Source organism: Dickeya ananatis (assembly GCF_019464615.1).
Taxonomy (GTDB): Bacteria; Pseudomonadota; Gammaproteobacteria; order Enterobacterales; family Enterobacteriaceae; genus Dickeya; species Dickeya oryzae.
This window is the reverse complement of sequence record NZ_CP040816.1, coordinates 3,051,439-3,109,109: the sequence shown is the minus strand read 5'-3', so window position 1 is coordinate 3,109,109 and position 57,671 is coordinate 3,051,439. Positions and strand designations below refer to the sequence as shown.

Here is a 57,671-nt window from a genome sequence, read left to right as displayed (position 1 = left end):
TTCTGATGCTCGGGCACCATGCGTGCGGCATAACCCGCCAGCAACGCCCACAGTAACCCAGCCGACACACCTGCCAGAAAGCGTGCGATCATAGTCAGGGCATAGTTGCCGGAGAACGTTGTGACGGTATTGGCGACGACGAAGCCTGCAATGGCCGCCAGCAGCAGAGGGCGTCGCCTCAAGCCTTGCGTGGCAGCGGTCAGCGGGACGGCCGCTGCCAGAGAACCGATGGCATAGATTGTGACGGTCTGACCCACCCAGGCTTCGGACACCGCCAAGTCCCGTGCCATCTGCGGTAGCAGGCCGGCTGGAAGCGCTTCTGTCAGGATGGTAATGAACGCAGCCATCGCCAGCGCAAGTAGCGCGGTCCACGGCAGGCGGTATTGGGCAACAGCGCTCATGCCTGGGCCTCCTTTTTGTCTCGTCGTTGCACATCCTGTGCAGAACGCGCCACCACCACTTTGCCGGTGGTGCCGCCCTGTTCCACCAGCCGATGTGCCTCGCGCAGCCGGGCCGCGTCTAGCGGATGCAGTACGCGGCAGGCGGTTGAGCGCAGCACGCCTGCATCCACTAGCGCTGCCACTTCGTCGAGGATGCGGTGCTGCGCGATCATATCCGGCGTGCCGAACAGCGGGCGTGTGAACACCATTTCCCAGTGTAGCGACACGCTCTTGCCCTTGAACGGTACTGCGTCCAGTGTCTCGTGATCAGTAATGATGGCCAGTTGCCCTTGTGGCGCGATCAAATCTGCCAGTTCGGTCCAGTGCTCTGCCGTGTTCGATAATGCAGCCACATGGGTGACAGGCGGCACCGGCAGTGCGCGGATCTGTGCTGGCAACGGCTGCCGATGGTCAATGACGTGGTGGGCGCCCAGAGTAAGGCACCAGTCGCGGCTTTCTTCGCGCGAGGCTGTGGCGATCACCGTCAGTCCAGTCAGCCGCCTGGCGAGCTGGATCAGAATGGAGCCAACCCCGCCGGCGGCGCCCAGCACCAGAAGGCTGCCGACATTGGCCGGTTTGCCCGGCCGCACGCCAAGGCGGTCGAACAGCAGTTGCCAGGCGGTTAGCGAGGTTAGCGGCAGGGCCGCTGCTTCGGCGAAACCCTGAGTTTCGGGCATGTGGCCGACGATACGCTCGTCTACTAGTTGAAACTGGGCATTGCTACCACTGCGATCGAAGGAACCGGCATAGTAGACGGCCTCACCCGGCCGAAACAGTGTGACCGCTTCACCAACGGCTTCGACGATCCCTGCCGCATCCCAGCCCAGCGAGCGGACGCTGTCGGGCGCAGCAATGAATCCAGCCCGGATCTTGGTATCCACCGGATTAACCGAGACAGCGCGGACTGCCACAAGCAGGTCGTGTGGTCCCGGCTTCGGGCACTCTGTGTCGATGTCGGTCAGGCAGTCCGGATCGGTTAGGGCCGCACCGCGGCGAAATGCGATGGCAGCCATGCGGTCGGGTGTCGTTTTCATCAGAGAACCTCCAGCGCGTCATAGACGGCATCGCGCAGCTCGGTGATGAAGCGACCGGACATGCCTTCGTACAACGTATTGGTGAAGGCCACGACGCTCAGACCCTGCGCCCGGTCCACGAACCACGAGTGGCCGTAGGCACCGCCCCAGCGCCAGGTGCCTTCGGATTCTGGTGAAGCCGCCAGCCTGCGGTCACGCAGTACCGAGAAACCCAAACCGAAACCGAAGCCAGGGGCATCGGGCAATTCTAGCCCGCCGGTCTGGTCGCGTCCCATTTCCTCAACCAGTTCACTGGGTAGTAGTGTGCCGCCGCCCTGTCGCAGGATTTCCAGCAGGCGTAGGAAGTCACCCGCCGTACCGGCCATACCGGCCCCCCCGGACGGGAAGGCCTGTGCGTCGAAGATGCGGGCCGGGCTATAGGTAATGCCAATGGCGCCCTCGAAGGGCGAGACGGTTTCGCCCTCGGCGAGCCGGTGCGGCTTCGGCGCATCGTTGACATAGGGGGTTGCCACGCGCTGCGCATCACAGGCGACGAAGCCAGTGTCGGCCATACCCAGTGGGCCTGTGACCAGTTCCTTCACCGCCTTGTCCAGCGGCGTGCCATGTATGCGCTCGATCAATGCGCCCAACACATCGGTCGCCAGTGAGTAACCCCAACTTGTACCCGGCTCGTACAGCAGCGGTACACTGCTGAGGCGTCGCAGGTTCTCCTCCAGGCTGATACCGGAAGCATCCATGCCATCCGAGACACCAGCCCGTGCATAGGGACCGTCTGCGTCGGTTTCAAAGAAGCGGTAACCCAGCCCCGCTGTATGGCTGAGCAGTTGTCGCGCGGTGATTCGCGCCGGTTGGCCATCGACCAATGCGGGACGAAACGTGGGCAGCCAACGCTCAATGCCTGTATCCAGATCGAGCTGGCCTTGTGCCACCAGCGCCAGGGCTGCGGTAGAGACGATGGGCTTGCTGACCGAAGCCAGTCGAAAGACCGTCTCCAGCGTCATTGCCCGTGCGCTCTCATCGTCGGCCAAACCAGCGGCTTGCTGGTGGATCAGCTCGCCGTCGCGGGCTACCAGGATAACGGCACCGACCAGGCGCCGGTCGTCCAGCGCCTGCTGCACGGCGGTCTTGATACGTGCAGATAGGTGTGCGGGTGGAACACCCTGGCGCAGCGTGAGTAGCAGATTCGTCATGGCAAATACCTCGATTCAATGGGCAATGCATCGACGATAGAAAACTTTTGATTAAAGAAAAAGTAGGCTACAGTTCCGTGATGTGCGGAAATTTATGTCCGTAATCGTAAGAGGAATGGATCGTGGACAGCCTAAATGGCTTCGTGGTGTTCGTGCAGGTGGCCGAGACGCGCAGCTTCGTCGTCGCCGGTCGGCTGCTGGGGGTCTCGGCCTCGGCCGTCGGCAAGAGTGTGGCGCGTCTGGAAGAGAAGTTGGGAGTGCGCCTATTCCACCGCAGCACGCGCAGCATCACGTTGACTGCCGAGGGCTCGCTATTTCTTGAGCGCAGTCGACGCATTCTGGCCGAGATTGAGGCGGCAGAACTGGAATTGTCGCAAGCGACTGCCGCACCGCGCGGACGCCTGCGGGTGAGCCTGCCGCAGGTCAGTTCGCTGGTGCTACCGGTACTTGGCGAGTTCATGCGTGAGTACCCCGAGATAGAGCTCGATCTGGATTTTACCGACCGGATGGTCGATGTGGTCGAGGAAGGTTTCGATGCCGTGGTGCGCACCGGTGAACCGGCGGATTCGCGTCTGTCAGCCCGCCGTCTGGGCACCTTTGAAATGCAACTGGTGGCTTCGCCGGACTATCTGGCACGCCGTGGTACCCCCATGCTGCCCGCCGATCTGCGTCAACACACCTGCCTGCACTATCGATGGCCCTACAGCGGCAAGCTGGAGAATTGGGCGCTGCGGCAAACGCCCGATGAGCCAGAATGGCAACTGCCCACCTCGATGATCTGTAACAACATCGAAACGCGCGTGTGTTTTGCATTACAGGGACTGGGGATCGCCTATCTGCCGGACTTCGCCATCCGAGAACTATTGGCTGACGGTCGGCTCAAGTCGATCCTGACCGAGTATGTGCAGCGCAGTGGGGTTTTCCATGTGCTGTGGCCGGCGAGCAAGCATCCCTCGCCAAAGGTTCGGGCGTTGGTCGATTTCCTGTGCTGTCGGGTATTCCCTGCCGTGAAGAGTAAGACTCCCAGCCCCAGAGATCAGCACAGCCGATAACGTGGCGTGTCCCATGACGCTTCGTGAGAATGTCGGATCACGTTTCAGAAAGCGTCTGCATAGGATGAGCCTGCCTAATTTATTGATAAAAAGGCTGTATCTGGTCTTGGTATCGTTCAGTGACGTGCCGGGCTGGAGTCATGGTGAAATAAAAAAGCCAGCGGCGAGACCGCTGGCTGATGCCTGAATAGCAAAGAGCTGATTACAGGTTGTTGGCGTTTTCTTTCAGGTATTTCGCTACGCCGTCCGGGGAAGCGCCCATACCGGCTTTACCTTTTTCCCACTGAGCCGGGCACACTTCGCCGTGCTCTTCATGGAACTGCAGCGCGTCGACCATACGCAGCATTTCATCGATGTTACGACCCAGCGGCAGATCGTTCACTACCTGATGACGCACGATGCCGTTTTTGTCGATCAGGAAAGAACCGCGCAGCGCCACACCCGCTTCCGGATGTTCGATACCGTAGGCTTTCTGGATTTCGCGTTTAACGTCAGCGACCATCGCGTATTTCACTTCGCCGATACCGCCGTTGTCGACCGGGGTTTTACGCCAGGCGTTGTGTACGAATTCAGAGTCAAAAGACACACCAACCACTTCAACGCCACGTTTCTTAAACTCTTCGTAGCGGTGATCGAAGGCGATCAGCTCAGACGGACATACGAAAGTGAAGTCCATCGGCCAAAAGAAGATCACAGCCGCTTTACCGTTGATGTGTTTCTTCAGATTGAAATTCTCAACGATTTCCCCGCTTCCCAGTACGGCGGCGGCAGTGAAGTCAGGGGCAGGACGAGTTACCAGGACCATAATTACTCCTGTAGATAGCTGTTAATGATAGGTGAATGTAGTAAACGCCGTAAGTATAGGTACAGCCTGTCAGTGAATAAAGCGAAAGCGACCAATCAATAAGATAGTTTTTGCCTATCGGATCAATTGATGATCCTTTTCACTGACGTGGGAACAGCCTGGCGCGCTGTTCCTCCTTTTACCCTGTGTTACTGTGCGACGTTAGCCGGGCCATCCAGCTGACCTGTTTTTGCCAGATGCATCATACGAGGATAGAACTGCCAGAATAATGTTTCAAATTGATGGTAGCCACGCTCAATATCGATAAATGAGCCAGAAAGCGCTGCCAGCTTCGGTCTTCGCACTGACATGCGGTGCAGCACCTCGGCAATAAACGGCAGCTCGGCATAGCGTTCCAGCCAGCGTTCCGGCCACAGGTAATGATTCAGGTTACGAAAGCGCTCCGGGGTGTCGGGCAGGTGGGGAGTGATTTGCTGTTCTGCCTCGTTGACGAAGTGTGTCAGGGGGGTTGCCGGTTCTATCATCGACCAATGGCGCGCCAGAAAATGGTCCCACAGCACATCCAGCGCGATGGGCGCGACCCGGCGGTAGTCCGCGCTGAAATGGCGGCAGGCCGTACGCACTTCCGGCAAGCTGTCGGTCAGTACATCAACACGGCGGTGCAGGCGAATACCGGCGACCATTTCGGGTGGGTAAAGCTCGTCGGGGTTACCACGCACAAAGTCTGCCATCAGGTTTCCGGTCAGCGAGCTTTGCGCCAGCGTGGCGAGATGCAGATGTGCAAGAAAATTCATAGCGTCGACGCGCACTCCAAAAAGGCATAACGAATAAGGTTGGTGCGCCAAGTATAGAGGAAGGTAGGGTGATGTCCCGCTTATTTCTTGCAGCCTGTCCCGACGGGCTCTAGACTAAGCCGCTTCGTTTGTTCCACTGTGCCGAAATGTAAGTGAATAGTCATGCGTGTTGCCGATTTTTCGTTTGAATTGCCTGAATCCCTGATTGCCCGCTATCCGCAGGCACAACGTAGCGGTTGCCGACTGTTATCGCTGGATGGCCCTACAGGCGCGGTTGCGCACGGCGTTTTTACCGATCTGCTCGATAAACTCCAGCCAGGTGACCTGCTGGTGTTTAACAACACCCGGGTGATTCCTGCGCGCCTGTTTGGTCGTAAGGCCAGTGGCGGTAAGCTGGAAGTGCTGGTAGAACGCATGCTGGATGATAAGCGTGTGCTGGCGCATGTGCGCGCTTCCAAGGCACCTAAGCCCGGTACAGCATTGTTGCTCGGCGAAGACGAGAGCGTGAAAGCGACCATGCTGGCGCGCCATGACGCCTTGTTCGAGATTCAGTTCGATGATACGCGCGATGTGTTGACCATTCTCAATGACATCGGGCACATGCCATTGCCACCCTATATCGACCGTCCGGATGAAGCCGCAGACCGTGAGCTTTACCAGACTGTGTACAGTCAGCGCCCTGGGGCTGTGGCAGCACCCACCGCGGGTCTGCATTTTGATGAGCCGTTGCTGGCTGCTCTGAAAGAAAAAGGCGTGGAAATGGCCTTCGTGACTCTGCATGTCGGTGCCGGTACCTTCCAGCCAGTGCGGGTTGAGTCTATCGAAGACCATGTGATGCACGCCGAGTATGCCGAAGTGCCGCAGACGGTGGTGGATGCGGTACTGGCCTGTAAAGCGCGTGGTAACCGTGTTATCGCCGTCGGTACGACCTCGGTGCGTTCGTTGGAAAGTGCGGCTCAAGCCAGTGCAAAAGCCGTAATCGCCCCGTTTTTCGGCGATACTCGCATCTTTATCTACCCCGGCTATCACTATCAGGTGGTGGATGCGCTGGTAACCAATTTCCACTTGCCGGAATCGACGTTGATTATGCTGGTGTCGGCGTTTGCGGGTTACCGCCATACGATGGACGCTTACCATCAGGCGGTGGCTGAGCAATACCGCTTTTTCAGTTACGGTGATGCCATGTTCATCACCCGTAACCCGTCGGCGGAACAGGAGCAGGTGGGATAATCCGCCGCCGATCTTTTTCATACCGCAGGCCAGGTTCTGTGGGTATATCAATGATGCCATCAGACTGTTTTCTGATGCTGGAGGTTAAGTGAAGTACGAACTGTTGCAAACGGACGGCCGTGCGCGCCGTGGTCGTCTGGTTTTTGAACGTGGTGTGGTGGAAACCCCGGCATTTATGCCCGTCGGTACCTATGGCACCGTCAAAGGGATGACGCCGGAAGAAGTCAAAGAGACCGGCGCCCAGATAATCTTAGGTAACACCTTCCACCTGTGGTTACGCCCGGGGCAGGAAATCATGAAGCGGCACGGCGATCTGCATGATTTTATGCAGTGGCATGGCCCGATCCTGACCGATTCCGGTGGTTTTCAGGTATTTAGTCTCGGAGATATCCGCAAGATAACCGAAGAGGGTGTGCATTTTCGCAACCCGATCAATGGTGATGCCATTTTCCTGAGCCCGGAAAAATCCATGGAAATTCAGTACGATCTCGGTTCCGATATCGTGATGATTTTCGACGAGTGTACGCCTTACCCCGCAGACTGGGACTATGCCAAGCGGTCGATGGAGATGTCGTTGCGTTGGGCGAAGCGCAGTCGTCAGCGTTTTGACGAATTAAGCAACAAAAACGCGCTGTTCGGCATCGTTCAGGGCAGTGTTTACGAAGATTTACGTGATGTGTCGGTAAAAGGGCTGGTGGACATCGGCTTTGATGGTTACGCTGTGGGCGGCCTCGCGGTCGGCGAGCCGAAGGCCGATATGCACCGTATTCTGGAGCATGTCTGTCCGCAGTTGCCGACGGATAAACCCCGTTACCTGATGGGGGTAGGCAAACCGGAAGATTTGGTGGAAGGGGTTCGCCGCGGTATCGACATGTTTGACTGCGTAATGCCGACGCGCAACGCCCGTAACGGCCATCTGTTCGTGACGGACGGCGTGGTCAAGATTCGCAATGCCAAACATAAAGACGACACCGGACCGCTGGATGAGCACTGTGATTGCTACACGTGTCGCAATTATAGCCGTGCCTACTTGCACCACCTGGACCGTTGTAACGAAATACTCGGCGCGCGCCTCAATACTATCCACAACCTGCGCTATTATCAGCGCCTGATGGCGGGTTTACGCCAGGCTATCGGGGAAGGTAGATTAGAGAGCTTTGTGGCCGAGTTTTACCAGCGCATCGGTAAACCGGTTCCGCCGTTGGCCGATAGCGCGGCGGGAAATGACCATGAAGGTCATGTGCCGCAATAAGCACGTTTGCGTGGCATGAACGTTTTATAGATAACTGTTGTTTTGATAACTAAAGAGGACATTTAAATGAGTTTTTTCATTTCCGACGCTGTGGCAGCAACTGCAGGTGCTCCGGCTCAAGGAAGCCCGTACTCTCTGGTGATTATGCTGGCCGTGTTCGGTCTGATTTTTTACTTCATGATCCTGCGCCCTCAGCAAAAACGTGCCAAGGAACACAAAAAGTTGATGGATTCGATCAGTAAAGGCGATGAAGTGCTGACTAACGGCGGCCTGGTTGGGCGTGTAACCAAAGTGGCGGATAACGGATTTATCACCATTGCCCTGAACGATACCAACGAAGTCGTTATAAAGCGCGATTACGTGACGTCCGTACTGCCGAAGGGTACCATGAAGGCCCTGTAATTTTTCGACTTTCCCGAAGGGAACTACCGTGTTAAACCGCTATCCTCTGTGGAAGTACCTGATGCTGATCGTGACGATCGTCGTCGGTCTGCTCTACGCACTTCCTAACCTGTATGGTGAGGATCCGGCAATTCAGGTCACTGGCGCGCGAGGAACCGCCGCCAGTGAATCTACGCTGGTCCAGATCCAGAATGTTTTGCAAGAACAACATATCGCCAGCAAGTCTATTGCGCTGGAAAACGGTGCCATTCTCGCGCGCTTCTCTACGCCGGACATCCAGCTTCGTGCTCGTGAAGTTTTGGTGAGTGCGCTGGGCGAGAAATATGTGGTTGCCCTAAACCTGGCACCTGCTACGCCTACCTGGCTGAGAATGCTGGGGGCGGAACCGATGAAACTGGGTCTTGACCTGCGTGGCGGTGTGCACTTCCTGATGGAAGTGGATATGGATACTGCGTTAGGCAAGTTGCAGGAGCAGACAATGGATTCCCTGCGCAGCGATCTGCGCGAGAAAGGCATCCAATATGCGTCTGTTCGTAAAGCAGATAATTATGGCGTGGAAATTCTGTTCCGCGACGGTCAACTGCGTGACAACGCCGTGAACTACCTGACTCCGCGCCATCGCGATCTGGTGTTCAGCAATAGCGGCAGTGATGCGCTGCGTGCAGTGATGAGCGATGCGCGTCTGCGCGAAGCCCGCGAATATGCGGTACAGCAGAACATCAACATCCTGCGAAACCGTGTCAACCAGCTTGGTGTGGCCGAACCGTTGGTACAGCGTCAGGGTGCTGACCGTATCGTGGTAGAGCTGCCGGGGATTCAGGACACGGCGCGTGCGAAAGAAATTCTGGGGGCGACCGCCACACTGGAATTCCGTCTGGTAAACAGTAATGTTGACCCGGCGGCGTTAGCCAGCGGTCGTGTGCCGGGCGATACCGAAGTCATGAACATGCGTGATGGTGGCCCGATCGCCTTGTACAAACGCGTGATTCTTACCGGCGACCATATTACCGACTCTACCTCCGGTAATGATGAATACAACCGTCCACAGGTGAATATTTCTCTGGATAGCGCGGGCGGCAACATCATGTCCAATTTCACCAAGGACAACATCGGTAAACCGATGGCGACCTTGTTTGTGGAATACAAGGATAGTGGTAAGAAAGACGCCAACGGTCGCGCGATTCTGGAAAAACAGGAAGAGGTGATTAACGTCGCCACCATCCAGTCACGTCTGGGCAATAGCTTCCGTATTACTGGTATCGACAACCCGAACGAAGCGCGCCAGCTGTCACTGCTGCTGCGTGCCGGTGCGCTGATTGCGCCGATTCAGATTGTAGAAGAACGTACCATCGGCCCGACGCTGGGGATGCAAAACATCACTCAGGGGCTGGAGGCTTGTCTGGCAGGTCTGGCGGTGTCTATCCTGTTCATGATCTTCTTCTATAAGAAGTTCGGCCTGATTGCGACTTCTGCACTGTTGTTGAACCTGGTGCTGGTGGTCGGGGTTATGTCGCTGTTGCCAGGGGCCACGCTGACCATGCCTGGTATTGCGGGTATCGTGTTAACCCTTGCGGTGGCGGTGGATGCTAACGTACTGATTAACGAGCGTATCAAAGAAGAACTCAGCAACGGACGCTCTGTGCAGCAGGCGATCGATGAAGGGTACCGGGGTGCATTTAGCTCCATCTTTGATGCCAACGTCACGACGCTGATTAAAGTCATTATCCTGTATGCGGTGGGTACCGGCTCGATTAAAGGCTTTGCGATCACGACCGGTATTGGTGTGGCGACATCCATGTTTACCGCTATCGTTGGAACCCGTGCCATCGTAAACCTGCTGTACGGCGGCAAGCGCATCAAAAAGCTGTCTATCTGAGGAGTGCGTTGTGGCACAGGAATATACTGTTGAACAATTGAACTACGGCCGTAAAGTGTATGACTTTATGCGCTGGGACTACTGGGCCTTCGCGTTGTCCGGTTTGCTGTTGATCCTGTCTATCGTCGTGATGGGCGTGCGCGGTTTCAACTGGGGGCTGGATTTCACCGGCGGTACGGTTATTGAGATTTCGCTTGAGAAATCGGTCGATCTGGAGCAGATGCGCGAAGCGCTGCAAAAGGCTGGCTTTGCCGATCCACTGGTACAGAACTTTGGTAGCAGCCGTGACATCATGGTGCGTATGCCCCCTGCTCACGATGAATCTGGCGGCCAGGCTCTGGGTAGCAAGGTGGTTAACGTCATCAACGCGTCAACCAGCCAGAATGCGGTCGTTAAACGCATTGAGTTCGTCGGGCCAAGTGTGGGGGCGGATCTGGCGCAGACGGGCGCGATGGCGTTGATGGCTGCGTTAATCTGTATCCTTATCTACGTCGGCTTCCGGTTCGAATGGCGTCTGGCGGCAGGGGTGGTTATCGCGTTGGCGCATGACGTGATCATCACGATGGGGGTGCTGTCGTTATTCAATATTGAAATCGACTTGACCATTGTGGCGTCGTTAATGTCGGTCATCGGTTACTCGTTGAACGACAGTATCGTGGTGTCTGACCGTATTCGTGAAAACTTCCGCAAAATTCGCCGTGGAACGCCTTACGAAATCTTCAACGTGTCGTTGACCCAAACGCTGCACCGTACCTTAATCACATCAGGAACCACCCTCGTGGTGATCCTGATGCTGTACCTGTTCGGTGGAGCGATGCTGAAAGGGTTCTCACTGACGATGTTGATCGGTGTGACCATCGGTACGGCGTCTTCCATCTATGTGGCTTCCGCGCTGGCACTTAAGCTGGGTATGAAGCGTGAGCACATGTTGGTACAGAAAGTGGAAAAAGAAGGTGCGGATCAGCCGTCGCTGTTGCCGTAACTCTATTTACACGTGCGTTGTGGTAACTAAAAACCCGCTGTCCGGCGGGTTTTTTTATGGCTGTTTTCAGGCGAGAAAATCAAGGGTGAGACTGATCCGGTTCACGGTGGCTTTGCCCGGATTCGGCGATGACATCATGGACGCGTACAAAACCGAGTTGCTCCGGTGCCAGGCCAGAAAGTCGCACTTCTATTCTCGCTTCCGAAACCGGGGTGAGCGCAGGTGAGAAGGTGATCAACTGCGTTTGCATGTCGCCAGTCAACGGTTTGCCGCTAACCGGGTCCAGCGACCCCCAGTCAAGTTGCGCCTGGAAAGCAGGTAACGTCAGAGTGTTCATGGTCTGGATAACCAGTAATGCCCGTGTACCATTGGCTTCTGGTTCAACTTTAGTCAGTTCCAGGCTTAACCTGCCGATGCTACTGTCGAGTAAGGCCCGGTTCTGCGCGGCGGGTAGCAGATAGACACCCGAGGTAGAGTTGGCGTTTAACGTATTTTGCTGTTCCAGCGCCATAGCACGGTTAGTGATGTCGTGTAATTTTTGGTCTATCTGACCTAATTCGTTTGTTACGTGGGTAGTCTGCGGTTGTGCACATCCGGCGAGTAGCACAATGGCAGATAACATTGGGATAACGCGGTGGTACAAACGCATAGCCTGTTTCTCCCCGGGACCATAGCAGTTAGTCATGCTTCAATAATGTAGTGTCAGTGTAGACGTGATTTACTGTCTCTTATAGTGAATGAGATGCGGGGAAAAAGATAAGCAGAACAGGCTGAATCAAGAGAGAAAAATCAAGGCGTAGTGGTCATTGACCACCACGCCAGTTGCGGTTATTGCCAGCCATAGTGACGGGTGAAGAAGTCCTTCATGGCTTGGGTGAGCAGAAGATAACCACTCAGGATCGCCAGCAGCCATGGGAAGTAGCTCATCGGCAGCGCTTGCAGTTGCAGGAAACCCGCCAGCGGAGAGAATACCAGACCAATGCCGGTTATCATGACTAAGATCGTCATCATCATCACCGGCCAGGAGGGACGGCTTTGGATAAACGGAATCCGCCGGGTACGGATCATGTGCACAATCAGTGTTTGTGAGAGCAACCCTTCAATGAACCAGCCGGACTGGAACAGGGTTTGTGCCTCTGGTGTATTTGCGTGGAAGAACCACCACATCAGTGAGAATGTCAGCACGTCGAAAATGGAGCTAATCGGGCCGAAGAACACCATGAATCGACCGATATCGCCTGCATTCCAGCGTTGAGGTTTTTTGACCTGATCGTCGTCCACGTTATCGAACGGGATAGCTATCTGCGAAATATCGTACATCAGGTTTTGGATCAACAGATGCAGCGGCAACATCGGCAAAAACGGCAGGAAGGCGCTGGCAATCAGTACACTAAAGACGTTACCGAAGTTGGAGCTGGCCGTCATTTTGATGTATTTCAGCATGTTGACAAAGGTACGACGCCCTTCGATGACGCCTTCTTCCAGTACCATCAGGCTTTTTTCCAGCAGAATGATATCCGCCGCCTCGCGGGCGATATCCACCGCCGAGTCCACCGAAATACCGATATCCGCTGCCCGCAGTGCTGGCGCGTCATTGATGCCATCTCCCATAAAGCCGACCACATGGCCTTCGGAACGCAGCAAACGGACAATACGCTCTTTGTGTAATGGCGTCAGACGGGCAAACAGCGTGGTGTCGCGGGCGGCTTGCGTCAGTTGTTCATCACTCAGCGCATCAATGTCACGGCCAGTCAGAATACCGGTCAGCTCAATATCCACTTCGCGACACACTTTAGCGGCCACCAGCTCGCTGTCGCCGGTGAGGATTTTTACTGTCACACCGTTATCCTTCAGCGCTTTCAGCGCTGGGGCGGTACTTTCTTTCGGCGGATCGAGAAAAGCGATGTAACCTTCCAAAATCAGGTCGGATTCGTCGACCCGGCCGTAATCCTGACGGTCGGCAGGCATCACTTTGCTGGCAACGGCCACCACCCGCAGGCCCTGACGGTTCAGGTCATCTGTCAGATGGCGAATGCGAGATAATAAGCTGGCGTCCAGCGGCAGGAGTTGTTCAGCATGGCGCACCTGAGTACAGGCGCTCAGGGTTTCCTCCAGCGCGCCTTTGCAGATTAACAGATGTTCATGACTGTTTTCCGCGACGACAACCGACATACGGCGGCGCTCAAAATCAAACGGAATTTCGTCCACTTTGCGCCAGCGGGACAGTTCAGCTTGCTGTTCCTCGCATGGAATACCCGCCAGCACCGCTTGATCAAGCAGATTGCGCAGCCCAGTCTGGTAGGCGCTGTTCAGCCAGGCACGACGCAATACGCGCTGGCAGCTATTCCCGAATGCATCGGTGTGGCATTCCAGCACGATTTTATCCTGCGTCAGTGTCCCGGTTTTATCGGTACACAGGATGTCCATAGCACCAAAGTTCTGGATGGCATCCAGCCGTTTGACGATCACCTTCTGGCGAGACAGTTTGACCGCGCCTTTTGCCAGCGTTGAGGTGACGATCATCGGCAACATTTCTGGTGTCAGACCGACCGCGACTGACAGAGCAAACAAGGCGGCTTCCCACCAGTCACCTTTGGTGTAGCCATTGATAAGCAACACGATTGGCGTCATCACCAGCATAAAGCGGATCAACAGCCAACTGACGCGGCTGATACCTAGCTGGAACGCGTTTATTTCACCGGGATGTTGCACCACACGGCCTGCCAGTTGACCAAACCAGGTGTTGCTGCCGGTAGCAATGACCATAGCCAGTGCGGTACCGCTGACCACGTTTGTCCCCATAAAGCAGAGGGTGTCACATTCCAGCGCAGTGGCGGCATCGCTCTGGCGGCTGTTGGCTACTTTCTCCACAGGGAGAGATTCGCCGGTGAGCGACGCCTGACTGATGAACAGATCGCGTGCTTGTAATATACGCAGATCGGCTGGGATCATATCGCCTGCGGCCAGCTTCACTAGGTCGCCCGGCACCAGTTGATCCAGCGGGATATCCTGAAAGTCGCTATAACCGCTGTGGGAATCGCTGCGCAGCACGGTGACCTTATTGCTGACCATCGCTTTCAGGGCATCGGCCGCTTTACCAGAACGCGCTTCCTGAATGAAATTGAGCAGGGTCGAAATCAGCACCATCAGCGCGATAACCAGTGCGGCAGTCAGATCTTCCGTGGCATAAGAAATCATGCCCAGCAACGTCAGTAACAGGTTGAACGGGTTACGATAGCAACGCCATAAGTGCCGCCACCAGGGCAAGGGCTGCTCGCCAGGAATACGGTTATCGCCATGCTGCGCCCGCACCCGTGTTACTTCATCCGCCATTAATCCGTCGGGATGGCTGGCGAATTCCTGATATAAGGCTGTTTCATCAAGACGGGCCAGACGCAGACAACGTGCCGCCATGGTATCCGTCATGGCCTGACTGGCGTTCACTTTTCCATCTGGCATCAGGTCGCGCTGGAACAGGCGACGCGGCAGATGAAGGCTAAGTTGTGAAAACAGCTGTCGTGTGAGTCGAATAAACAGCATAAACAATACTCCCTGCCGTAGCCGAAAACGCTACAGCCTGATAACACGCAGGAGCCGTAAGCCTGCATGCGGCTACTAAATCAAAAGCAGGGACGAATTGAACGCCGCTGCCTTGCCTGTGTTAGCCGGCAAGGCAGCAAAAGCTGACTTACCGGTGAATGACGCGTTGTCCTGGATGAGGATTCGGGTCAGGTCCCATTGAGGGGTCTCCGGTAGTGAAACGGTATGAAACTTGGGGAGTTTCCGCTTGATAATCTTGAGATGCCAGATGGCGATGAGCCGTTGATTGCTATCGACAAACCACATAATCAAGAAGCGGCATTACTGTAGCCTAACTCACTTCAATCGAAGCTAAACCACCGTGCAGTCGACACAGAAAAAAGGCGTCGTACCGGCATTTGGGTTATAAGCGGAATTCGGGGTAAACTAGGTCAGGTTTATAAGGCTATGGTCTGGAAACGTTATGCATTGTCCTTTTTGTGCCGCAGTAGATACCAAGGTCATTGATTCTCGTCTGGTCGGCGAAGGGTCGCAGGTTCGTCGACGCCGTCAGTGCCTGGTATGCAATGAGCGTTTTACTACCTTTGAGGTGGCGGAGTTGGTGATGCCGCGCGTCATCAAGAGTAATGATGTGCGTGAGCCGTTCAATGAGGACAAACTGCGCAGTGGGATGTTGAAAGCACTGGAGAAACGCCCGGTCAGCTCTGATGACGTGGAAATGGCCATCACTCACATCAAATCTCAATTGCGGGCGACCGGCGAGCGTGAAGTGACGGCCAAGATGGTGGGCAATCTGGTTATGGATGCGCTCAGAAAGCTCGACAAAGTTGCTTATATCCGTTTTGCATCGGTATATCGCAGCTTTGAGGATATCCGCGAATTTGGCGAGGAAATCGCCCGTCTGCAGGATTAATCGTGCGTTGTTTTTTGCGTATCGCGCGCTTCCAACATGATTCTTAATCCAGGATAAGCACCGGATGGCTACATACTCTGATGAATTCTATATGGCCCGCGCGCTGGAGTTAGCTCGCCGCGGCCGCTTTACTACGGCACCGAATCCGAATGTCGGGTGTGTGATCGTCAGAGATGGCGAGATAGTCGGTGAAGGGTACCACCAGAAAGCCGGCGAGCCCCATGCAGAAGTGCATGCGTTACGTATGGCAGGCGACAAGGCTCGTGGCGCTACGGCGTATGTGACGCTGGAACCCTGTAGCCATCACGGACGTACCCCACCTTGTGCCGATGCCTTGGTCGCGGCGGGTGTGGCGCGGGTCGTGGCCGCGATGCAAGACCCTAACCCACAGGTAGCCGGGCGTGGCTTGCATCGTTTACAACAGGCGGGTATCGCTGTGCATCACGGCGTCCTGATGGATCAGGCAGAAAAAATTAACCGCGGCTTTTTAAAACGCATGCGCACCGGTTTCCCGTATGTACAACTCAAGCTCGGCGCGTCGCTGGATGGCCGAACGGCGATGGCTTCCGGTGAAAGTCAGTGGATAACCTCGCCGCAGTCTCGTCAGGATGTACAGCGTTTTCGTGCACAGAGTGCCGCTATTCTCAGTAGCAGTGCTACCGTGCTGGCAGATGACCCGTCGCTGACCGTGCGCTGGTCAGAACTGGATGCCGATACCCAGCGCCTTTATCCGCAAAGCGCGGTACGCCAGCCGGTACGCGTCATCGTCGACAGTCAGTCACGTGTGACGCCGCACCATCGTCTGGTGAGTCAGCCGGGTCAGACCTGGCTGGCGCGAGCGAGTCAGGATGCGCAGCCCTGGCCGGATGGCGTGGAGCAACTGACCATGCCGTTGCATGGCGGCGGTATTGATCTGGTGGCGCTGATGATGACGCTGGGCAAGCGTCAGATTAATACGGTCTGGGTCGAAGCGGGTGCTCACCTGGCCGGAGCTCTATTGCAGGCTGGTGTGGTGGATGAACTGATTGTCTATCTGGCTCCGACATTATTAGGTGATGCGGCCCGGTCGTTGTGCGTATTGCCTGGGTTGGAACAGTTGTCGCAGGCCCCGATGTTTGATATGACCGATGTTCGCCAGATTGGTCCAGATGTTCGCCTGACACTGAAGCCTCGTTAGTCTGTTTCTGCGCGCGTTGAGGTGGCGGATATCCGTTACAGGGTCAAAAGCGGATACGCGCCCGGAAGAATATGATAGAATCCGCCCCCCTGCGGGGTCGTAAAACAATCAAAGGAAAGCTATGAACATTATTGAAGGTGTTGTTGCCGCTCCGAATGCCCGCGTGGCGATTGCTATTGCCCGTTTCAATCACTTTATCAATGACAGCCTGCTGGAAGGCGCGTTGGACGCGCTCAAACGTATTGGTCAGGTGAAAGAAGACAACGTCACCGTGGTGTGGGTACCGGGTGCCTATGAATTGCCGCTGACCGTGCGTGCGCTGGCTAACAGTCAGAAGTATGACGCCGTGGTAGCTCTGGGTACGGTGATTCGCGGCGGTACAGCGCATTTTGAATTCGTTGCCGGTGAATGCAGTTCCGGCCTGTCTCATGTCGCGATGAATAGCGACATTCCGGTCGCCTTCGGTGTGCTGACTACGGAAAGTATCGAGCAGGCTATCGAGCGCGCCGGCACTAAAGCGGGGAACAAAGGGGCGGAAGCCGCTCTGACCGCGCTTGAAATGATCAATGTATTACACTCAATCAAGTCAGCCTGATTTATTTTGTAAGGGGTATTCCGTGAAACCTGCTGCTCGTCGCCGCGCTCGTGAATGTGCGGTTCAAGCGCTTTATTCCTGGCAGTTGTCCAAAAATGATATTGCCGATGTTGAACTCCAGTTCCTGAGCGAGCAGGATGTCAAAGGTGTGGACATCGCCTATTTCCGCGAGCTGCTGGCGGGTGTCGCCACTCAGGCGGAAAAACTGGATGCCCAGATGGCACCGTATCTTTCCCGTCAGTTAGATGAACTCGGGCAAGTTGAGCGGGCTATTTTGCGTCTGGCGGTGTATGAGCTTAGCAAGCGCGAAGATGTACCGTACAAGGTTGCCATCAACGAAGCGATTGAGTTGGCTAAAGTGTTCGGTGCCGAAGACAGCCACAAGTTTGTCAACGGCGTGCTGGACAAAGCCGGGCCACACTTGCGGCCGGGTAAAAAATAAGTCAGTCAGGGCCGGTTTTCCGGCCTTGGTTTTTTTTAGGTTACCACTATCTGGAAAAAGTATGGCTCAAGGTGAGTTTGACGTGATTGCCCGCTATTTCAATCGGGCTGGCTATTCACGACGGGGTGTTGAACTGGGGATCGGTGATGATTGCGCCCTGTTAAACATTCCGGACAAACAACTGCTGGCAGTCAGCACGGATACGCTGGTCTCCGGCATTCATTTTCTGCCCGATATTGACCCTGCCGATCTGGCGTATAAATCACTGGCGGTCAACCTGAGTGATTTGGCGGCGATGGGCGCAGATCCTGCCTTTGTGTCGCTGGCGCTCACGTTGCCGGACATTGATGCGGACTGGCTGGCCGCCTATAGCGACAGCCTGTTTGAACAGCTTTCTTACTATGATATGCAACTGATAGGCGGTGATACCACGCGTGGGCCGCTTAGCATGACGCTGACTATTCAAGGGTTGGTGCCAGCAGGACGTGCGCTCAAGCGTAGTGGAGCACGTATCGGCGACTGGATTTATGTCACCGGAACGCTGGGGGACAGTGCGGCAGGGTTGGCCATCTTGCAGCACAGTCTACAGGTGCCGGATGCTGATGATCGCCAATGGCTGTTGCAGCGCCACCTGCGTCCTCAGCCTCGCATTTTGCAGGGGCAGGCGTTGCGCGATCTGGCCAGTGCGGCTATCGATCTGTCTGATGGATTAACGTCAGATTTAGGACACATCCTTAAAGCCAGTGATTGCGGCGCACGTATCAATCTGGAGGCATTGCCTTACTCTGATGCACTGCTGCGGCATACCGACCCGGAACAGGCTATGCGCTGGGCGCTTGCTGGCGGTGAAGACTATGAGCTGTGCTTTACGGTACCCGAACTGAATCGGGGCGCGTTAGAGGTAGCGATTGGTCATCTGGGGGCCAGTTACACCTGTATCGGCCAGATTGGGCCGGCGTCGGAAGGAATGAGTTTCTTTCATTCCGGTCAGCCGGTGGACGTCAATCTGAAAGGGTATGACCATTTTGACCAGTGAGAGCAAAGGATCGTTAGTTGCCAAACGCCGCCTGCGGATGAGTAATCCGTGGCATTTTCTGGCAACCGGTTTTGGCAGCGGTTTATCGCCGTGGATGCCAGGCACCGCCGGTTCGCTGGCGGCCATTCCTGTGTGGTATCTGTTGATGCTGCTGCCGTTACAGCTGTATTCACTGCTGGTGATGCTCAGCATCTGCGTAGGGGTTTACCTTTGCCACCGTACCGCCAAAGATATGGGCGTACATGACCATGGCAGCATCGTCTGGGATGAGTTTGTCGGCATGTGGATCACTCTGATAGCGGTGCCTTCAACCCACTGGGGCTGGGTCGCCGCCGGGTTTGTGATTTTCCGGATCCTGGATATTCTTAAACCCTGGCCTATCCGGTGGTTTGATCGTCATGTCCACGGCGGTATGGGCATCATGGTTGACGATATTATTGCTGGTGTTATCGCTGCGGCCATATTGTATGTGGCTGGGTATGTGGTTGGGTAATAGTCTGCGGGTGGTTGCCAGCGCTAAAAAAACCGGGATATTCCCGGTTTTTTTCTGCCTGTTGGTGGCCAGTATCAGGCCAGCCAGTTTCGAATGCGACGTTCGATGCCAGCAGCATCCAGCGACAGCTCGGTGCGGATTTCCGCTTGTGAGCCTTGCGGAATAAAGATATCAGGCAGGCCCAGATTGAGTACGGGGACGGGCAGACGATTCGCCATCAGGTATTCATTCACACCGCTACCGGCACCGCCCATCACGGCGTTTTCTTCCAGCGTCACCAGCATATCGTGGCTGGCAGCCAGCGAGGCGACCAGCGCTTCATCCAACGGTTTGACGAATCGCATGTCCACCAGTGTGGCGTTGAGTGCGTCGGCTGCCTGTTGTGCTTCTGGTAACAACGTACCGAAATTCAGAATCGCAATCTTCTCGCCCTGACGTTTAACGACGCCTTTGCCGATAGGCAGGGTTTCCAGCGGAGTGAGTTCAACACCCAACACATTGCCGCGTGGGTAACGAACTGCACACGGCCCCTGCTGATAGTGATAACCGGTATGCAGCATTAACCGGCATTCGTTCTCGTCGCTGGGGGTCATGATCACCATCTGTGGAATACAGCGCAGGAACGACAGGTCAAACGCACCCTGATGCGTTTGACCATCTGCGCCAACGATGCCGCCACGATCGATAGCAAACAGCACCGGCAGGTTCTGAATGGCCACATCATGGATGACCTGATCGTAGGCACGTTGCAGGAACGTGGAATAAATCGCCACGACCGGGCGATAACCGCCAATCGCCAGGCCAGCAGCAAAGGTCACCGCATGTTGCTCGGCAATAGCGACATCAAAGTACTGCTGCGGGTAGGTGCGCGAAAACGATACCATGCCGGAGCCTTCACGCATGGCTGGGGTAATGGCCATCAGCCGGGAGTCTGCTGCTGCGGTTTCTTTCAGCCATTCGCCGAAAACGGCGGAATAGGTCGGCAGCGCTTCTTTATTCTTCGGCAAGGTACCACTAGCCGGGTCGAATTTCGGTACGGCATGCCAGCTGATCGGGTCCTGCTCAGCAGGGGCATAGCCTTTGCCTTTCTTGGTCATGATATGCAGCAACTGCGGGCCTTTCAGACTGCGCATATTCTTCAGGGTATGCACCAGTGATTGCACGTCATGCCCATCAACCGGGCCGATATAGTTAAAGCCCAACTCTTCGAACAGCGTACCCGGCACCACCATTCCCTTCAGGTGTTCCTCGGTACGTTTAACCAATTCTTTGATTGGCGGCAGGCCGGACAACACTTTCTTGCCACCCTCACGCAAGGTGGAGTAGAGCTTGCCGGAGAGCAATTGCGCCAAATGGTTGTTCAGCGCACCGACATTTTCGGAAATCGACATTTCGTTGTCGTTCAGGACGACCAGCATGTCTGGTTTGATATCACCAGCATGATTCATGGCTTCAAACGCCATACCGGCGGTGATCGCGCCATCACCAATCACGCAGACGGTGCGCCGTCCCAGGCCTTCGCGCTCCGCCGCCACCGCCATACCGATACCAGCGCTGATGGACGTGGAGGAGTGGCCGACGCTCAGAACGTCATATTCACTTTCGCCACGCCACGGGAACGGGTGTAGCCCGCCTTTTTGGCGAATAGTGGCGATACGGTCACGCCGCCCGGTCAGGATCTTGTGGGGATACGCCTGATGACCGACATCCCATACCAGATGGTCGAAAGGCGTGTTATAGACGTAATGCAACGCCACAGTCAGCTCGACTGTACCCAGACCTGAGGCAAAATGCCCGCTTGAGCGGCTGACGCTGTCCAACAGATACTGTCGCAGTTCATCGCACAATTTAGGCAGGCTTTCCCGTGGCAGCAGGCGCAGTTCCTCAGGATTTTCCGCCAGCGCCAGCGTAGGGTATTTCGCTATATCAAAGGTCATTGGATACTCATCAAGCGGTATTGGTATTAAAATTATTTATCGCGTTCAACGACATAGCTCGCCAGCGCTCGCAGTGGAGCAACAGCTGCGGGCTTGTCCAGCGTGTCTTCCAGTTCATTCAGTGCCGAGAGTGATTCTTTGCACAATTCCTGGGCTTTTTGTTTGGCTTGCTCCAGACCCAGTAACGCCGGGTAGGTGCTTTTACCGAGTTGTTGGTCAGCACCCTGGCGTTTGCCGGTAGTGGCGCTATCGCCAATCACATCGAGAATATCGTCTTGCACCTGAAAGGCCAGGCCGATCGCGTTGGCATAACGATCAAGGTAAGGCAGAGCAAGACGCCCACGCTCACCGGCAGCCAGAGCACCCAACCGTACCGAAGCACGAATCAGCGCCCCGGTTTTGTGGCGATGGATACGTTCCAGTGTTTGCAAATCGACCTGATGGCCTTCCGCTTCCAGATCCAGCGCCTGACCGCCGCACATGCCTGCCACGCCACTGGCGCTGGCCAGTTCGGAGATCATCGCCAGTCGGTCGCGGTCGCTGACCTGTGGCATCGGGGCGTCAGCCAGAATGGAAAACGCCAGCGTTTGCAGGGCATCACCTGCCAAAATCGCCTTATCTTCGCCAAACCTGACATGGCAGGTTGGCTGCCCGCGCCGTAGATCGTCATCGTCCATGGCGGGTAAGTCATCGTGGATCAGAGAATAGGCGTGAATACATTCAACAGCCGCCGCCGGTGCATCAAGGCTGTCTGGCGAGACCGCGAATAACTGGCCGGTGGTATAAACCAGAAACGGTCGTAGCCGCTTGCCCCCCAACAGTGCGCCATGCGCCATCGCTTCCACCAGTGGACTACTCTGAAAAGGCAGGCTGGAAATGAAATGGTTAAGTGCGGCGTCGATACGCTGATGATGCGCTGCAAGCTGCTTGAGAAAATCTGTCATAACGGCTCATTATCCGGCGTAAAAGGTGTCAGGGCGGTATCGGGATCGTCATTGAGCAGAATCTGAACGCGCTGTTCAGCCTGCTGCAATTTTACTTGTCCCTGACGTGCAAGCTGGACACCCTGTTCAAAGGCATTCAATGCCTCTTCCAATGGAAGCTCGCCCGACTCCAGACGCGACACAATCTGTTCCAGTTCGGCGAGTGAGCTTTCAAAGCTGACGGGTTGTTCAGTTTTTTTCGGCATATTCGTTTCCGGATCCTGTTTATACGCGCCTGTCGGCGCCGACGCCACCGGATTGTCACGGTAAGCGCCCTTATGGTGCGCAATTATGCGCTTAATCTGCGCAGCTTACCGCAATATGGTGGTATACTCCGCGCCCTGGATGCTATTGGTAACGCTACCCGGTTCGGGATAGTTTTACCAATAACGTAACTTTAGCGCTCAGGGTACCCGCGTGTTGTCCGCGTACCCGTGTTTCACGCCTTCAGAATTAACTAACGATAGCCGCCATGAAGTTTATCATTAAATTGTTCCCGGAAATCACCATCAAAAGCCAATCTGTGCGGTTGCGCTTTATAAAAATCCTTACCGGTAACATTCGTAACGTTTTAAAACAGTATGATGAAACGCTGGCGGTTGTCCGTCACTGGGATCATATCGAGGTTCGTGCCAAAGAAGAAAGTCAGCGCGTGGTAATACGTGATGCGTTGACACGTATCCCCGGCATTCATCATATCCTTGAGGTGGAAGACTGCGCCTATACCGATATCCACCATATTTTTGAACAAACGTTGGCCACTTACCGTGATCAACTGGAAGGGAAGACATTCTGTGTGCGGGTGAAACGTCGTGGTAAACACGATTTCAGCTCTCAGGATGTGGAGCGTTATGTCGGCGGCGGGTTGAATCAGCATATTGAGAGCGCACGGGTTAACCTGACTGCGCCTCAGGTCACGGTGCATTTGGAAATTGACCAGGATCGCCTGTTGCTGATCAAAGGCCGCTATGAAGGCATCGGTGGTTTCCCGATCGGTACCCAGGAAGATGTGTTGTCGCTGATTTCTGGCGGGTTCGACTCCGGTGTTTCCAGCTATATGCTGATGCGTCGTGGCTGCCGGGTTCACTACTGCTTCTTCAATCTTGGTGGGGCAGCGCACGAAATCGGCGTACGTCAGGTCGCGCATTATCTGTGGAACCGATTTGGCAGTTCACACCGGGTGCGTTTTGTCGCGATTGATTTCGAGCCGGTAGTCGGTGAAATCCTGGAAAAGGTGGACGACGGCCAAATGGGCGTGGTACTCAAGCGCATGATGGTGCGTGCCGCGTCGCAGATTGCCGAACGGTATGGCGTGCAAGCGCTGGTCACCGGCGAAGCGCTGGGGCAGGTATCCAGCCAGACGCTGACCAACCTGCGTCTGATTGATAACGCCTCGGACACCCTTATCCTGCGGCCGCTGATCTCTCACGACAAAGAACACATTATTCGTCTGGCGCGGGAGCTGGGTACGGAAGATTTTGCCAAAACCATGCCTGAGTATTGCGGCGTGATCTCCAAAAGCCCGACGGTGAAGGCGGTGAAAGCCAAAATCGAGCACGAAGAAAGTCTGTTTGATTTCGCGATTCTCGACCGCGTCGTGTCGCAGGCGCGCAACATCGACATCCGCGAGATTGCTGAACAAACTCAGCAGACGGTAACCGAAGTGGAAACTGTCGATGCCTTTGCCGTAAGCGATATTCTGCTGGATATTCGCTCACCCGATGAGCAGGATGAACACCCGTTGGCAGTGGAGCACGTTGAGGTAAAATCGCTGCCGTTCTATAAACTGGGGACACAGTTCGGCGATTTGGATCAGAGTAAAACCTATCTGTTGTATTGCGAGCGTGGGGTGATGAGCCGTTTGCAGGCGTTGTACCTGCGTGAGCAGGGGTTCAATAACGTTAAGGTCTATCGTCCCTGAGGCAAGGTCCTGCGTTCGCTGCCAGCAAAAAGCGCCATCATCCGGCGCTTTTTGTTTTTGTACGGCAGATCAGGCTGGGTCCTGATAATTGTAGATCCCCGGCGGCAGAACCAGTTGTGCAGCGATTTCTGCGGCTTTGCTCTTACCCAGTAACAGATCGATAAGCTTCAGCGCGAAGTCGATACTGGTCCCCGGACCCTGACTGGTCAGCAGATTGACGCGTGGGTCGAATACCACCCGTTTTTCCAGCCATTTTTCTGGTGAAATCTGCTCTTTCAGTGTGGGGTAACCGGTCATATTGCCGACAGGAAACAAGTGGTGATGCTCCAGCACTACGGCAGGTGAAGCGCAGATCGCCGCGACGATTTTTCCTTCCTGATGGGTTTGGCGCAGGCGTTCAACCAGCAACGGGCTGTCACGAAAACACTCAGCACCTTGCAGACCACCGGGTAACACGACGGCATCAAAGTCATGATCGGCGACGGCGACCAGCGGCGCATCAGCAAGCAGTTTCACACCACGGGAACAGGTGATCTCTGTGTTGCCATCGCTCGCGACGCTGGCCGTGGTGACGCGGATCCCCGCCCTGACCAGCAGGTCGATGGTGGTCACGGCTTCGATTTCTTCGCTACCAGGCGCCAGACAGACCAGAACCGAGGCGGTCATATTCATTCTCCTTTCGTTTGATATAGTCGAACAGGCGGTTGTTTTCCGGCAGGGCGAGTCCGTGGGCGCGAGCGCGACGCAGCAGGTAACCGGTGATGTAGTCGATTTCCGTATGACGCTGCGCCAGCACGTCCTGACGCATTGACGATGTGTTAGCCGCCGTGTTCTGAATGATTTGATTCACATAAAGTAGCAGGCTCTCCGACGAGGTGTGGAAGCCTTCGCGGTCCATGACCAGCGCCACTTCCTGGCAGAGTGTGGCTATTCTTTCCGGATAAGCCTGTAATTCGCCGTTGGTACACTGATACTGCACGGTCAGCGGATTGATGACGCAATTGGCGGCCAGTTTCAGCCAGCAGGTTGCCGCAATATGATTGTGCCAGGCAACGTCAGGCAGCGCCTGATGCAGTGTTTCAGCCAACTGGCTTTGTTCTTCCTCGCGGTGTGTGGTACGTCCAAGCGAACCGATGTGGGTTACGCCTGCCGCGACGTGTACCACTGTTGAGACGTCACGCCGCGCAGCATGTGTGGTGACACCTAATAACAACGGTTGGCTGATTGGCGGCAGTTCTTCCCAGGTCCCCATTCCGTTATGCAACAATAAAATAGTACAGTCGGGACGTAGCCGAGGAAGCAGGGTGACAAGCGCATCGGAGACTTGCCACGCCTTTAGCGTGACCAGCAGTAATTCACTTTGCGCCAGATGTTCTGCGTTGTTGGCTGCCAGATTAAGGTTACAACGCTCACCGCTGAGCATCGTAACGTTAATCTGGCAGGAGACTTGCGGAATACGCAACCAGCCTTGTACATCATGCCCTTGCTGATGTAACGCATTAAGCCAGAGTTGACCGATGGCGCCACAGCCAAGAACGGTAATTTTCATCCACACTTTCCTTTATCGGGCCAGCTTGTGTCTGTCCGGACTGTCATCTTTCCGACCTATCATCTTTCCTGCCTATCATAAAGTATTCTGCTGCTGTCTGCCGCTGCTTGTCGCCACGAAGACGGTAAGGTCGGTGAAGTTTGCTTATTGGGCGTGAGCGGTTATCATGCTCGGCAGCTATTGTCAGGAGAAAAAATTATGCCATCTTTCGATATTGTTTCGGAAATCGATATGCAGGAAGTCCGCAATGCGGTGGAAAACGCGACCCGTGAACTGGGTACTCGCTGGGATTTTCGTAATGTGCCTGCCAGCTTTGAGCTGAATGAAAAAGCACAAACCATCAAGGCGACCAGCGAATCAGATTTTCAGGTTAAGCAATTGATTGAAATCATAAGGGAAAAGCTGGCAAAGCGCGGAATTGAGGGCGGTTCGCTGGATATCCCTGAAGAGATGGAACACAGTGGCAAAACCTACAGTGTGGAAGCGAAGCTCAAGCAAGGCATTGAAACTACGCTGGCGAAGAAAATCGTTAAACTGATTAAAGACAGCAAGCTCAAAGTGCAGGCCCAGATCCAGGGTGAACAGGTCCGCGTCACCGGGAAATCCCGCGATGATCTGCAAGGTGTGATTGCGCTGGTGCGTGGTGCTGATTTGGGGCAACCTTTTCAGTTTAACAACTTCCGTGATTAAACTGGCTGCTGATCTGGCAGTGATACGCTAAATATTTAAAGGCACCGAAATGGTGCCTTTGGTTTTTTAATCGACGAGGTGGTTTGGGGGGCCTCATTGACGGCATGACGGTTGTTCTTCTATGGGCGGTTAGCCTCTCAGGCAAGGTTAGCCAGCCGTCTGACCGATGAGCTGTTCCAACTGCTGCCGATTGGTTTTGCTGCGATCAATTTTCACATAGGCGCTAAGTTCGTCCGGTACTATCACCACATCTGCCACACCAGGATGCTGCTGCAGTTTATCGGACAGCTTAGTATCACGTAGCGCTTCATCCGGTAGGGTAATGCGCAGGCTACTCAGATACGGTGGTTCCTGCATGGTGACGCTGATCAATAACCAGACTACCCCCAGCAATGCGCCCACACTGAATACCAGTGACGCGCCATGCAGGTCATACAGCGCGCCGCCAAGACTACCGCCAATCGCTACCCCCATAAATTGGGTGGTGGAATAAACCCCCATGGCAGTACCTTTGTAGCCTGCTGGCGACTCTTTGCTGATAAGGGATGGCAACAATGCTTCCATGACATTGAAGCCCAGAAAGAACAACTGAATACCGATAAAGAGTTGCCACAGTGCATGGTTGCCTGCTTGCAGCAAAACCAGCTCTGCGGCAATGATTATCATCACGCAAACAACGAACACCTGCTTCATGCGGCGTTTTACTTCTGCATAGATGACGAATGGCACCACGGCCGCGAACGATATCAGCATCGTGGTCAGATAGACTTTCCAGTGGTCCTGCGGCGCCAGACCTGCTTGTTCCATGACTCTCGGTAAAGCGACAAAGCTCGACATCAGCAGAATGTGCAGGCACATGATGCTGAAGTTGAGTTTTAACAGGCGAGGATTGGCCAGCACTTTGGCGACACCGCCACGCACGATGGCAGATTCACGGTTAAGCACATGGTAAGGGGCAGAGGGAATGACTGCCAGCGTGATGACGACAGCCAGCAGTGCCAGCAGCGCAATTCCCCAAAACAGCGCATTCAGCCCTAACGCATGGGTAACAATCGGGCCGACTACCATGGCGATAGCAAACGTAATGCCGAAGCTGACACCAATAAACGCCATAGCTTTGGTGCGGTTTTGTTCACGAGTTAAGTCTGACAGCAGCGCCATGACCGCAGCAGAAATCGCCCCGGAGCCCTGCAAAGCACGACCCAGAATAATCCCCCAAATGGAATGGCTGAGTGCGGCGATGACACTACCCAGCACAAATATCAGTAAGCCGCCAACAATGAGCGGTTTGCGACCAATACGGTCAGACATGAGCCCGAATGGGATTTGAAAAACCGCCTGCATCAAGCCATAAATACCGATGGCAATGCCAATCAGTGACTCGCTGGCGCCCTGCAGAGCCATACCGTAGGTGGTGAGTACCGGGAGCACCATAAACATGCCGAGCATGCGAAGTGAAAAAACCAGACCCAGTCCCCATGTTGCCCGCTGTTCAATCGGGGTCATGCGATTATCGTTCATTGCTACCTCTGATAATTTATCAGCGCTATTTTAGTGTCCGTGCCAGAAGGCGTAAACGACGGGTTTGTTTCCGTATTTGGCAAAGCAGGGGAGGGGAGATAAAAAAACAGACGGGCAAGCCCGTCTGTCTGGTCGTATAGGTCGTATAGACTGATGAGATCAGTGCAGGTAGGTCAGCAGCGTGTCCTGCATCGGTGTCATGGAATCGACTGACATCATGACGCTCAATGACGTAATCGCGACAATAGAGAACAAGAACAGCTTTTTGGCCCAGGCACGATCGTCGTTCGGACGTTTGTAGCCGGATAACGCCATGCCAAGCCACCAGACGCTGACCGCCGCGGCCACCACCAGGTATTTGTAACCAGCATAACCGCCCAGCGATAGCATCAATGTGGCAATCATAAACGCCAGGATATACAGCGTAATATGGTGCTTCGCGACTGAAATGCCTTTGACGACCGGTAACACCGGAATATTCGCCGCCTGATAATCTTTGAAGCGGAAAATCGCAATGGCGTAAGAGTGTGGCATCTGCCACAAACTGAAAATCAGCAGCAGGATGAGTGCACCAGCATCAAACTGATTACTCACAGCGCAGTAGCCGATAACCGGCGGTGCTGCACCGGACAGACTGCCAATCAACGTGCCATAAACCGAATGGCGCTTCATGTACAGACTGTAAACACCGACATATACCACAAACCCCATCACCGCCAGCCACATGGCCAGCGGATTTGCCGCAAGATACAGTAACGCGAAGCCAGCAATACCTAACAGCGAAGCATAAACCAGCGTATTTTTAAGCGGAATCAGCCCCTTAACCAGAGCCCGATTCTTGGTCCTCTCCATTTTTTTGTCGATGTCACGATCGATAACGTTGTTAAAGACGCAACCAGATGCAACAACCAGCGATACCCCGATCAGGGTCGCGACAAACAGTGGATAGTTAATGGTGCCTTTGGCTGCCAGTAAAAATCCACCGATAACGGAAATCAGGTTGCCAAAAATAATGCCGGGTTTGGTGACCTGCAGGTATTGCTTAATCATCATGTAAAAGGCTCGGTTACTGAATCATCATATTGTGGTGCGCGTTCATCATGATCCAAATGGATCCCACCACCACAATTGCGATAATCAGGGCGGTAAACACGATGGCTACCAGATTCCAGCGCTCTTCTGATGAGGTGTTGAGATGCAGGAAGTACACCAGATGAACCAGGATCTGGATAACAGCGCAACCCAGCACGGTTAACAGAATGGCGCTATGGGACGCCGAACCATTCATCACCAGACCGAATGGAATGACGGTCAGGATGATGGACAGGACGAAACCAATCAGATAGGACTTCACGCTACCGTGGCTGGCGCCTGCATGATCGTGTGTGGAATGACTCATTACATCGCCCCCATCAGATAAACAACAGTGAAGACACAAATCCATACCACATCAAGGAAGTGCCAGAACAAGCTCAGGCACATCAGACGGGTTTTGTTCGTGCTGGTCAGGCCATATTTCGTTACCTGAGTCATCATGATGGCGATCCAGATAAGGCCTGAAGTCACGTGGATACCGTGAGTACCAACCAGCGCGAAGAAGGAAGACAGGAATGCACTGCGGTCAGGGCCTGCACCTTCTACGATCAGGTGGTGGAATTCATAGACTTCCATCCCGATAAACACCAGTCCGAACAGGAAGGTCAGACCCAGCCAGGCGTTAACCTGGCTCTTGTTACCTTTGTTCATGGCAATCATCGCCATGCCGTAAGTAATACTACTAAACAGCAGTGCGAAGGTTTCCACCAGCACGAACTTCAGATCGAACAGTTCTTTGCCCGTTGGGCCGCCAGCGGTACCGTTCACCAGAACGGAGTAGGTGGCGAACAACATCCCAAACAGGATGCAGTCGCTCATCAGGTAGATCCAGAAACCGAAAACCTTATTGGAACCGGTGTCGTGGTGCCCATGCTCGGCATGGGCTGTGTTGTGATGAGTTAACGTATCAGTGGACATTTTTCACACCTGCCTTGCTGAGTTTATCGAAGTTTTGATTTTCGATGTGTTCGACCTCGTTAACCGGCACGTAGTAGTCCACGTCCTGATTAAAGCTGTGGGCTATCCAGGTTACAATCATGCCCACAAAACCGATGATCGCCAGCCACCAGATGTACCAGATCATCGCAAAACCAAATACCAGGCTGAATGCGGAGATGATTACGCCCGCACCGGTATTTCTCGGCATATGAATTTCTTCATACTGTGCCGGTTTGCGATAGGCTTCACCTTTTTCCTTCATTTCCCAGAACGCGTCGCGCTCCTGAATATGCGGCACGATGGCGAAGTTATAGAACGGCGGTGGTGAAGATGTTGCCCATTCCAGCGTGCGAGCATCCCACGGGTCGCCAGTCAGATCGCGGTTTTGATCGCGGTCGCGGATACTGACGGCAAACTGGATAATCTGGCACAGCACGCCGAGTGCAATCAGACCGGCACCGACGGAAGCGACCACCAGCAGCGGGTGGAATTCCGGGTTGATCTGCTGGCTCAGACGACGCGTCATCCCCATGAAGCCCAGTGCGTACAGCGGCATAAAGGCAACGAAGAAGCCAATGATCCAGAACCAGAAGGCGCGTTTACCCCAGGTTTCATTCAGCTTGAAGCCAAATGCTTTCGGGAACCAGTAAGTGATACCGGCAAAGCAGCCAAATACCACGCCGCCGATGATCACGTTATGGAAGTGAGCGATCAGGAACAGACTGTTATGCAGTACAAAGTTTGCGCCCGGAACGGCCAGCAGTACCCCAGTCATACCACCGATGGAGAAGGTGATGATGAAACCGGTGGTCCACAGCATGGCAGAATGCGGTTGAATGCGCCCTTGGTACATGGTGAACAGCCAGTTGAAGATTTTAACCCCGGTCGGGATTGAAATAATCATCGTCGCTATACCGAAGAAGGCGTTGACGTTGGCTCCAGAACCCATGGTAAAGAAGTGGTGCAGCCAAACGATGAACGACAGGACGGTAATCGCGATGGTTGCCCATACCAGTGAGGTATAGCCAAACAAGCGTTTTTTACAGAAGGTTGCCACCACTTCGGAGTAAATACCGAAAACCGGTAGCACCAGGATGTACACTTCCGGATGGCCCCAGGCCCAAATCAGGTTGATGTACATCATCATGTTGCCACCCATGTCATTGGTAAAGAAATGGGTGCCGAGGTAACGGTCCAGCGTCAGTAGCGCAATGGTCACCGTCAGAATCGGAAACGCAGCAATAATCAGTATGTTGGTGCACAGCGCCGTCCAGGTAAACACCGGCATTTTCATCAGGGTCATGCCAGGCGCGCGCATTTTCATGATGGTGGCAAAGAAGTTAACACCAGTCAGCGTCGTACCAACACCGGAAATCTGGAGACTCCATATCCAGTAGTCTACCCCCACACCAGGACTGTACTCCTTACCCGACAACGGCGGATAGGCTACCCAACCGGTCTGGGCGAATTCCCCGATACCCAACGACAGGTTGATCAGGATAACGCCGGCAACAAACAGCCAGAAGCTCAGTGAGTTCAGGAAGGGGAAGGCCACATCACGTGCGCCGATCTGCAAAGGCACCGCCAGGTTCATCAGACCGACGACAAACGGCGTTGCCACGAAGAAAATCATGATAACGCCATGCGCGGTGAAGATCTGGTCATAGTGGTGAGGGGTAAGGAAACCCGCTTCACCAGCGGAAGCCAGCACTTGCTGACCACGCATCATCACGGCATCAGCAAAGCCACGCAGCATCATCACCAAGCCGACGATGATGTACATGATACCGATTTTCTTATGGTCCACAGAGGTGAACCACTCGGACCACAGCCATTTCCATTTACCGAAATAGGTAACGGCAGCCAGCAGCGCCAATCCACCTACAATGATTGCCGCCACCGTGACCATGATAATCGGCTCATGGTAGGGGATCGCATCAAGAGTTAATTTTCCGAACATCGTTTATCCCTCGACTCCTTTAATGAGAGGAGTGCTCGCTCATGTTCATGCCCTGGTGATTCTGCATGCCTTCTTCTTTTTTAGGCTCGCCTTCAGCACCATGCTGCATGTTCATGTTGTTGCCAATGAATTTGGTAATGATCTGGCGGAACAAATCAGGTTGTACCTGAGAGTAGTACTCTACCGGATGGTACTCGGTAGGCTGTGCCAGTTTGTTAAAGTCATTCATCGTGCTCAGCGTTTTGGATGACTTGCGTACATTCTCAACCCATTGGTCAAAGGCTTGCTGATCCGGGGTCGCAATGGCGGTGAACTTCATGCCAGAGAACCCTTGGCCACTGTAACCGCCAGAGATACCGTCGTATTTACCGGGCTCGTTGGCGATCAAGTGCAACTGGGTTTGCATGCCGGCCATGGCGTAGATCTGACCACCAAGACGCGGGATAAAGAAGGAGTTCATCACCGTGTCGGATGTAATCTTGAAATTGACCGGAACATTGGTCGGGAATGCCAGTTCATTGACCGTGGCGATGCCAAGATCCGGGTAAATGAACAACCATTTCCAATCAAGAGACACCACTTCAACATTAATGGGTTTGACCGTGGAATCCAGAGGCTTATACGGATCAAGCGAATGGGTAGTTTTCCAGGTGATCGTCCCAAGGATGAGGATAATGATGATAGGGACCGTCCAGACAACGGCTTCGATTTTGTTTGAGTGCGACCAGTTTGGCGTGTACTTCGCTTTTTCGTTGGAGGCTCTGAACTTCCAGGCGAAGGCAATCGTCATAATGATCACCGGGATAACAACGATCAGCATCAAACCGAGTGCTGTCAGTATCAACGAACGTTGCTCTAACCCGACTTGTCCTTTGGGGTTCATCAATGCCATATCGCAACCACTAAGAAGCAGTGTGGTGGCGATTAAAGACAACATCCCAAAAATTTTATTGTATTTCCTGAGTCTCATCTAGCGACCTCAATTACAAGGGCTCTATTGTCATTTCACGCGAGCGGGCATTTTACGGGAAGGTTACCGCACTGTAAACATCATTAAAGAGATGTCAGTCCGCTGTTTACAAATTTTGCCTGACCTGTCACACGTGAGCTACATTTTACAAAATTACTTTTAAAAACAGTGGGTAAACCGCCTACAGAAAAAGTATGTATCGCTTTTCAGGAATTACAACTCTTCCTGAATATTATTTTATCTTGGCGTTAATATTTTGTTTCTGTAACGTTGCGTAAATTAATGTGGGCGACAGGATTTATTAAAGACAACGAAATAAATGTTTTTTGCCGTATGTCTGGAGAGAAAAATAATTTAATAAAGTGATCATAGATAATGAGGGTGTGTTTTTTAGCGATATCGCTTACCTGCCTCAGGCGATGAAGTAGGCGATTGCCCCTGCCTTATCCTGACAGATGAACGTATGAGGCAGTACATAACCGTGTTTACACGTCATCGCTTTGTGTTGTCAGGTTTACCGGCGCTGTAAGGACAGGTAATCAAGCAGAGCACCTAGCAAAATCGCCATTGCTGCTCCTGTTGCGCCTGCCGCCATCAGTATGTTTTTGGAAAATTCGCTCTGCAGCCAGCCCAATCCCAGCATGCCCCAGACAAGCAAGCCACCGACAAACACAATACAACCGATGAAGAACAGACGGGACGCCAATAGATAAAGGTGTGGGTAGGCGTTACGACGCAAAAATTCGCCACCTGATTGCACTTGTTCTAATGATGAACGACAGATATTCAGCAGAAGGAGTCCTGGGATAGCGATGATGATGGAAAACAGATAAAACCAGGCCCACCCATACAGTTCTACAAACCAGCCAGCAATAGGACCGACATAAACCCGCCCCACAGCCGACAGTGCGGACAACAAGGCGAACTGGGTGGCGGAAAATGATTTGTTACAAAGCGTCATTAATAGCGCCACAAACGCGGCTGTCCCCATGCCACCACACAGGTTTTCCAGGAACACCGCGCAGGCCATGGTGAACAGGTGTTTATCGGTGATGGCTAGCAGCCAGTAACCGGCATTCGAGACTGCCTGCAGCAGGCCGAACAGCATCAATGACCGAAATAACGTCCAGCGCTGCATCAACACACCGCCGTACAGCGCGCCGATAATGGTGGCGAACAAGCCCAGTGTCTTATTGACCAACCCGACATCGCCCGGATTGAAGCCGACTCCGCGAATTAAAAAAGGGGTGCTGAGGCTGACGGCAAACGCATCCCCCAGTTTGTACAACACAATCAGCAGTAAAATTAGCCAGGCATTATCGCGGCCGAAAAAATCTTTCAGTGGCGCTAATACCGCCTGCTCCAGCGAGCGAGGGGCCGGTTCGCTCACGGCTGGCTCCGGCGACAGCCAGGTTGCCAGTGTGCACAGTAATAAAAGACCGGCCATTAGCCAGTAGGTGGCATGCCAGCCGAGAAAACGATCGGCTATCCATAATGCCAACCCGCCGGAAACCAGCATCGCCAGGCGATAACCCAAAACAGAAATCGCTGCGCCGCTGCCACGTTCTTCTGGCGGCAACAAATCGGTTTTATACGCATCAAACACAATGTCCTGTGAGGCGGAACAGAATGCGATGATGACCGCCAGTAGCGCCAGCCACCATAAATGATGCGATGGATCTACCGTGCCGATGGCGATGATGGTGGCTACCAGCAACAACTGTGTGACCAGCAGCCAGCCACGCCGACGCCCCATAAACGGCGGCGTGTAGCGATCCATCAGTGGTGACCACAAAAACTTGAAGACATACGCCTGCCCCACCAGAGAAAAGAACCCGATGGTTTTCAGGTCCACGTTTTCCACCGTCATCCACGCCTGCAACGTACCGGAGGTCAAGGCCAGTGGTAAACCAGAGGCGAACCCCAAAATCAGAAGAATGACACTGTTGCGTTCACGGAAAAGCGAGAAAAAGCGGCTGAGCATGCGAGGTCCTTTTCCCTTGCCCTGGGAGGGGCAAGGGAGGTGAGGCGGAATAAACCGTTACCGGGAGTTGGTTTTGATGAAGGTACTGATGCTGGTGTCCTGAGCCATATCACTGATGACATCGCTCAGCACCTGATTGACCGACTCGGTAATCTTGCTGTTAGTGGCGGTAAGCGCGCCTTGTACATTATAGCTGGCACGGTAGTTCTTGATTTGCTTATTACCGTTGGCGGCTTGTGCGATGATAGAAATATCAGCACGGGTGGTAATGTTGTAGCGCAGGTTCCCTTCGGAAACATCCGCATACAGCTTGTTAACCACCACTTGCAGTGCCACCGGTCCGCCAGTGCCTATCATGTAACCACGGGCAGACATCTGTTTCTCCAACACTTCCTGCAACAGGAACCGCAGGTCGCGCGATGGCATCAGCGTGATCAGTTGGCCGTCACGATTGACTCTGGCCAGTGACTGGTCGGCACGTTGGTCTGCGCCATTAATGCTGATAGTCACCCCCATCAGGGTTGGATCCTGTGACGGCAGGGCAATTTTCGGGGTGACATCCAGCGTGTTGCTTTTACTGGCGCATCCTGCCAGCACGAGTGCGGCGAACAACGGGAAAATGAATTTTTTTAACATGTGTGTCTTCTCGTCATAAAACGGTGGTTGGCGGATAAATATAGTTCGGTATCATATCATCGTCTTGGACAAGGGAAAGAGCAGAAAGTGGCCAGTATCCTGCTGAGCTTGCATCATTTTTTTCCATTGTGTTTGACGTGAAGGCTGTCTGGCACCGATGACTGGCATTTCGGCGAGATGCATTTCGGCGAGATGGCGAGATAGAGTGCACCTGCTGCCACAAACCCAGACTAGCGATAATTCCCATTAATAATCAAAAAATGACTGAAATTGAAGTGGATAAGCGTGCAGTCAGTAATAAAGGCCGCTTTGTCGAGAGCAATTTCACTGATACCTGAAAAAGGTCACCCTATGATTCGCGAAACGATAGAAGCTAAGTTGCGTACTGAATTTGAACCGCAACATATTGAAGTGATTAATGAAAGTTATCGCCATAATGTACCTGCTGGTTCGGAAAGCCATTTCAAAGTGGTGCTTGTCAGTGAGCATTTCTCGGGGGAGCGTGTCATCGGCCGTCATCGTGCGATTTATCGCGTATTGGCTGATGAACTGGCAGGCCCGGTTCATGCGTTGGCGTTGCATACCTATACTCCCCAGGAGTGGCTTGATTTACAAATGGCGGTGCCGTCTTCCCCGCCTTGCGGCGGCGCGGGGTTAGACCGCTGAAATCAAGTGTTTCTCTGCTTCTGTGAAGATGTGCATGACGGTGTGTGTATACCCGCTGGTGCATCACCGGTTGAGGACATTGCGGTAATAAAGGTGGTAATACTGGGCAGGGACAGGTGAAAAGTGTGAAAGTCCTCTGTCAATAGTCTGGTTACTCTCCTCGACTCGGTCTATTGATGCCGCTATAATGCCGCGTCTTATTTTCCGGAATGTATTCGGGACGCTTCTGACTATAGGGAACGGGTCCGCTAAAGTGGCCGTTCTGGTTCTGTGAGACTGTGATCAGCAAGGTTGCCCCAGGGCGCTTTATGAAAACGGCCTCTGAGGTTGACCGAGAACTGTGATTTTTTGAGGTAACAAGATGCAAGTTTCAGTTGAAACCACTCAAGGCCTTGGGCGCCGCGTAACGATTACTGTTGCTGCTGACAGCATTGAGAATGCCGTTAAGAGCGAACTGGTCAGTGTGGCTAAAAAAGTTCGTATCGACGGTTTCCGCAAAGGCAAAGTGCCGGCGAAAATTGTTGAACAGCGCTATGGCGCTTCCGTCCGTCAGGATGTACTGGGCGATCTGATGCAGCGTCACTTTGTTGATGCCATCATCAAAGAAAAAATCAATCCGGCTGGCGCACCGAACTATGTTCCGGGCGAATACCAGGTCGGTGGCGATTTCACCTACTCGGTAGAGTTCGAAGTTTATCCGGAAGTTGAGCTGAAAGGCCTGGACTCTATCGAAGTTGAAAAACCGCTGGTAGACGTGTCTGACGCTGACGTTGACGGCATGCTGGACACCCTGCGCAAACAGCAGGCGACCTGGAAAGACACTGATCGCGCTGCAGCGGCTGAAGACCGTGTAACCATCGATTTCACCGGTTCTGTTGGCGGTGAAGAGTTCGAAGGTGGCAAAGCATCTGATTTCGTACTGGCCATGGGGCAGGGTCGTATGATCCCAGGTTTTGAAGACGGCATCGTCGGTCACAAAGCCGGTGATGAATTCACTATCGATGTGAAATTCCCGGAAGATTACCACGCTGAAAACCTGAAAGGTCAGGACGCTAAGTTCGTTATCGTTCTGAAGAAAGTGGAAGAGCGTGAACTGCCGGAACTGACCGCTGATTTCATCAAACGTTTTGGCGTTGAAGACGGTTCTGTTGATGGCCTGCGCGCGGAAGTACGCAAAAACATGGAGCGTGAACTGAAAGGCGCTATCCGTAATCGCGTGAAGTCTCAGGTTATCGACGGTCTGGTTAAAGCCAATGAAATTGACGTACCGGCTGCATTGATCGACGGGGAAGTCGACGTACTGCGTCGTCAGGCGGCTCAGCGTTTCGGCGGTAACGAGAAGCAGGCTCTGGAACTGCCGCGTGAACTGTTCGAAGAACAAGCTAAACGCCGTGTCGTTGTTGGTTTGCTGCTGGGCGAAGTGATTGAGTCCCACGAGCTGAAAGCTGACGAAGATCGCGTTAACGCATTGATCGACGAAATCGCCTCCGCGTATGAAGATCCGCGTGAAGTGGTTGAGTACTACAAGAAAAACAAAGAAATGATGAACAACATGCGTAACGTCGCTCTGGAAGAGCAGGCGATCGAAGCGCTGTTGTCCAAAGCGAAAGTGGTAGAAAAATCAGTGAGCTTCAATGAGCTGATGAATCAGACGACCGCTGCCTGATTACGATTTTTACCTGATATCGTTTCTACAAAGCCCGCAGCCTGTGCTGTGGGCTTTTTCCTTCCTGGTACAGTAAACCGTTGGGCGTGCTGTCAGCTCCTGCCAAATCTGCACTATGATTAATAACGATTAATCAGGGCGTCATTCGATCTGCTTTCGGCGCAGGATATCGCTTTAACCGAAATGAATCACTGGTGTAATCTTGAAAAAGGATGCATCGGTCCCCAACTGGTTAAATAACTGCGTAGATCGCATCGTCAGGGAAATTGGCCTGATTCCGGCAATACAGAGATGGCTAACTGCGTGTCTTAGCATGGTCATCACTTTCTATCTCAAGTAGAATCAGGGTATATGCGCCAAGTGCATTTTATCTAGGAGACGTTAATGTCATACAGTGGCGAACAAGAAAAACTGGCCCCGCACATGGCTCTGGTGCCGATGGTGGTTGAGCAGACTTCGCGTGGGGAGCGTTCTTACGATATCTATTCCCGGCTCCTGAAGGAGCGTGTGATCTTTCTGACCGGTCAGGTTGAAGATCATATGGCTAACCTGATTGTGGCGCAGATGCTATTTCTGGAAGCTGAGAACCCCGAGAAAGATATCTATTTGTACATTAACTCTCCGGGTGGCGTAATTACTGCCGGTATGTCGATTTACGACACCATGCAGTTTATTAAACCGGACGTCAGCACCATCTGTATGGGGCAGGCCGCGTCAATGGGGGCTTTCCTGTTGACCGCCGGTACAAAAGGCAAACGCTTCTGTCTGCCGAACTCCCGGGTGATGATCCACCAGCCGTTGGGGGGATTCCAGGGGCAGGCGACGGATATTGAGATTCATGCCAAAGAGATCCTCAAGGTGAAAGCCCGGATGAATGAGCTGATGGCCAAGCATACCGGTCAGTCTCTTGACGTGATAGAAAGGGATACGGAGCGTGACCGTTTCCTCTCTGCCGCAGAGGCAGTAGAGTACGGGTTAGTGGATTCTGTATTGACCCATCGTGAATAACGCCATTGATGCGAAATAGCCCGATGACGCGGGTTGTCGGCCGTTGTGATAAGCCGGCTGGTGTTTGTTGTGGCGCGATTGCTATGTGGTTGGCCTGCGGGCAAGAGACTAAAGAAGAGGTTTGACTCATGACAGATAAGCGCAAAGACGGTTCAGGGAAGCTGCTGTACTGTTCTTTCTGCGGCAAAAGCCAACACGAGGTTCGTAAGCTCATTGCCGGGCCGTCAGTGTATATCTGCGATGAATGTGTTGACTTGTGTAACGACATTATTCGCGAAGAAATTAAAGAAGTAGCGCCACACCGTGAGCGCAGCGCGTTACCGACGCCACACGAAATCCGCCGTCATCTTGATGACTATGTTATTGGTCAGGAGCAGGCGAAAAAGGTATTGGCGGTTGCCGTCTACAACCACTATAAACGCCTGCGCAATGGCGATAGCAACAATGGTGTTGAGCTTGGCAAAAGTAACATTCTGCTGATTGGCCCGACAGGTAGCGGGAAAACGTTGTTGGCGGAAACGCTGGCCCGTTTCCTGGATGTCCCTTTCACCATGGCTGACGCGACGACGCTGACTGAAGCCGGTTATGTGGGTGAAGACGTCGAGAATATCATTCAGAAGTTGCTGCAAAAGTGCGATTACGACGTACAGAAAGCGCAGCGTGGTATCGTCTATATCGATGAAATCGACAAGATTTCCCGCAAGTCCGACAACCCGTCCATCACGCGTGATGTGTCCGGTGAAGGTGTTCAGCAGGCATTGCTGAAGTTGATTGAAGGGACGATCGCCGCTGTCCCGCCGCAAGGTGGCCGTAAGCATCCGCAGCAGGAGTTCTTGCAGGTTGATACCTCCAAAATCCTGTTTATTTGTGGCGGTGCATTTGCCGGGTTGGACAAGGTCATTGAGCTGCGTACCGATACCGGCCGCGGTATTGGTTTTAACGCGACAGTGAAAGGCGTGTCCCAGAAAGCGAGCGAGGGCGAACTGCTGAGTCAGGTTGAACCGGGTGATTTGATCAAGTTTGGTCTTATTCCTGAATTTATCGGCCGTTTGCCGGTGGTCGCTACGCTGAAAGAGCTGGATGAAGAAGCATTGATCCAGATTCTTCGCGAACCGAAAAATGCGTTGACCAAGCAGTATCAGGCGCTTTTCAAACTGGAAGGTGCTGAGCTGGAGTTCCGTGACGAGGCGTTGACCGCCATTGCGAAAAAAGCGATGGCACGTAAAACCGGTGCACGTGGCCTGCGTTCTATCGTCGAAGCGGCACTGCTGGAAACGATGTACGATCTGCCTTCACTGGAAAACGTGGATAAAGTGGTGGTTGATGAGTCTGTCATTTCAGAGCAGACCGAACCGTTGCTGATTTACGGTAAGCCAGAAGCCCAGCAGGCATCTGGTGAATAATTAGCCTAAAAAACAACACTGAACGATAAAATGGGGGAATTTAGTCCCCCATTTTTTTTTACACACGTTCAGTCGTTGAATGTAAGACATTTATCCCCATATACTCGATTACCTATAGGTGAAACCCGTGATGCACGTGTTCCACGGATTCCCTTAACCTGGCGGAAACGAAACTAAGAGAGAGCTCTATGAACCCTGAGCGTTCCGAACGCATAGAAATCCCCGTATTGCCGTTGCGCGATGTGGTGGTTTATCCGCACATGGTCATTCCGTTGTTTGTTGGTCGGGAGAAATCAATTCGGTGCCTTGAAGCGGCTATGGATCACGACAAAAAGATCATGCTGGTGGCACAGAAAGAAGCCTCAACGGATGAGCCTGGTGTTAACGATCTTTTCTCGGTAGGGACGGTCGCCTCTATTCTTCAAATGCTGAAATTACCCGACGGCACCGTTAAAGTGCTGGTGGAAGGGTTGCAGCGCGCGCGCATCACCACTCTCTCTGATAGCGGGGAGCATTTTGCGGCCCAGGCGGAATACCTGGAGTCGCCGGCAATTGAAGAGCGTGAGCAGGAAGTGCTCATGCGTACGGCCATCAATCAGTTTGAAGGCTACATCAAGCTGAACAAGAAAATTCCTCCTGAAGTATTAACATCACTTAATAGTATTGATGATGCGGCGCGTCTTGCCGACACCATTGCTGCACACATGCCGCTGAAGCTGGCGGACAAGCAATCCGTGTTGGAAATGTCCGACGTGACCGAGCGTCTGGAATACCTGATGGCGATGATGGAGTCCGAAATTGATCTGCTACAGGTGGAAAAACGGATCCGTAGTCGCGTTAAAAAACAGATGGAAAAAAGCCAGCGCGAGTATTACCTAAATGAGCAGATGAAGGCCATCCAGAAAGAGCTGGGAGAAATGGATGATGCGCCTGACGAGCAGGAGGCGCTGAAACGTAAGATTGAATCCGCCAACATGCCGAAAGAGGCCCGCGAGAAAGCGGAAGCGGAATTGCAGAAACTGCGCATGATGTCACCGATGTCGGCGGAAGCGACCGTGGTTCGCAGCTACATCGACTGGATGGTGCAGGTGCCGTGGCAGGCACGCAGCAAGGTGAAGAAAGATCTGGTGAAAGCCCAGGAAATGCTCGACAGCGACCACTATGGTCTGGAGCGTGTCAAAGAGCGAATCCTCGAATATCTCGCAGTACAGAGCCGTGTGAGCAAGATAAGAGGGCCGATCCTGTGTCTGGTGGGGCCGCCGGGGGTAGGTAAAACCTCTCTGGGTCAGTCTATTGCCAAAGCCACCGGGCGCAAGTATGTCCGTATGGCGCTCGGCGGCGTACGTGATGAAGCGGAAATCCGTGGTCACCGCCGTACTTATATCGGCTCGATGCCGGGCAAACTGATCCAGAAGATGGCGAAGGTGGGCGTAAAAAACCCATTATTCCTGCTGGATGAAATCGACAAGATGTCTTCCGACATGCGTGGCGACCCGGCTTCTGCTTTGCTGGAGGTGCTGGATCCAGAACAGAACGTGGCATTTAACGATCATTATCTGGAAGTGGATTATGACCTGTCCGATGTGATGTTCGTGGCGACGTCTAACTCCATGAACATTCCGGCACCGCTGCTGGATCGTATGGAAGTGATCCGACTGTCTGGCTATACCGAGGATGAAAAACTCAATATTGCGCGTCAGCACTTGCTGCCCAAGCAAATTGAACGTAATGCTCTGAAAAAAGGCGAGCTGACGGTTGAAGATAGTGCCATCATCGGCATCATCCGCTATTACACCCGTGAAGCCGGGGTGCGTAGTCTGGAGCGTGAAATCTCCAAACTGTGCCGTAAGGCGGTGAAATCGCTCATGATGGATAAAGCCATCAAGCACATCCTCATCACCGGCGATAACCTGAAAGAGTATCTTGGCGTACAGCGCTACGATTACGGCCGGGCAGATGAAGAGAACCGTGTTGGTCAGGTAACCGGTCTTGCCTGGACGGAGGTAGGTGGTGATCTGCTGACGATCGAGACCGCTAGCGTACCGGGCAAAGGCAAACTGACGTATACCGGCTCGCTGGGCGAGGTAATGCAGGAGTCCATTCAGGCTGCACTGACCGTGGTGCGCGCCAGAGCGGAAAAACTGGGTATCAATTCCGACTTTTATGAAAAACGCGATATCCATGTGCATGTACCGGAAGGGGCGACACCGAAAGATGGCCCGAGCGCCGGTATTGCGATGTGTACCGCACTGGTATCTTGCCTGACGGGTAATCCGGTACGCGCAGATGTGGCGATGACCGGTGAAATTACCCTGCGTGGGCTGGTGCTGCCAATTGGTGGGTTAAAAGAGAAGCTGCTGGCGGCGCATCGTGGGGGTATCAAGACCGTGCTGATTCCGGAAGAGAACAAGCGCGATCTGGAAGAGATTCCACAGAATGTGATTGCCGATCTGGAGATTCATCCGGTAAAACGCATTGAGGAAGTGCTGACTATTGCTTTGCAGAACTCGCCTTACGGTATGGATGTGGTAAAGACGGCTAAGAAGAAATAGTGACCTATAGCAAAAACCACTGAGAAAATAAGGGCTGGTAAGTGAAATGGTGCTTGCCAGCCTTTTTTCGTGCCGCTAAGTTAGAGCACTGTTGATCCTGTTGGCTGGTAGCCTGCGGTTTGACTGAATAGATAAAGCTACGTGTTGCGCTGGGGGCTCTGGCGCAATGACAGTATTTCAGAGGGGATGAGAGTGTGAACAAGTCACAATTGATCGACAAAATTGCCGCAGATGCTGATATTTCCAAAGCGGCAGCAGGGCGTGTGTTGGATGCAATTATTGGGTCTGTTACCGAATCTCTGAAAGCCGGAGATGACGTCGCTTTGGTTGGTTTTGGTACGTTTTCCGTGCGTGAACGTGCTGCGCGCACCGGGCGTAACCCGCAGACTGGCAAAGAAATCAGTATTCCGGCTGCTAAAGTACCCGGTTTCCGTGCTGGTAAAGCACTGAAAGATGCAGTGAATTGATGATTAAGTAGCAAATTCTGAGTTGGGACGGTCTTCCAGTCCAAACACTACCTGACTCAGCGTGATGGGTAAGGTAAGATATAAGGCGCATCATGGTATGATGTGCCTTTTTTTACAGGTAATTAAGATTACTGTTATCCGGCAAATACTTGAGTGCGCCCTGGCCGAGTGTGGCTATAGCGATAGCAGGGAGGCATGGCTACGGCCTGCGCAGGGGAAGTGTTATCCATTCTACAGCGGAGTGTTGTCACATTATGATGGACAATTTACGCGCGGCCGCTAACAACGTCGTGCTAAAAGTTATTCTTGCCTTGATTATTGGTTCATTCGTGTTGACCGGTGTGGGCGATTACCTGATACGTGGTTCAGGTGATTACGCGGCCAAGGTGAATGGACAAGAGATTACCCGCTCTCAGCTTGAGCAAGGTGTACAGAATGAGCGCAATCGTCAGCAGGAGATGCTGGGGGATAATTTCTCCGCCCTGGCCGCTAACGAAGGGTATATGCAGCAGTTGCGCAAACAGGTGCTGTCACAGCTAATCGATGAAACGCTGGTGGTGCAGTACGCTCATACCCTAGGGCTGAACATCAGCGATGAGCAGATCAAACAGGCGATTTTCTCCGTGCCTGAGTTTCAGACCAATAACCGTTTTGATAACGACAAATACCTGGCGCAGGTGCGTCAGATGGGGCTGACACCAGACGCGTATGCGCAGTTCCTGCGTAAGCAATTGCTGACTCAGCAGCTGATTCGCGGGTTAGGCAGTACAGATTTCGTATTGCAGCAAGAGCTTGATAACCTGGTGGCGATGGCCGCGCAGGATCGCACCATTCGTACGGCAACTCTTGATCTTGGCGTTCGTGCCAAGAGTCAGACTGTCTCTGATGACGAAGTAAAAAACTTCTACGATCAGAACAAGAGCCGTTATCTGGCACCAGAGCAGTTCAAAGTCAGCTATATCATGCTGGATGCCGCTTCTATCATGGATAAAACCAAGGTAGATAACAATGATATCGCGGCTTATTACGAACAACATAAGGGTGAATTCACGCAGCCGGAACGCAAAAAGTACAGCGTCATTCAGCTGAAAACCGAGGCAGATGCTAAGGCCGTGCTCGACCAGTTGAAGAAAGGCGCTGATTTTGCAGCGTTGGCTAAAGAAAAATCCACCGATATTGTTTCCCGTCGTAATGGGGGGGACTTGGGCTGGATGGACGATGGCTCCACGGTGGATGAAATCAAACAGGCAGGTCTGAAGCAGAAAGGCCAGCTTTCTGACGTTATCAAATCTTCCGTGGGTTACCTGATTATCCGTTTGGATGATATTCAGGCGCAGCGCGTCAAAGCGCTGGATGAGGTACGCGCTGATTTGGCTGAAAAGGTAAAACGTGAGAAATCACTGGATGCGTTTTACGCTTTGCAGCAGAAGGTGAGCGAAGCGGCCAGCAACGATAATGAGTCACTGGTTTCTGCTGAGAAAGTCGCTAACGTCAAAGCTGTTCAGACAGACTGGTTTACGCGTGACAACGTACCTGCCGCATTGAATTTCCAGCCGGTTACTCAGGCGATTTTTGGTGGTTCTCTGGTGGGTGAGAATGGCACGCCGGGTAACAATTCCGATGTGATCAGTGTCGAAGGCGATCGAGCGTTCGTATTGCGCGTGACTGACCACAAACCGGAAGCAACCCAGCCGTTGGATAAAGTGCACGATCAGGTCGTACAGTCGCTCAAACGCCAGAAAGCGGAACAACAGGCTCGGGTTGAAGCAGAGAAGATTCTTGCTGATCTCAATCAGGGGAAAACCGATAGCATGACTGCTGCTGGCCTGAGTTTTAGTGCAGCGAAAGTGATATCTTCAATCGGTCAGGCGGATGCGCTGTCAGAGACGGTGTTTGCGATGCCTCAGCCGAAGAAAGATAAACCGTCTTATGCGGTAGCGCAGGATCAGGCAGGCAATATCGTACTGGTCGCCTTGGATGCGGTGAAACCGCACGCCTTATCGGACGATCAGAAGAAACAGTTCGGTAACCAGATAGAGCAGAACTCGGTGGGTGCACTGTTCGATACCCTGCTGACGAGTCTGCGCAGTCAGGCGAAAATCAAGTACGGTAACGCTGCACAAGAAGTGCAATAACCCCCGCAGCGTTTTGCAACTCACTGCAACATTCAAAGGCCGCTTTCGCGGCCTTTTCCACATTTTCAGTTTGCTGTTTGCCGCGTGTCGCACACTCGGGCATTGTTGCCGTGCTGTCAAACACAAGGAGGAAACAGCATGAAAAACTCAGGAATCAAAGCGTTATGTTTTATGGTGGGGATGAGTCTGGCGGGGATGTCAACGTGGCTTCATGCTTCTCCCACTACAGCCTCGCTGGAAAAAACGGGTGTGAGTGCAGCAAAACCTACCTCACCGGAACATAAACCTGAAAAAGCGGCTAAGCCATCGGTGGCAACCGATGAAGAAGAAGTAAGTATTAACAAGGCGACGGCGGAACAACTGGCTGCGGCGCTCAATGGTGTAGGGCTGAAAAAAGCACAGGCGATAGTCTCTTATCGTGAGCAAAACGGGCCGTTCACCCAAATTGAGCAACTGCAGGAAGTTCCGGGAATTGGTAGTGCGCTAATCGAGCGTAATCAGTCACGTTTGCGTCTGTAAGTGCGTTTATCGTCAGAACACATTGGCAAAAACGCAGTTTCGGCGTGAGGGTAGGCGTCAATGTGAAAAGCCAGTACCAGACAAGCATCCTCTTGTCTGGTACCTGGTGGGGTCACTTCAGCCCGGTTTTTTTCTTCATAGCGGCCATGACCGCGGATGGATTCTGGTGGTACTCTGCCAGCCCTTTCGCTCTCAGGTGACACGCCGCGCATTGCCCGCATCCCGTTCCTTTAATGCCGTTGTAGCAGGTGAGCGTATGGTTTTGCACGGTATCAAGCTGTTGATAGTAGTCTGCCAGTGCCCAGGTTTCTGCTTTGTTGAGCCACATCAGCGGTGTGACAAAACGAATATCTTTGGCCAACCCCAGGGTTACCGCCTGGTTCAAGGCCTTAACGAACTCGTCTCGGCAGTCGGGATAACCAGAGAAATCGGTTTCACAGACACCGGTAATAACAGTCTCTGCCCCTACCTGATAGGCGTAGATCGAGGCCAATGTCAAAAAGAGGATATTTCGGCCAGGAACAAAGGTACTTGGCAAGCCATCGGCCGTGGCATCAAACTCGGGTACAGGAATACTGTCACGAGTGAGGCTACTAACAGCCAGTTCGTTAAGCAGGCTGACGTTCAGCACCTTATGCGCTCTGGCTCCCAGTGTGCGAGCCAGCTCGGCAGCAACGTCGATTTCCGCACGGTGGCGCTGTCCGTAGTCAAATGTGACACAGTGGACTTCATCGTACTGCTGCAATGCCTGTATCAGGCAGGTGGTAGAGTCCTGACCACCACTAAAAACTACAACTGCACTTGTCATTCTTCTCTTCCCTCATGCATGGGTGCAGCCAGTCGGCCGCAATCCGCCAAACTTATTCTGGCGGATACTGTACTTGTTCTGGTGGTTATATACCCAAAATAATTTGAGTTGCAGGACAACACGCTCGCGTGTTGAACAACGCGATGCGTTGGCCCTTTAGGGCAAGGCTCGTTAGAGCCTTGTAACGCGGCAATCGAACGGACTCCCCAGGAGCTTACACAAGTAAGTGATTCGGGTGAGCGACAAATCGGCATGCGCCGATTTGAACGCTGCTTGCAGCGGCCCGAAGGGCGAGGCCCATTGATGGGCCGAGTAACGCAGTCAACGCACCTGCAACTTGAAGTATGAAGGGGATAGTACTTGAAATCCCGATACAGTTCAGTGCGAGGGGTGTGCGGCCGACCGGAATACCATCAGGAAAAGGGATGTCCTTCGGTCAGTTGCTGCAAGTAAGGAGTGACATCACCGATATGATTTTTTACCCAGTCTGGATTGTAATAGGTATCGAGATAACGCTCACCGCTGTCACACAGCAAGGTAACGATCGCGCCACGGCGTCCTTCAGCTACCATTTTTCCTGCCAATTGCAACATACCCCATACATTGGTTCCGGTAGACGGGCCGACTTTACGTCCCAGTATTTTCTCGAGCCAGTACAAGGTGGCAATGCTGGCTGCGTCAGGTACTTTAACCATGTCGTCGATTACGCCGGGGATAAACGAGGGTTCGGCACGAGGGCGACCAATCCCTTCAATACGGCTGCTGCATGTGCCGATGAGAGTTCGGTCCTGCTGGTGATAGCAGTCATAGAATACCGAGTTTTCCGGGTCTACCACCACCAACTGCGTATCCAACCCTTTGTAATGGATATAGCGCCCAAGCGTAGCAGACGTCCCGCCAGTACCGGCGCTCATGACCAGATAGTCAGGGACAGGAAACGGTTCACGGGCCATTTGCCGATAGATGCTGTCCGCGATGTTGTTATTACCACGCCAGTCCGTGGCCCGTTCGGCGTAAGTGAATTGATCCATATAGTGGCCGTGCAGCTCTTTGGCCAGTTCTTCCGAGGCGGCATAGATCTGACAGGATTGTTCGACAAAATGGCAGTTGCCGCCGTAGAACGCGATTTGTTCGATTTTTCGTTTGGCGGTGCAGGATGGCATAACAGCAATAAACGGTAATCCCAGCAGGCGGGCGAAATACGCTTCTGATACAGCGGTACTGCCAGATGAGGCTTCAATGATCGGCGTGCCTTCTTTGATCCAGCCATTGCACAGGCCATACAGGAATAGAGAGCGTGCAAGGCGATGCTTGAGGCTGCCGCTTGGGTGGGTACTTTCGTCTTTAAGATAAAAATAAATACCGGGGTAATCCGGCAAAGTAAGGCGAATCAGGTGAGTATCTGCCGAACGTTGAAAGTCTGCCTCAATCGCGCTAACGGCGTCTCGTACCCAGGTGGTGGTCATGTGATGTTATCCTGCTGAAAGAAAATGATGTTTCATGGAATATTCCACCACCTGCACTGGCGCGTATCAGCCTTGGGTGGCATACGATGTAGCGTATCGGGTTTTGCAGAAAAAAAGATTGCCTTTTTGTTTTCGAAAAGCGCTAATGAGAGAAAATTTTTCTCTTTTATGTCGCCATGATGGATAAAACTGATCGTATGCTGCTGTCGCTATTACAGCAGGATTGTACCCTTTCATTGCAGGCTCTGGCTGATGCGGTGAATCTGACCTCGACACCGTGCTGGAAGCGGTTAAAGCGGTTGGAGGATGACGGATATATCAAATCCCGGGTTGCATTGCTGGATAACGAAAAGCTGGGGCTGGGGCTGACGGCATTTGTGTTGTTGAAAACCCAGCAGCATAACAGTGCCTGGTATCAGACGTTTTCCCGGTTTGTCTCCGAGATGCCAGAGGTGCTGGCATTTTACCGCATGGCAGGCGAATACGACTATCTGATGCAGGTTCAGGTTGCTGACATGAAAAGCTATGATGCGTTTTATAAACGTCTGGTCAATGGCATACCGGGGCTGGTTGATGTGACATCCAGTTTCGCGATGGAATGTATAAAACAGACTACCGCCTTGCCCCTCCAGGTATAAAATTTATTCACCATACACTTTATGTATAATGACCTGTTTACCGCATTCTACTTTGCTATGTAGCTAATGGATTGAAACCGCGTGAGACTTTTTGTTCAACTGGGATGGTATTTCCGCCGCGAATGGAAGCGCTATCTGGGGGCAGTCATCCTGTTGATTGTGATTGCTATCCTGCAATTGCTGCCGCCCAGACTGGTTGGCATTATCGTGGATGGCGTAACGCAACACCAAATGATCACGGCTTCCGTGCTGTGGTGGATTGGTGGAATTCTGCTGATTGCCTTATTAACGTATCTGCTGCGCTATTTCTGGCGCATCTGGTTGTTTGGTGCGGCCTATCAACTGGCTGTTGAACTGCGAGAAGCGTTCTACCGGCAACTGAGTCGTCAACATCCCGCGTTTTATCTTCGCCATCGTACCGGAGACCTGATCGCCCGCGCGACCAATGACGTGGATCGCGTGGTATTCGCTGCGGGCGAAGGCGTATTGACGCTGGTGGATTCACTGGTCATGGGCTGTGCGGTACTGGTGGTCATGAGTACCCAGCTTAGTTGGCAGTTAACGCTGATAGCGTTGGCACCGATGCCATTGATGGCGATTATCATCAAACGTTATGGCACCCAGTTGCACCTGCGTTTCAAAGACGCGCAGGCTGCATTTTCTTCACTCAATGACCATGCCCAGGAAAGTCTCACCAGTATCCGCATGATCAAATCGTTTGGCCTGGAGGATCACCAGTCGGGCAGCTTTGCCAGGGTGGCGGCTGACGCGGGTCAGAAAAATATGCGAGTTGCGCGGGTAGACGCGCGTTTTGACCCAACGATTTATATCGCCGTCGCCTTGTCTAATTTGCTGGCGGTAGGGGGTGGCAGTTGGATGGTGATACAAGGTTCTTTGACTCTGGGGTCATTGACCAGCTTTGTGATGTATCTCGGGTTGATGATTTGGCCGATGTTGGCGCTGGCCTGGATGTTTAATATTGTCGAGCGCGGCAGTGCTGCTTATAGCCGCATTCGCCAACTCTTGTCCGAAGCGCCAGTAGTTGAAGATGGGACTCAACCATTACCCGCTGAACCCGGAACGCTGGTGGCTGAGATTACGGCCTTCCATTACCCGGAACACTCGGCAATGGTGCTTAACGATGTTCGTTTTACATTGACACCCGGCAAAACTCTGGGGCTTTGTGGGCCAACTGGCTCTGGCAAGAGTACGTTGCTGGCACTGTTATTGCGCTATTTCGATGTCGAGCAAGGGCAGATTACTTACCATGGGCAGGCATTGCATCACCTCCAGTTGGACGCGTTGCGAGGGCGCTTCGCGGTGGTTGGGCAGACACCCTTCCTGTTTTCGGATTCCGTCGCCAATAACATCGCGCTGGGGCGTCCTGATGCGTCCCAACAACAAATAGAAGAGGCGGCGCGACTGGCAAATGTTCATGACGACATTCTTCGCCTGCCACAGGGCTACCAGACGGAGGTGGGCGAGCGGGGCGTGATGCTGTCTGGCGGTCAAAAACAACGTATCGCTATTGCCCGGGCCTTGTTGCTGGAAGCCGAAGTGTTAGTGCTGGATGATGCCTTATCGGCGGTAGATGGACGTACAGAACATCAGATTTTAAGTAACTTGCGTCAGTGGGGACAGAAGCGAACCCTGATTATCAGTGCGCATCGCTTGTCGGCGCTGGTCGATGCCGATGAGATTCTGGTGTTGCAGCAAGGGCATGTGGCGCAGCGTGGTGATCACGCACATCTATCACAGCAGACGGGATGGTATCGCGACATGTATCGTTATCAGCAACTGGAAGCCGCATTGGATGATTCACCTCGTGAGGAGCAATCAAGTGAATAATCCTCGTGCATTATGGCCAACGTTAAAACGGTTGCTGTCTTACGGATTACCGTGGAAGAAAACGGTAGGAACCGGCGTATTGCTATTATGGATAGCCGCGGGGGCTGAGGTAGCCGGGCCGGTTTTGGTCAGTTACTTCATCGATCATCTGGTCAGCAAAGGTGAGTTTCCGCTGATGATAGCGGCCGGCCTGGCGGTGGGATATGTGTTGCTGCAAGGGATGGCCGCGTTGTTGCATTACGTTCAGGCGCTGATGTTCAATCGGGTGGCCGTCGGTGTCGTGCAGCAGTTGCGCACGGATGTTATGGACGCGGCGCTGCGTCAGCCGCTGGCGGTGTTCGATACCCAGCCGGTTGGGCAACTTATCTCCCGAGTGACCAACGATACCGAAGTCGTGCGTGACTTGTATGTCATGGTGGTGGGCAGCGTGTTGCGTAGCGCCGCATTGATTGGGGCGATGCTGATAGCCATGTTTAGCCTGGACTGGCGTATGGCGCTGATAGCCACGGCTATCTTTCCAGCGGTTGCGATTGTGATGGTGATTTATCAGCGTTACAGCACACCGATTGTTCGTCGGATGCGTAGCTATCTGGCGGATATCAACGACGGCTTTAACGAGTCGATTAGTGGCATGAACGTCATTCAACAGTTTCGCCAACAGATGCGCTTCGGCAAAAAACTGAGTGATGCAAGCTGGGCACATTATAACACCCGGATGCAGACGTTGAGGCTGGATGGGTTTCTGTTACGCCCGCTATTAAGCCTGTTTTCGGCGTTGGTGATGTGTGGGCTGTTGCTGCAATTCGGATTCAGCGCTGTCGGTTCTGTCGGGGTCGGGGTGTTGTATGCGTTTATTAATTATCTGGGACGATTGAATGAGCCTCTGATCGAACTCACCACCCAGCAATCGATGCTGCAACAGGCCGTTGTTGCCGGGGAGCGTATTTTTGAGCTGATGGATGGTGCCCGACAGCAGTACGGCGACGATATTCGCGCGCTGGAAAGCGGTCGTATCGATATCGAGCAGGTGACGTTTTCTTACCATAAAGATAAACCGGTATTACACCACATTGAGTTGCATGTGCCGGATCGGGGATTTGTCGCGCTGGTTGGGCATACCGGTAGTGGTAAAAGTACGCTGGCAAGTCTGTTGATGGGGTATTACGTTCCAGATAGCGGTGAAATCCGTCTGGATGGTCGTCCATTATCGGGGTTATCGCATCAGGTGCTGCGTCAACATGTGGCGATGGTGCAACAAGACCCGGTTGTGCTGGCTGACTCCATGTTCGCTAATGTTACGCTGGGGCGGGATATGAGTGAGGAAAAGGTCTGGCAGGCGTTGGAGGCGGTGCAACTGGCATCACTGGTGCGAGACATGCCGCAAGGCATTCATAGTCGCATTGGTGAACAGGGCAATAATTTGTCTGTGGGGCAAAAGCAGTTGCTGGCGTTGGCCAGGGTGCTGGTGGCGACCCCCAGGATCCTGATTCTGGACGAAGCGACTGCCAATATTGATTCCGGTACGGAGCAAGCTATCCAGCGAGCGCTGCGACTGGTGCGTTCCCACACCACCTTGGTGGTGATAGCACATCGCCTGTCAACCATCGTTGAGGCCGATAACATTCTGGTACTGCACCACGGTAAAACGGTGGAGCAGGGAACACATGAACAGTTGTTGGCGAAAAATGGTCGGTACTACCAAATGTATCAATTGCAGCAGGCGAGCAGAGAAATGACCTTTTCACAGCCACATGACTCTGCGGAACTGATCTCCCAGGCACCATGACTGCCAGTATTGGGCAGCGTTTCGCACCATAATTTGGCAGCGCTTTCCTTACTGTGCAATGTGGTGCACTGAAATTAAGCGTGATGCACTATTTTTGTGCGTCACGCGCTCCTGTTTTTCCCGTTCATTGTCCATACTTTATCCACTCCTCTTCTTTTCTGTCTTTAAAGCGTCGCGTTTCGTCACTTTTATGCGGGTGTTGTCGTTATGGCACACGATTTGCTTTAAGTGATGCGTGGACATATTGAGAGTGACGGGCACAAGCCTGAACTTACACAGTTAGGGGGATGAGGATGAAACTGGTTACTGTAGTCATTAAACCGTTCAAGCTGGAAGACGTTCGTGAAGCACTGTCTTCTGTAGGCATCCAGGGGCTCACCGTCACTGAGGTGAAAGGGTTTGGGCGTCAGAAAGGGCATGCCGAGTTATATCGCGGCGCGGAATACAGCGTGAACTTTTTGCCAAAAGTGAAGATCGACATCGCGATCGCTGACGACCAACTGGATGAAGTTATCGATGTCATCAGCAAAGCTGCTTACACCGGTAAGATCGGCGACGGCAAAATCTTTGTTGCAGAACTGCAACGCGTCATCCGTATCCGTACCGGCGAAACTGACGAAGCCGCATTATAACAATTACCTGATTTAGCCTTATTAAATAGGGATGAATGAAAAAATGAAGAAACTTTCCTTGTCGTTAGGTTTAGGTGCGGCAGCCATGCTTCCGACATGGGTTATGGCGGATACGCCAGCACCTGTAGTAGACAAAGCGGACAATGCGTTCATGATGATTTGTACCGCGTTGGTACTGTTCATGACCATTCCTGGTCTGGCGTTGTTCTACGGTGGTTTGATTCGTAGCAAAAACGTACTGTCCATGCTGACCCAGATAACAGTGGCTTTTGCACTGGTGTGCATTCTGTGGGTGATTTATGGTTACAGCGTGGCATTTAGCACAGGTAGCCCGTTTTTCGGCGGCCTGACTAACTTCATGCTCAATGGCATTGATATCAACTCAATCAGCGGTACTTTTTACCAGTTTATCCATGTGGCTTATCAGGCGTCCTTTGCCTGCATTACTGTGGGGCTGGTGCTTGGCGCGCTGGGTGAACGTATTCGTTTCTCTGCGGTACTTATCTTCTCTACACTGTGGTTCACCTTGTCTTATCTGCCGATGACCCACATGGTCTGGGGTGGTGGCTATCTGGCGGCCGATGGCGCACTGGACTTCGCTGGCGGCACAGTGGTGCATATTAACGCGGCGGTTGCTGGTCTGGTTGGTGCATTGCTGCTGGGTAAACGCGTTGGTTTCGGTAAAGAAGCGTTCAAACCACACAATCTGCCGATGGTTTTCCTGGGGACTGCGATTCTGTATATCGGCTGGTTCGGCTTTAACGCCGGTTCTGCTGCAGCGGCTAACAATATTGCTGGCCTGGCGTTCCTGACTACGGTGGTGGCGACTGCCGCAGCGATTCTGGCCTGGGTTGTAGGCGAATGGATTACTCGTGGTAAACCATCACTGTTGGGTGCGTGCTCCGGTTGTATCGCTGGTCTGGTTGCCATTACGCCAGCCGCTGGTACGGTAGGTGTCGGTGGTTCCATGGTGATTGGTTTTGCCGGTGGCTTTGCTGGGCTGTGGGGCGTGACCGTGCTGAAAAAATGGCTGCGAGTTGACGACCCTTGTGACGTGTTCGGTGTGCACGGCGTTTGCGGTATCGTAGGGTGCTTGCTGACGGGGGTGTTTACGGCGACATCACTGGGTGGTGTCGGTTATGCGCAGGGCGTGACAATGGCGCATCAGGTATGGGTTCAGCTGTTTAGCGTGATTGTTGCCATCGTATGGTCTGGCGTTGCAGCGTTCATCTCCTTCAAGGTTGCGGATATTGCTGTTGGTCTGCGTGTGCCGGAAGAACAAGAACGCGAAGGTTTGGACGTCAACAGCCACGGCGAAAACGCGTACAACCAGTAATCTTTCGTGTTCAGCATCGGTAACGGATAAATATCGGCTACCGTTATGAAGCAAACAACAAACCACCTTGAAAAAGGTGGTTTTTTTTATCCCTAAATACGTTTATCCCTCAATATAGATAGCGGATGTTACTGTCCATGCCGACGGATGACGCCTTCCTGTACGCTGGAGGCGACCAACACGCCTTCGCGGGTATAGAACTGGCCGCGTACAAATCCGCGAGCACCGGAGGCTGAAGGGCTTTCAACAGAATAAAGCAGCCAGTCGTCAAGCCGAAACGGCCGATGGAACCACATCGCGTGGTCAATCGTTGCGACTTGCATACCCCGTTCCAGGAACCCTACACCATGTGGTTGTAGTGCAGTGAGCAGGAAGTGGCAGTCAGAGGTATAACCCAGCAGATATTGGTGAGTCCGTTCGTCATCTGGCATGGTGCCGTTGGCTCGACACCATACTTGCCTGACCGGGGGGGCGGCTTCGCCTTTTAATGGATTGTGGAATTTTACTGGACGAATTTCGATAGGCCGGTCGCTAGTGAATACCTGCCGCATAGCGGGGGGAATTAACGACCCTATGCTGCGGGCAATGTCCTGCTCTGATGGGAGCTCGTCTGGCGGTGTGACGAGTGGCATGTCGCTTTGATGTTCAAAACCGCTTTCCCGAGTCTGAAAAGATGCCGTCATGTAAAAAATCGAACGGCCATTCTGAATCGCGCTGACGCGTCTGGCGCTAAAGCTGTTGCCATCCCGTAGGGTTTCTACGTCGTAAATGATCGGTTTCTGGCTGTCGCCGGGGAGCAAAAAGTAGCTGTGAAACGAATGGACGAAACGCTCTGGCGGCACAGTCTGTTTGGCAGCGGACAACGCCTGGCCGACTACCTGACCGCCAAATACCTGGCGTAATCCCAGATCCTGACTTTGGCCGCGAAATAGGCCTTCTTCGAGTTTTTCCAGATTTAGCAGGTCGAGAAGTTGTTGTAATGCCTGACTCATAGTTCTGCCTTTGGAGTAATGTGATTACGCACGTCAATCATCGTCTAAAGAACCGGGTTCCATCAAAACACGTAGGCAGAATTTGGGATAGCGGTAAGCTTTGCCATAACTATCGGAATTTTCCACCATAATTGTCATGCAGGTTGGTTCATACTTCTTAACGGATGCAGTCAACTGACCGCCATCCTGAATAGAATAATTAAGGAGGCTTAGCCTATGAGATTATGGCATATCTTTAGCGGTATTACGGTATCGATCGCGCTCAGTGGGTGTGTTAACAACCATAGTGTTGCTCCTGGAAACCATGGTGTTGTTACTGAAAACCATAGTATTGCGCCTGAAACAACTGCACCGGCAATGCGGCAGACCCAGATGCTTTCTCAGCCTGTTAGCGACATGCCTGCTGTTACCGGCACAGTGAACATTCGCCAAAAAATCGCGTTGCCGCCTGATTCGGTACTGACGGTGACGGTCTCTGATGCAACGATCCCAGATGCGCCTTCGAAAGTGATTTCCCAGCGCGTAATCCGTACAGAAGGTCAGCAGGCACCGTTCCGATTTGTATTGCCCTATAACCCATCAGAAATTCGGCCGGATGCGCGTATCCTGCTTAGCGCCGCCGTCGCAATAGATAACCGGGTCACACTGATTACTGAGCATGTCATGCCCGTGGTCACGAATGGTGTGAATAATGCCGATCTGAACCTGATACCCGTTACGGCGGTGCCTGTTCCTGCGAAACCAGCCGGGTTTCTGACACCGAACACAGAAACGGCAACGCCTGATGACGATGACTCTTCGGGCTCGTCACCGCAGTTGTATTAATATCAATTAACGTTATTTTTCGCTGGTGGTGCGTTGTTTGCTAAATGTCTTGCATGTACCGCCAGCGAAATCTATCCAGGTCGATTTTCCCTTCTGAATTCAGCATAACGCCTTCAGCCTGAAGAGCAGATTTTTGGCGCTGAAAATCCGGACCTGTCAGTGAGATCTCACCTTTTCTGTTAATCACTCGATACCAGGGTAGTAGGCTGCCTGTGGGCAGCCCACGTAATATGCCGCCAACCTGACGGGCTGCTCGTGCTGAACCGGCAAGATGCGCGACATCACCATAAGTAGCGACACACCCGTAAGGAATTGCGGCGATAACGTGGATGACACGTTGGCGGAAATTATCCGATTCAATAGTCATGGATAGGCTCAGAAGGTGTTAGAACGGGCAAGGGGACACATAATATTGAGTATAAAAGCTGGTGATGAGTAAGAAAACAGCGGTTAAGCGCTGTTTTCTTGCAATTGCTTAGTCCATCACCGATAATGCCCTCCGCTTCGCAACTGCGGAGCTGTCAATGGAGGCCCCGTTGGTTCTCCCGCAACACTAACCTGTGGACCCGGTCAGGTCCGGAAGGAAGCAGCCGCAGCAGGCGACGTGTGTGCCGGGATGTAGCTGGCGGGGTCTCCACCATTTTATCCCTTCCCCGATATTGTCACCGTTTTCTTTTCTACGCTGGTTTAACTATTAGTAAAAAAATTGATGTTTAACCCGCATGGTAAAAACAATAAAAATTGATAAGACGATGGTTAAATTAACTTCGGGGGTGGAGACGAATAATAAATGAAGAAAGTCTTAAGTAAAATGCACACTTTTTGTTACAAAAGCTGTGGTTTTCTGGCGCTAAAAAACAAAGGCCGATAACATATCGGCACAGTGTATTTATGTATTAAGCCGCTGTTTTTAGTGCTTATCGAACGTATTTCCATACGGCAGTTGGCACTTTGTCGTAAAGTTTATTCATCGTTAGCTCAGCCAGACGATGGTCGGCAGCTGAATAGAACATTTCAAGTTCGTCGTTAGAAAGCTCGTACTTGTTTTTTTCTATAACACGCTCAAGCGTGTCGATGGTTGTACATTTACGCAAACGCATTAAATAGTCGATTTTTTTCATAGTGACCTTGTTAATTTTCCTGGATTTAAATTAAGTATGAAACAAATTATTGCTTAAGTTTTTACTACCGTACAGACGCTCTTTTCTGAGAACATTCTGAATAATTGTGACTTGGATTTTTTCCATTTCTGCAACTCTGAATCATTTATACCGTAGTTGCTGAAAAGGATATAAGTATCGTCCAGGTATTTTTCAACCCGCTCACACAGCGCCGCCTCATGCGGATATTTTATTTTGTAGGTAACAACAAATGCCGCAATGTGTTCGATGAGTTCGTTTAGTTGAAGATTGACCGCAGAGGTCGGATCATTCACCCAGCCACGACTGCTGTCACCTAATGTTGCGATACTTTCGTCGTGCAGATT

The 57,671-nt window shown here is 53.0% G+C and carries 54 protein-coding genes and 1 other RNA gene (2 of these 55 only partly in view); 29 read left to right on the top strand and 26 right to left on the bottom strand.

Annotated features, from left to right (window positions below; all coding sequences use genetic code 11):
• The 3 genes in view from FGI04_RS13710 to FGI04_RS13700 are tightly spaced (at most 20 nt apart) and all read right to left on the bottom strand, a layout consistent with a single transcriptional unit that may run on beyond the window.
• A protein-coding gene (locus FGI04_RS13710; protein WP_407336870.1) for an MFS transporter crosses the window boundary here: on the bottom strand, positions 1 to 401 show its 5' end (the start). 823 nt of this gene lie to the left of the window's left edge; only the first 401 of its 1,224 coding nucleotides appear in the window; the start codon lies at positions 399 to 401; the stop codon falls past the left edge of the window.
• Positions 398 to 1,453: a zinc-binding alcohol dehydrogenase family protein gene (locus FGI04_RS13705; protein WP_407322220.1), complete on the bottom strand. Its 1,056-nt coding sequence runs from the start codon at positions 1,451 to 1,453 to the stop codon at positions 398 to 400. The genes FGI04_RS13710 and FGI04_RS13705 overlap by 4 nt, the downstream gene beginning before the upstream one ends.
• 20 nt (positions 1,454 to 1,473) lie before the next feature.
• A complete protein-coding gene (locus tag FGI04_RS13700) occupies positions 1,474 to 2,664 on the bottom strand; it encodes a serine hydrolase domain-containing protein (protein WP_407321012.1) in 1,191 nt (396 codons plus the stop codon).
• Between the two features lie 122 nt (positions 2,665 to 2,786).
• On the opposite strand from FGI04_RS13700, the gene FGI04_RS13695 reads away from it, so the two are divergent.
• Positions 2,787 to 3,716, top strand: coding sequence for a LysR family transcriptional regulator (locus FGI04_RS13695; RefSeq protein ID WP_407336869.1), 930 nt, complete (start codon positions 2,787 to 2,789; stop codon positions 3,714 to 3,716).
• 202 nt (positions 3,717 to 3,918) lie between these two features.
• Here the strand turns inward: FGI04_RS13695 and FGI04_RS13690 are convergent, their stop codons facing one another.
• Both FGI04_RS13690 and FGI04_RS13685 read right to left on the bottom strand, forming a co-directional pair.
• Positions 3,919 to 4,521, bottom strand: a complete 603-nt coding sequence (locus FGI04_RS13690) for a peroxiredoxin C (protein ID WP_016941758.1) — start codon at positions 4,519 to 4,521, stop codon at positions 3,919 to 3,921.
• A gap of 188 nt (positions 4,522 to 4,709) precedes the next feature.
• Positions 4,710 to 5,315, bottom strand: a complete 606-nt coding sequence (locus tag FGI04_RS13685) for an ACP phosphodiesterase (RefSeq protein ID WP_342699425.1) — start codon at positions 5,313 to 5,315, stop codon at positions 4,710 to 4,712.
• A 162-nt stretch (positions 5,316 to 5,477) separates the two neighbouring features.
• Between FGI04_RS13685 and queA the strand changes: the two genes are divergently transcribed.
• The 5 genes from queA (at position 5,478) to secF (ending at position 11,057) form a co-directional block, all read left to right on the top strand.
• Positions 5,478 to 6,545 carry a tRNA preQ1(34) S-adenosylmethionine ribosyltransferase-isomerase QueA gene (gene queA / locus FGI04_RS13680; protein WP_019844665.1) on the top strand — a complete coding sequence of 356 codons (1,068 nt, stop codon included), beginning with the start codon at positions 5,478 to 5,480 and terminating at the stop codon, positions 6,543 to 6,545.
• Between the two features lie 88 nt (positions 6,546 to 6,633).
• Positions 6,634 to 7,797: a tRNA guanosine(34) transglycosylase Tgt gene (tgt, locus tag FGI04_RS13675; protein WP_012883732.1), complete on the top strand. Its 1,164-nt coding sequence runs from the start codon at positions 6,634 to 6,636 to the stop codon at positions 7,795 to 7,797.
• Between the two features lie 66 nt (positions 7,798 to 7,863).
• Positions 7,864 to 8,199, top strand: coding sequence for a preprotein translocase subunit YajC (gene yajC / locus FGI04_RS13670; RefSeq protein ID WP_012770768.1), 336 nt, complete (start codon positions 7,864 to 7,866; stop codon positions 8,197 to 8,199).
• Between the two features lie 28 nt (positions 8,200 to 8,227).
• Positions 8,228 to 10,075: a protein translocase subunit SecD gene (gene secD / locus FGI04_RS13665; protein ID WP_342699426.1), complete on the top strand. Its 1,848-nt coding sequence runs from the start codon at positions 8,228 to 8,230 to the stop codon at positions 10,073 to 10,075.
• Between the two features lie 10 nt (positions 10,076 to 10,085).
• The gene (secF, locus tag FGI04_RS13660; protein WP_038913355.1) at positions 10,086 to 11,057 is read left to right on the top strand and encodes a protein translocase subunit SecF; all 972 of its coding nucleotides are present in this window, start codon (positions 10,086 to 10,088) and stop codon (positions 11,055 to 11,057) included.
• Positions 11,058 to 11,136: 79 nt separating this feature from the next.
• Here secF and FGI04_RS13655 read toward each other — a convergent pair whose 3' ends face one another.
• Positions 11,137 to 11,706, bottom strand: coding sequence for a SadB/YajI family lipoprotein (locus FGI04_RS13655; protein ID WP_342699427.1), 570 nt, complete (start codon positions 11,704 to 11,706; stop codon positions 11,137 to 11,139).
• A 179-nt stretch (positions 11,707 to 11,885) separates the two neighbouring features.
• Positions 11,886 to 14,597 carry a magnesium-translocating P-type ATPase gene (gene mgtA, locus FGI04_RS13650; RefSeq protein ID WP_407321015.1) on the bottom strand — a complete coding sequence of 904 codons (2,712 nt, stop codon included), beginning with the start codon at positions 14,595 to 14,597 and terminating at the stop codon, positions 11,886 to 11,888.
• Positions 14,598 to 15,060: 463 nt separating this feature from the next.
• On the opposite strand from mgtA, the gene nrdR reads away from it, so the two are divergent.
• The 6 genes from nrdR to pgpA all read left to right on the top strand — a co-directional run bounded on the left by nrdR (position 15,061) and on the right by pgpA (position 19,253).
• Positions 15,061 to 15,510: a transcriptional regulator NrdR gene (gene nrdR / locus FGI04_RS13645; RefSeq protein ID WP_012883737.1), complete on the top strand. Its 450-nt coding sequence runs from the start codon at positions 15,061 to 15,063 to the stop codon at positions 15,508 to 15,510.
• 64 nt (positions 15,511 to 15,574) lie between these two features.
• Complete coding sequence (ribD, locus tag FGI04_RS13640; protein ID WP_407273088.1) at positions 15,575 to 16,687, top strand: bifunctional diaminohydroxyphosphoribosylaminopyrimidine deaminase/5-amino-6-(5-phosphoribosylamino)uracil reductase RibD; 1,113 nt, start codon at positions 15,575 to 15,577, stop codon at positions 16,685 to 16,687.
• A 121-nt stretch (positions 16,688 to 16,808) separates the two neighbouring features.
• Positions 16,809 to 17,282 (top strand): 6,7-dimethyl-8-ribityllumazine synthase, encoded by a 474-nt coding sequence (gene ribH / locus FGI04_RS13635; protein ID WP_407336868.1) that lies wholly within the window; start codon positions 16,809 to 16,811, stop codon positions 17,280 to 17,282.
• 22 nt (positions 17,283 to 17,304) lie between these two features.
• Positions 17,305 to 17,724 carry a transcription antitermination factor NusB gene (nusB, locus tag FGI04_RS13630; protein WP_016941768.1) on the top strand — a complete coding sequence of 140 codons (420 nt, stop codon included), beginning with the start codon at positions 17,305 to 17,307 and terminating at the stop codon, positions 17,722 to 17,724.
• Between the two features lie 61 nt (positions 17,725 to 17,785).
• A complete protein-coding gene (gene thiL, locus FGI04_RS13625) occupies positions 17,786 to 18,760 on the top strand; it encodes a thiamine-phosphate kinase (RefSeq protein ID WP_407336867.1) in 975 nt (324 codons plus the stop codon).
• Entirely contained in the window at positions 18,741 to 19,253 is a 513-nt protein-coding gene (gene pgpA / locus FGI04_RS13620) for a phosphatidylglycerophosphatase A (RefSeq protein ID WP_016941770.1), read from the top strand. The genes thiL and pgpA overlap by 20 nt, the downstream gene beginning before the upstream one ends.
• Positions 19,254 to 19,327: 74 nt before the next feature.
• On the opposite strand, the gene dxs is transcribed toward pgpA, so the two are convergent.
• The 3 genes from dxs to xseB are packed head-to-tail and all read right to left on the bottom strand — an operon-like array spanning position 19,328 to position 22,379.
• Positions 19,328 to 21,190, bottom strand: coding sequence for a 1-deoxy-D-xylulose-5-phosphate synthase (gene dxs, locus FGI04_RS13615; protein ID WP_407336866.1), 1,863 nt, complete (start codon positions 21,188 to 21,190; stop codon positions 19,328 to 19,330).
• Positions 21,191 to 21,222: 32 nt separating this feature from the next.
• Positions 21,223 to 22,134 (bottom strand): (2E,6E)-farnesyl diphosphate synthase, encoded by a 912-nt coding sequence (gene ispA, locus FGI04_RS13610; protein WP_407336865.1) that lies wholly within the window; start codon positions 22,132 to 22,134, stop codon positions 21,223 to 21,225.
• Complete coding sequence (xseB, locus tag FGI04_RS13605; RefSeq protein WP_012883745.1) at positions 22,131 to 22,379, bottom strand: exodeoxyribonuclease VII small subunit; 249 nt, start codon at positions 22,377 to 22,379, stop codon at positions 22,131 to 22,133. Before xseB ends, ispA begins: the two co-directional genes overlap by 4 nt.
• Positions 22,380 to 22,645: 266 nt before the next feature.
• Between xseB and thiI the strand changes: the two genes are divergently transcribed.
• On the top strand, positions 22,646 to 24,094 hold the full coding sequence (gene thiI / locus FGI04_RS13600) for a tRNA uracil 4-sulfurtransferase ThiI (RefSeq protein ID WP_407273091.1): 1,449 nt from the start codon (positions 22,646 to 22,648) through the stop codon (positions 24,092 to 24,094).
• A 69-nt stretch (positions 24,095 to 24,163) separates the two neighbouring features.
• Here thiI and yajL read toward each other — a convergent pair whose 3' ends face one another.
• Both yajL and panE read right to left on the bottom strand, forming a co-directional pair.
• On the bottom strand, positions 24,164 to 24,760 hold the full coding sequence (gene yajL, locus FGI04_RS13595; RefSeq protein WP_407336864.1) for a protein deglycase YajL: 597 nt from the start codon (positions 24,758 to 24,760) through the stop codon (positions 24,164 to 24,166).
• Complete coding sequence (panE, locus tag FGI04_RS13590; RefSeq protein WP_342699433.1) at positions 24,723 to 25,643, bottom strand: 2-dehydropantoate 2-reductase; 921 nt, start codon at positions 25,641 to 25,643, stop codon at positions 24,723 to 24,725. Before panE ends, yajL begins: the two co-directional genes overlap by 38 nt.
• Before the next feature lie 198 nt (positions 25,644 to 25,841).
• Between panE and FGI04_RS13585 the strand changes: the two genes are divergently transcribed.
• Positions 25,842 to 26,333, top strand: a complete 492-nt coding sequence (locus FGI04_RS13585) for a YajQ family cyclic di-GMP-binding protein (protein ID WP_342699434.1) — start codon at positions 25,842 to 25,844, stop codon at positions 26,331 to 26,333.
• 147 nt (positions 26,334 to 26,480) lie between these two features.
• Here FGI04_RS13585 and FGI04_RS13580 read toward each other — a convergent pair whose 3' ends face one another.
• The 8 genes from FGI04_RS13580 to FGI04_RS13545 all read right to left on the bottom strand — a co-directional run bounded on the left by FGI04_RS13580 (position 26,481) and on the right by FGI04_RS13545 (position 35,438).
• The gene (locus FGI04_RS13580) at positions 26,481 to 27,854 is read right to left on the bottom strand and encodes an MFS transporter (protein WP_407336862.1); all 1,374 of its coding nucleotides are present in this window, start codon (positions 27,852 to 27,854) and stop codon (positions 26,481 to 26,483) included.
• Positions 27,855 to 28,013: 159 nt separating this feature from the next.
• A complete protein-coding gene (gene cyoE / locus FGI04_RS13575; RefSeq protein ID WP_023639160.1) occupies positions 28,014 to 28,904 on the bottom strand; it encodes a heme o synthase in 891 nt (296 codons plus the stop codon).
• Between the two features lie 16 nt (positions 28,905 to 28,920).
• A complete protein-coding gene (locus tag FGI04_RS13570) occupies positions 28,921 to 29,253 on the bottom strand; it encodes a cytochrome o ubiquinol oxidase subunit IV (protein WP_016942081.1) in 333 nt (110 codons plus the stop codon).
• A complete protein-coding gene (locus tag FGI04_RS13565) occupies positions 29,253 to 29,867 on the bottom strand; it encodes a cytochrome o ubiquinol oxidase subunit III (RefSeq protein WP_038903671.1) in 615 nt (204 codons plus the stop codon). Before FGI04_RS13565 ends, FGI04_RS13570 begins: the two co-directional genes overlap by 1 nt.
• Positions 29,857 to 31,848, bottom strand: a complete 1,992-nt coding sequence (gene cyoB, locus FGI04_RS13560) for a cytochrome o ubiquinol oxidase subunit I (RefSeq protein ID WP_342699436.1) — start codon at positions 31,846 to 31,848, stop codon at positions 29,857 to 29,859. Before cyoB ends, FGI04_RS13565 begins: the two co-directional genes overlap by 11 nt.
• A 19-nt stretch (positions 31,849 to 31,867) precedes the next feature.
• Positions 31,868 to 32,818, bottom strand: a complete 951-nt coding sequence (cyoA, locus tag FGI04_RS13555) for a cytochrome o ubiquinol oxidase subunit II (protein WP_016942079.1) — start codon at positions 32,816 to 32,818, stop codon at positions 31,868 to 31,870.
• 514 nt (positions 32,819 to 33,332) lie between these two features.
• On the bottom strand, positions 33,333 to 34,802 hold the full coding sequence (gene ampG / locus FGI04_RS13550) for a muropeptide MFS transporter AmpG (RefSeq protein WP_407321023.1): 1,470 nt from the start codon (positions 34,800 to 34,802) through the stop codon (positions 33,333 to 33,335).
• A 57-nt stretch (positions 34,803 to 34,859) separates the two neighbouring features.
• A complete protein-coding gene (locus FGI04_RS13545; RefSeq protein ID WP_012883757.1) occupies positions 34,860 to 35,438 on the bottom strand; it encodes a lipoprotein in 579 nt (192 codons plus the stop codon).
• A 351-nt stretch (positions 35,439 to 35,789) separates the two neighbouring features.
• Between FGI04_RS13545 and bolA the strand changes: the two genes are divergently transcribed.
• The 8 genes from bolA to FGI04_RS13505 all read left to right on the top strand — a co-directional run bounded on the left by bolA (position 35,790) and on the right by FGI04_RS13505 (position 45,854).
• On the top strand, positions 35,790 to 36,104 hold the full coding sequence (gene bolA / locus FGI04_RS13540) for a transcriptional regulator BolA (protein WP_407273094.1): 315 nt from the start codon (positions 35,790 to 35,792) through the stop codon (positions 36,102 to 36,104).
• Positions 36,105 to 36,465: 361 nt separating this feature from the next.
• Entirely contained in the window at positions 36,466 to 37,770 is a 1,305-nt protein-coding gene (gene tig / locus FGI04_RS13535; protein ID WP_168365131.1) for a trigger factor, read from the top strand.
• Between the two features lie 384 nt (positions 37,771 to 38,154).
• Positions 38,155 to 38,778 (top strand): ATP-dependent Clp endopeptidase proteolytic subunit ClpP, encoded by a 624-nt coding sequence (gene clpP, locus FGI04_RS13530; RefSeq protein WP_016942074.1) that lies wholly within the window; start codon positions 38,155 to 38,157, stop codon positions 38,776 to 38,778.
• 128 nt (positions 38,779 to 38,906) lie between these two features.
• A complete protein-coding gene (gene clpX, locus FGI04_RS13525) occupies positions 38,907 to 40,181 on the top strand; it encodes an ATP-dependent protease ATP-binding subunit ClpX (RefSeq protein ID WP_407336861.1) in 1,275 nt (424 codons plus the stop codon).
• 188 nt (positions 40,182 to 40,369) lie between these two features.
• A complete protein-coding gene (lon, locus tag FGI04_RS13520; RefSeq protein ID WP_012883762.1) occupies positions 40,370 to 42,733 on the top strand; it encodes an endopeptidase La in 2,364 nt (787 codons plus the stop codon).
• Between the two features lie 194 nt (positions 42,734 to 42,927).
• Positions 42,928 to 43,200: a nucleoid-associated protein HU-beta gene (gene hupB / locus FGI04_RS13515; RefSeq protein WP_342699439.1), complete on the top strand. Its 273-nt coding sequence runs from the start codon at positions 42,928 to 42,930 to the stop codon at positions 43,198 to 43,200.
• Positions 43,201 to 43,454: 254 nt separating this feature from the next.
• Positions 43,455 to 45,335: a peptidylprolyl isomerase gene (gene ppiD / locus FGI04_RS13510; RefSeq protein ID WP_342699440.1), complete on the top strand. Its 1,881-nt coding sequence runs from the start codon at positions 43,455 to 43,457 to the stop codon at positions 45,333 to 45,335.
• Positions 45,336 to 45,473: 138 nt separating this feature from the next.
• Positions 45,474 to 45,854: a ComEA family DNA-binding protein gene (locus tag FGI04_RS13505; RefSeq protein WP_168363209.1), complete on the top strand. Its 381-nt coding sequence runs from the start codon at positions 45,474 to 45,476 to the stop codon at positions 45,852 to 45,854.
• A 112-nt stretch (positions 45,855 to 45,966) separates the two neighbouring features.
• Here FGI04_RS13505 and queC read toward each other — a convergent pair whose 3' ends face one another.
• Complete coding sequence (gene queC / locus FGI04_RS13500) at positions 45,967 to 46,662, bottom strand: 7-cyano-7-deazaguanine synthase QueC (protein ID WP_342699441.1); 696 nt, start codon at positions 46,660 to 46,662, stop codon at positions 45,967 to 45,969.
• A 413-nt stretch (positions 46,663 to 47,075) separates the two neighbouring features.
• Entirely contained in the window at positions 47,076 to 48,128 is a 1,053-nt protein-coding gene (locus FGI04_RS13495) for a PLP-dependent cysteine synthase family protein (protein WP_038903680.1), read from the bottom strand.
• Between the two features lie 176 nt (positions 48,129 to 48,304).
• Between FGI04_RS13495 and FGI04_RS13490 the strand changes: the two genes are divergently transcribed.
• The 5 genes from FGI04_RS13490 to amtB all read left to right on the top strand — a co-directional run bounded on the left by FGI04_RS13490 (position 48,305) and on the right by amtB (position 54,368).
• Entirely contained in the window at positions 48,305 to 48,766 is a 462-nt protein-coding gene (locus tag FGI04_RS13490; protein ID WP_342699442.1) for an Lrp/AsnC family transcriptional regulator, read from the top strand.
• Positions 48,767 to 48,847: 81 nt separating this feature from the next.
• Positions 48,848 to 50,614, top strand: coding sequence for a SmdA family multidrug ABC transporter permease/ATP-binding protein (locus FGI04_RS13485; RefSeq protein WP_407273096.1), 1,767 nt, complete (start codon positions 48,848 to 48,850; stop codon positions 50,612 to 50,614).
• Positions 50,607 to 52,400, top strand: coding sequence for a SmdB family multidrug efflux ABC transporter permease/ATP-binding protein (locus FGI04_RS13480; RefSeq protein WP_342699444.1), 1,794 nt, complete (start codon positions 50,607 to 50,609; stop codon positions 52,398 to 52,400). The genes FGI04_RS13485 and FGI04_RS13480 overlap by 8 nt, the downstream gene beginning before the upstream one ends.
• A gap of 293 nt (positions 52,401 to 52,693) precedes the next feature.
• Complete coding sequence (glnK, locus tag FGI04_RS13475; RefSeq protein WP_002208627.1) at positions 52,694 to 53,032, top strand: P-II family nitrogen regulator; 339 nt, start codon at positions 52,694 to 52,696, stop codon at positions 53,030 to 53,032.
• Positions 53,033 to 53,075: 43 nt separating this feature from the next.
• Positions 53,076 to 54,368 carry an ammonium transporter AmtB gene (gene amtB / locus FGI04_RS13470; RefSeq protein WP_342699445.1) on the top strand — a complete coding sequence of 431 codons (1,293 nt, stop codon included), beginning with the start codon at positions 53,076 to 53,078 and terminating at the stop codon, positions 54,366 to 54,368.
• A 128-nt stretch (positions 54,369 to 54,496) separates the two neighbouring features.
• Here the strand turns inward: amtB and tesB are convergent, their stop codons facing one another.
• Positions 54,497 to 55,360, bottom strand: a complete 864-nt coding sequence (gene tesB, locus FGI04_RS13465; protein ID WP_342699446.1) for an acyl-CoA thioesterase II — start codon at positions 55,358 to 55,360, stop codon at positions 54,497 to 54,499.
• 216 nt (positions 55,361 to 55,576) lie between these two features.
• On the opposite strand from tesB, the gene FGI04_RS13460 reads away from it, so the two are divergent.
• A complete protein-coding gene (locus FGI04_RS13460) occupies positions 55,577 to 56,185 on the top strand; it encodes a YbaY family lipoprotein (protein ID WP_407336860.1) in 609 nt (202 codons plus the stop codon).
• A gap of 40 nt (positions 56,186 to 56,225) precedes the next feature.
• On the opposite strand, the gene FGI04_RS13455 is transcribed toward FGI04_RS13460, so the two are convergent.
• Positions 56,226 to 56,552, bottom strand: coding sequence for an MGMT family protein (locus FGI04_RS13455; RefSeq protein ID WP_342699448.1), 327 nt, complete (start codon positions 56,550 to 56,552; stop codon positions 56,226 to 56,228).
• A gap of 167 nt (positions 56,553 to 56,719) precedes the next feature.
• Here FGI04_RS13455 and ffs point away from each other — a divergent pair.
• An RNA gene (ffs, locus tag FGI04_RS13450) (signal recognition particle sRNA small type) lies at positions 56,720 to 56,816 on the top strand.
• Positions 56,817 to 57,102: 286 nt separating this feature from the next.
• Here ffs and FGI04_RS13445 read toward each other — a convergent pair.
• Together FGI04_RS13445 and tomB are read right to left on the bottom strand one after the other, a co-directional pair.
• Positions 57,103 to 57,306, bottom strand: coding sequence for an HHA domain-containing protein (locus FGI04_RS13445; protein ID WP_009114000.1), 204 nt, complete (start codon positions 57,304 to 57,306; stop codon positions 57,103 to 57,105).
• A 53-nt stretch (positions 57,307 to 57,359) separates the two neighbouring features.
• On the bottom strand, positions 57,360 to 57,671 hold the 3' portion of the coding sequence (gene tomB / locus FGI04_RS13440) for an Hha toxicity modulator TomB (protein WP_012883774.1). Its footprint extends 57 nt past the window's final position; only the last 312 of its 369 coding nucleotides appear in the window; its start codon lies beyond the right edge, outside the window — the gene reads right to left on this strand; it ends in the stop codon at positions 57,360 to 57,362.

Coding starts and splice junctions, on each gene's coding strand:
- FGI04_RS13455 (WP_342699448.1), bottom strand. CDS start 56,552: ATGACTATTGAATCGGATAATTTCCGCCAACGTGTCATCCACGTTATC.
- yajL (WP_407336864.1), bottom strand. CDS start 24,760: ATGACCGCCTCGGTTCTGGTCTGTCTGGCGCCTGGTAGCGAAGAAATC.
- queC (WP_342699441.1), bottom strand. CDS start 46,662: ATGACAAGTGCAGTTGTAGTTTTTAGTGGTGGTCAGGACTCTACCACC.
- thiI (WP_407273091.1), top strand. CDS start 22,646: ATGAAGTTTATCATTAAATTGTTCCCGGAAATCACCATCAAAAGCCAA.
- amtB (WP_342699445.1), top strand. CDS start 53,076: ATGAAGAAACTTTCCTTGTCGTTAGGTTTAGGTGCGGCAGCCATGCTT.
- FGI04_RS13585 (WP_342699434.1), top strand. CDS start 25,842: ATGCCATCTTTCGATATTGTTTCGGAAATCGATATGCAGGAAGTCCGC.
- tig (WP_168365131.1), top strand. CDS start 36,466: ATGCAAGTTTCAGTTGAAACCACTCAAGGCCTTGGGCGCCGCGTAACG.
- dxs (WP_407336866.1), bottom strand. CDS start 21,190: ATGACCTTTGATATAGCGAAATACCCTACGCTGGCGCTGGCGGAAAAT.
- mgtA (WP_407321015.1), bottom strand. CDS start 14,597: ATGCTGTTTATTCGACTCACACGACAGCTGTTTTCACAACTTAGCCTT.
- FGI04_RS13685 (WP_342699425.1), bottom strand. CDS start 5,315: ATGAATTTTCTTGCACATCTGCATCTCGCCACGCTGGCGCAAAGCTCG.
- FGI04_RS13445 (WP_009114000.1), bottom strand. CDS start 57,306: ATGAAAAAAATCGACTATTTAATGCGTTTGCGTAAATGTACAACCATC.
- lon (WP_012883762.1), top strand. CDS start 40,370: ATGAACCCTGAGCGTTCCGAACGCATAGAAATCCCCGTATTGCCGTTG.
- FGI04_RS13490 (WP_342699442.1), top strand. CDS start 48,305: ATGATGGATAAAACTGATCGTATGCTGCTGTCGCTATTACAGCAGGAT.
- thiL (WP_407336867.1), top strand. CDS start 17,786: ATGGCTCAAGGTGAGTTTGACGTGATTGCCCGCTATTTCAATCGGGCT.
- yajC (WP_012770768.1), top strand. CDS start 7,864: ATGAGTTTTTTCATTTCCGACGCTGTGGCAGCAACTGCAGGTGCTCCG.
- FGI04_RS13505 (WP_168363209.1), top strand. CDS start 45,474: ATGAAAAACTCAGGAATCAAAGCGTTATGTTTTATGGTGGGGATGAGT.
- FGI04_RS13690 (WP_016941758.1), bottom strand. CDS start 4,521: ATGGTCCTGGTAACTCGTCCTGCCCCTGACTTCACTGCCGCCGCCGTA.
- pgpA (WP_016941770.1), top strand. CDS start 18,741: ATGACCATTTTGACCAGTGAGAGCAAAGGATCGTTAGTTGCCAAACGC.
- xseB (WP_012883745.1), bottom strand. CDS start 22,379: ATGCCGAAAAAAACTGAACAACCCGTCAGCTTTGAAAGCTCACTCGCC.
- FGI04_RS13545 (WP_012883757.1), bottom strand. CDS start 35,438: ATGTTAAAAAAATTCATTTTCCCGTTGTTCGCCGCACTCGTGCTGGCA.
- FGI04_RS13705 (WP_407322220.1), bottom strand. CDS start 1,453: ATGGCTGCCATCGCATTTCGCCGCGGTGCGGCCCTAACCGATCCGGAC.
- panE (WP_342699433.1), bottom strand. CDS start 25,643: ATGAAAATTACCGTTCTTGGCTGTGGCGCCATCGGTCAACTCTGGCTT.
- FGI04_RS13580 (WP_407336862.1), bottom strand. CDS start 27,854: ATGAACGATAATCGCATGACCCCGATTGAACAGCGGGCAACATGGGGA.
- FGI04_RS13700 (WP_407321012.1), bottom strand. CDS start 2,664: ATGACGAATCTGCTACTCACGCTGCGCCAGGGTGTTCCACCCGCACAC.
- queA (WP_019844665.1), top strand. CDS start 5,478: ATGCGTGTTGCCGATTTTTCGTTTGAATTGCCTGAATCCCTGATTGCC.
- ppiD (WP_342699440.1), top strand. CDS start 43,455: ATGATGGACAATTTACGCGCGGCCGCTAACAACGTCGTGCTAAAAGTT.
- ispA (WP_407336865.1), bottom strand. CDS start 22,134: ATGACAGATTTTCTCAAGCAGCTTGCAGCGCATCATCAGCGTATCGAC.
- cyoA (WP_016942079.1), bottom strand. CDS start 32,818: ATGAGACTCAGGAAATACAATAAAATTTTTGGGATGTTGTCTTTAATC.
- cyoB (WP_342699436.1), bottom strand. CDS start 31,848: ATGTTCGGAAAATTAACTCTTGATGCGATCCCCTACCATGAGCCGATT.
- ribD (WP_407273088.1), top strand. CDS start 15,575: ATGGCTACATACTCTGATGAATTCTATATGGCCCGCGCGCTGGAGTTA.
- tesB (WP_342699446.1), bottom strand. CDS start 55,360: ATGAGTCAGGCATTACAACAACTTCTCGACCTGCTAAATCTGGAAAAA.
- FGI04_RS13655 (WP_342699427.1), bottom strand. CDS start 11,706: ATGCGTTTGTACCACCGCGTTATCCCAATGTTATCTGCCATTGTGCTA.
- ampG (WP_407321023.1), bottom strand. CDS start 34,802: ATGCTCAGCCGCTTTTTCTCGCTTTTCCGTGAACGCAACAGTGTCATT.
- cyoE (WP_023639160.1), bottom strand. CDS start 28,904: ATGATTAAGCAATACCTGCAGGTCACCAAACCCGGCATTATTTTTGGC.
- glnK (WP_002208627.1), top strand. CDS start 52,694: ATGAAACTGGTTACTGTAGTCATTAAACCGTTCAAGCTGGAAGACGTT.
- clpX (WP_407336861.1), top strand. CDS start 38,907: ATGACAGATAAGCGCAAAGACGGTTCAGGGAAGCTGCTGTACTGTTCT.
- bolA (WP_407273094.1), top strand. CDS start 35,790: ATGATTCGCGAAACGATAGAAGCTAAGTTGCGTACTGAATTTGAACCG.
- nrdR (WP_012883737.1), top strand. CDS start 15,061: ATGCATTGTCCTTTTTGTGCCGCAGTAGATACCAAGGTCATTGATTCT.
- FGI04_RS13570 (WP_016942081.1), bottom strand. CDS start 29,253: ATGAGTCATTCCACACACGATCATGCAGGCGCCAGCCACGGTAGCGTG.
- clpP (WP_016942074.1), top strand. CDS start 38,155: ATGTCATACAGTGGCGAACAAGAAAAACTGGCCCCGCACATGGCTCTG.
- FGI04_RS13460 (WP_407336860.1), top strand. CDS start 55,577: ATGAGATTATGGCATATCTTTAGCGGTATTACGGTATCGATCGCGCTC.
- FGI04_RS13565 (WP_038903671.1), bottom strand. CDS start 29,867: ATGTCCACTGATACGTTAACTCATCACAACACAGCCCATGCCGAGCAT.
- FGI04_RS13495 (WP_038903680.1), bottom strand. CDS start 48,128: ATGACCACCACCTGGGTACGAGACGCCGTTAGCGCGATTGAGGCAGAC.
- ribH (WP_407336868.1), top strand. CDS start 16,809: ATGAACATTATTGAAGGTGTTGTTGCCGCTCCGAATGCCCGCGTGGCG.